Annotated in this window: 32 protein-coding genes and 2 tRNA genes; 13 read left to right on the forward strand and 21 right to left on the reverse strand. The window is 62.1% G+C overall.

Going from position 1 to position 42,928, the window contains the following annotated elements; all coding sequences use genetic code 11:
* Nucleotides 1–175: 175 nt before the first annotated feature.
* Nucleotides 176–265: transfer RNA gene (locus ABY454_RS06670), tRNA-Ser, on the forward strand.
* A gap of 59 nt (nucleotides 266–324) precedes the next feature.
* On the opposite strand, the gene ABY454_RS06675 is transcribed toward ABY454_RS06670, so the two are convergent.
* The 7 genes from ABY454_RS06675 to modA form a co-directional block, all read right to left on the reverse strand.
* Entirely contained in the window at nucleotides 325–4,023 is a 3,699-nt protein-coding gene (locus ABY454_RS06675; RefSeq protein ID WP_372929401.1) for an autotransporter domain-containing protein, read from the reverse strand.
* A gap of 651 nt (nucleotides 4,024–4,674) precedes the next feature.
* On the reverse strand, nucleotides 4,675–5,502 hold the full coding sequence (locus ABY454_RS06680) for a pentapeptide repeat-containing protein (protein WP_372929402.1): 828 nt from the start codon (nucleotides 5,500–5,502) through the stop codon (nucleotides 4,675–4,677).
* Nucleotides 5,503–5,735: 233 nt separating this feature from the next.
* Nucleotides 5,736–6,128 carry a hypothetical protein gene (locus ABY454_RS06685; RefSeq protein ID WP_372929403.1) on the reverse strand — a complete coding sequence of 131 codons (393 nt, stop codon included), beginning with the start codon at nucleotides 6,126–6,128 and terminating at the stop codon, nucleotides 5,736–5,738.
* A 158-nt stretch (nucleotides 6,129–6,286) separates the two neighbouring features.
* Nucleotides 6,287–7,051 (reverse strand): TerC family protein, encoded by a 765-nt coding sequence (locus tag ABY454_RS06690; protein ID WP_372929404.1) that lies wholly within the window; start codon nucleotides 7,049–7,051, stop codon nucleotides 6,287–6,289.
* 108 nt (nucleotides 7,052–7,159) lie between these two features.
* Nucleotides 7,160–7,873: a phosphatidylcholine/phosphatidylserine synthase gene (locus ABY454_RS06695; protein WP_372929405.1), complete on the reverse strand. Its 714-nt coding sequence runs from the start codon at nucleotides 7,871–7,873 to the stop codon at nucleotides 7,160–7,162.
* Between the two features lie 136 nt (nucleotides 7,874–8,009).
* Nucleotides 8,010–9,404: an OprO/OprP family phosphate-selective porin gene (locus tag ABY454_RS06700; protein WP_372929406.1), complete on the reverse strand. Its 1,395-nt coding sequence runs from the start codon at nucleotides 9,402–9,404 to the stop codon at nucleotides 8,010–8,012.
* A 379-nt stretch (nucleotides 9,405–9,783) separates the two neighbouring features.
* Nucleotides 9,784–10,602, reverse strand: coding sequence for a molybdate ABC transporter substrate-binding protein (gene modA / locus ABY454_RS06705; protein ID WP_372929407.1), 819 nt, complete (start codon nucleotides 10,600–10,602; stop codon nucleotides 9,784–9,786).
* Between the two features lie 84 nt (nucleotides 10,603–10,686).
* Between modA and ABY454_RS06710 the strand changes: the two genes are divergently transcribed.
* From ABY454_RS06710 to hspQ, 3 genes are all read left to right on the forward strand, one after another.
* Nucleotides 10,687–11,931, forward strand: a complete 1,245-nt coding sequence (locus ABY454_RS06710) for an FAD-dependent monooxygenase (protein WP_372929408.1) — start codon at nucleotides 10,687–10,689, stop codon at nucleotides 11,929–11,931.
* Nucleotides 11,932–12,038: 107 nt separating this feature from the next.
* Nucleotides 12,039–12,956, forward strand: coding sequence for a lysophospholipid acyltransferase family protein (locus tag ABY454_RS06715; RefSeq protein WP_372929409.1), 918 nt, complete (start codon nucleotides 12,039–12,041; stop codon nucleotides 12,954–12,956).
* Between the two features lie 81 nt (nucleotides 12,957–13,037).
* The gene (gene hspQ, locus ABY454_RS06720) at nucleotides 13,038–13,370 is read left to right on the forward strand and encodes a heat shock protein HspQ (RefSeq protein ID WP_372929410.1); all 333 of its coding nucleotides are present in this window, start codon (nucleotides 13,038–13,040) and stop codon (nucleotides 13,368–13,370) included.
* A 101-nt stretch (nucleotides 13,371–13,471) separates the two neighbouring features.
* Here the strand turns inward: hspQ and ABY454_RS06725 are convergent, their stop codons facing one another.
* Nucleotides 13,472–14,209, reverse strand: a complete 738-nt coding sequence (locus tag ABY454_RS06725) for an invasion associated locus B family protein (RefSeq protein ID WP_372929411.1) — start codon at nucleotides 14,207–14,209, stop codon at nucleotides 13,472–13,474.
* A gap of 263 nt (nucleotides 14,210–14,472) precedes the next feature.
* On the opposite strand from ABY454_RS06725, the gene ABY454_RS06730 reads away from it, so the two are divergent.
* A complete protein-coding gene (locus ABY454_RS06730) occupies nucleotides 14,473–16,329 on the forward strand; it encodes an extracellular solute-binding protein (RefSeq protein ID WP_372929412.1) in 1,857 nt (618 codons plus the stop codon).
* A complete protein-coding gene (locus ABY454_RS06735; RefSeq protein WP_372929413.1) occupies nucleotides 16,262–17,926 on the forward strand; it encodes an AMP-binding protein in 1,665 nt (554 codons plus the stop codon). The genes ABY454_RS06730 and ABY454_RS06735 overlap by 68 nt, the downstream gene beginning before the upstream one ends.
* A gap of 12 nt (nucleotides 17,927–17,938) precedes the next feature.
* Here the strand turns inward: ABY454_RS06735 and mfd are convergent, their stop codons facing one another.
* Complete coding sequence (gene mfd, locus ABY454_RS06740) at nucleotides 17,939–21,433, reverse strand: transcription-repair coupling factor (RefSeq protein ID WP_372929414.1); 3,495 nt, start codon at nucleotides 21,431–21,433, stop codon at nucleotides 17,939–17,941.
* A 26-nt stretch (nucleotides 21,434–21,459) separates the two neighbouring features.
* The gene (locus tag ABY454_RS06745; RefSeq protein WP_372929415.1) at nucleotides 21,460–21,663 is read right to left on the reverse strand and encodes a succinate dehydrogenase assembly factor 2; all 204 of its coding nucleotides are present in this window, start codon (nucleotides 21,661–21,663) and stop codon (nucleotides 21,460–21,462) included.
* A gap of 160 nt (nucleotides 21,664–21,823) precedes the next feature.
* On the opposite strand from ABY454_RS06745, the gene recG reads away from it, so the two are divergent.
* Nucleotides 21,824–23,941 carry an ATP-dependent DNA helicase RecG gene (gene recG, locus ABY454_RS06750; protein WP_372929416.1) on the forward strand — a complete coding sequence of 706 codons (2,118 nt, stop codon included), beginning with the start codon at nucleotides 21,824–21,826 and terminating at the stop codon, nucleotides 23,939–23,941.
* An 18-nt stretch (nucleotides 23,942–23,959) separates the two neighbouring features.
* Here recG and ABY454_RS06755 read toward each other — a convergent pair whose 3' ends face one another.
* The 4 genes from ABY454_RS06755 to glmU form a co-directional block, all read right to left on the reverse strand.
* Entirely contained in the window at nucleotides 23,960–24,742 is a 783-nt protein-coding gene (locus tag ABY454_RS06755; protein WP_372929417.1) for a DUF502 domain-containing protein, read from the reverse strand.
* A 149-nt stretch (nucleotides 24,743–24,891) separates the two neighbouring features.
* Nucleotides 24,892–26,154 (reverse strand): SPOR domain-containing protein, encoded by a 1,263-nt coding sequence (locus ABY454_RS06760; RefSeq protein ID WP_372929418.1) that lies wholly within the window; start codon nucleotides 26,152–26,154, stop codon nucleotides 24,892–24,894.
* A gap of 44 nt (nucleotides 26,155–26,198) precedes the next feature.
* Nucleotides 26,199–28,019: a glutamine--fructose-6-phosphate transaminase (isomerizing) gene (glmS, locus tag ABY454_RS06765; protein WP_372929419.1), complete on the reverse strand. Its 1,821-nt coding sequence runs from the start codon at nucleotides 28,017–28,019 to the stop codon at nucleotides 26,199–26,201.
* Nucleotides 28,020–28,128: 109 nt separating this feature from the next.
* The gene (glmU, locus tag ABY454_RS06770) at nucleotides 28,129–29,484 is read right to left on the reverse strand and encodes a bifunctional UDP-N-acetylglucosamine diphosphorylase/glucosamine-1-phosphate N-acetyltransferase GlmU (protein ID WP_372929420.1); all 1,356 of its coding nucleotides are present in this window, start codon (nucleotides 29,482–29,484) and stop codon (nucleotides 28,129–28,131) included.
* A gap of 274 nt (nucleotides 29,485–29,758) precedes the next feature.
* Here glmU and ABY454_RS06775 point away from each other — a divergent pair, with 274 nt between their 5' ends.
* Nucleotides 29,759–30,802: an SPOR domain-containing protein gene (locus ABY454_RS06775; protein ID WP_372929421.1), complete on the forward strand. Its 1,044-nt coding sequence runs from the start codon at nucleotides 29,759–29,761 to the stop codon at nucleotides 30,800–30,802.
* A 19-nt stretch (nucleotides 30,803–30,821) separates the two neighbouring features.
* Here ABY454_RS06775 and ABY454_RS06780 read toward each other — a convergent pair whose 3' ends face one another.
* The 5 genes from ABY454_RS06780 to ABY454_RS06800 all read right to left on the reverse strand — a co-directional run bounded on the left by ABY454_RS06780 (nucleotide 30,822) and on the right by ABY454_RS06800 (nucleotide 35,630).
* Nucleotides 30,822–31,847: an amino acid ABC transporter substrate-binding protein gene (locus ABY454_RS06780; protein WP_372929422.1), complete on the reverse strand. Its 1,026-nt coding sequence runs from the start codon at nucleotides 31,845–31,847 to the stop codon at nucleotides 30,822–30,824.
* A 320-nt stretch (nucleotides 31,848–32,167) separates the two neighbouring features.
* On the reverse strand, nucleotides 32,168–33,163 hold the full coding sequence (locus ABY454_RS06785) for a neutral zinc metallopeptidase (RefSeq protein WP_372929423.1): 996 nt from the start codon (nucleotides 33,161–33,163) through the stop codon (nucleotides 32,168–32,170).
* 385 nt (nucleotides 33,164–33,548) lie between these two features.
* A complete protein-coding gene (locus ABY454_RS06790) occupies nucleotides 33,549–33,719 on the reverse strand; it encodes a hypothetical protein (protein WP_372929424.1) in 171 nt (56 codons plus the stop codon).
* Nucleotides 33,720–33,837: 118 nt separating this feature from the next.
* Nucleotides 33,838–35,361 carry a monocarboxylate uptake permease MctP gene (mctP, locus tag ABY454_RS06795; protein ID WP_372929425.1) on the reverse strand — a complete coding sequence of 508 codons (1,524 nt, stop codon included), beginning with the start codon at nucleotides 35,359–35,361 and terminating at the stop codon, nucleotides 33,838–33,840.
* Complete coding sequence (locus tag ABY454_RS06800; protein WP_372929426.1) at nucleotides 35,358–35,630, reverse strand: DUF3311 domain-containing protein; 273 nt, start codon at nucleotides 35,628–35,630, stop codon at nucleotides 35,358–35,360. The genes mctP and ABY454_RS06800 overlap by 4 nt, the downstream gene beginning before the upstream one ends.
* Nucleotides 35,631–35,791: 161 nt before the next feature.
* Between ABY454_RS06800 and ABY454_RS06805 the strand changes: the two genes are divergently transcribed.
* From ABY454_RS06805 to ABY454_RS06815, 3 genes are all read left to right on the forward strand, one after another.
* Nucleotides 35,792–35,867 (forward strand) — tRNA-Lys (locus tag ABY454_RS06805).
* 1,312 nt (nucleotides 35,868–37,179) lie between these two features.
* Complete coding sequence (locus ABY454_RS06810) at nucleotides 37,180–37,398, forward strand: hypothetical protein (protein ID WP_372929427.1); 219 nt, start codon at nucleotides 37,180–37,182, stop codon at nucleotides 37,396–37,398.
* A gap of 508 nt (nucleotides 37,399–37,906) precedes the next feature.
* Nucleotides 37,907–39,067 (forward strand): hypothetical protein, encoded by a 1,161-nt coding sequence (locus ABY454_RS06815; RefSeq protein WP_372929428.1) that lies wholly within the window; start codon nucleotides 37,907–37,909, stop codon nucleotides 39,065–39,067.
* Between the two features lie 45 nt (nucleotides 39,068–39,112).
* On the opposite strand, the gene ABY454_RS06820 is transcribed toward ABY454_RS06815, so the two are convergent.
* On the reverse strand, nucleotides 39,113–39,358 hold the full coding sequence (locus ABY454_RS06820) for a hypothetical protein (RefSeq protein ID WP_372929429.1): 246 nt from the start codon (nucleotides 39,356–39,358) through the stop codon (nucleotides 39,113–39,115).
* A 637-nt stretch (nucleotides 39,359–39,995) separates the two neighbouring features.
* Here ABY454_RS06820 and ABY454_RS06825 point away from each other — a divergent pair.
* Nucleotides 39,996–40,205, forward strand: coding sequence for a cold-shock protein (locus tag ABY454_RS06825; RefSeq protein WP_372929430.1), 210 nt, complete (start codon nucleotides 39,996–39,998; stop codon nucleotides 40,203–40,205).
* Between the two features lie 303 nt (nucleotides 40,206–40,508).
* Entirely contained in the window at nucleotides 40,509–40,949 is a 441-nt protein-coding gene (locus ABY454_RS06830) for a hypothetical protein (RefSeq protein WP_372929431.1), read from the forward strand.
* Between the two features lie 164 nt (nucleotides 40,950–41,113).
* Here ABY454_RS06830 and ABY454_RS06835 read toward each other — a convergent pair whose 3' ends face one another.
* Entirely contained in the window at nucleotides 41,114–42,658 is a 1,545-nt protein-coding gene (locus tag ABY454_RS06835) for a phytoene desaturase family protein (protein WP_372929432.1), read from the reverse strand.
* Between the last annotated feature and the right edge of the window lie 270 nt (nucleotides 42,659–42,928).

Genomic DNA, 42,928 nt, shown 5'->3' on the forward strand with positions numbered 1-42,928 from the left:
ACGCTTGCGAGAGACGGCGACGCCTACAAAAAGGCCGTCCACCGTCCCGGCACGCCACTGGACGGCCCGCCGACGCACACTACCGGCGCCAAGAAGCTCGAATAGTTTTCAGACCTCACGCCAAGCTCTGTTCAGAGCGATAAGTGAGTGCTAAGGCCAACGGCACATCAGATCAGGAGGGGTGGCCGAGTGGTTGAAGGCACCGGTCTTGAAAACCGGCAGGCGGGCGACCGTCTCGTGGGTTCGAATCCCACCCCCTCCGCCAGTTTGTCCCTATTCGCGATCGATGTCCGCTAATGACCCAAAGCGGACATCGCGCTGAATTTAGAACAGCCAGGTGAAGCGGCCCTTGACGCCGTTGTCGGTGACGCTGTCGCTGTACTGGCCGGTATAGGACACGCCCGCGCTCATCCGATCACCAAGCGCGAAGTCGAGGCCGGCATCCAGCAATGCACTGTCCTCCGCGAGCGGCACGCCATTGATGGCAAAGCCGATGCCGGTGGTGGCAAAGGCCAAGCTTGCACCAGGCGTCACATCGTCAAAGGCATGAAGCCAGGCAGCGGAGATGTGCGGGACGACCTGCGTCGCGCCTAGCATCATCGTCGTCGCGGCGCGGAGGCCGAGGCTGGTGTAGCCCACGTCTTGGTCGAGGTTGCGTCCGCGAAGCGAAGACTGCGGTCCACCATTCTCACGGAAGCTATCCGTATCGACCGAGACAAAGGCTAGACCACCAAATGGCTCCAGTGCGATGCCGCCCATCTGGATGGGATATGCGACTTCACCAAACAGTTGGCCCGTGTCAGCATCGTATGAGGCGCTCTGCCGCTCGAAGAAACCGGGGAAGACAACAGCGCGAGACGTATCGATGTCGTTCCAGGCCCACATGCCGCCGCCACGTAAAGCAAAGCTTCCCGCCATACCGCCGATGTAGCCGCCCAGATGATACGTCTCGACATCGGCTGAGCTATAGCGGTCATCGACATCTACGTTAGAGAACGAAGCGCCTGTCGCCAGACCAGCACGCCAGCCACTACCGATGTCCGCATCCATGCCGGAGATAAACCCGCCGAGATCGCGGTCCGCGCTCGCCGCGTTGCCGTCGCTATCGAAGTTTCCCCAAGCACCGAAGGCCCGTGTCCAGAAGGCAAGCGGTGCACGTTCAGGCTCAGCGACCAGCGACTTGCCGTCATACATCGCGCCGCCAAGCATCATCGCCTGGCTGTCATAGCTTGCGACTTGCGGACCGCCGGCGGACAGCGCGCCATTCGTGTGGCTGGCCTGCATCAAGCGCCCGAGCACCGCCTCGCGTACATAGCGGCTGTCGTCGGATAATGTCCCGGCCACCGTGGCATGAACCTCGCCAGACAGCGCATCGAAAGCTTGCCGCGCTCCTTCTGCCGTCTGGGCGAGCACTGCGAGGAACAGCGGGTTGTCAGTGGGAAACTGATCCAGCGCGCCCGCCACGGCACGTTGGTTGCGCGTGTCGGCAACGGAGCGGAAGTTGAAGCTATTAGTGAGAAGCGTTAGCACAACGTCATTGCCATCGCCGCCGTTGTAAAAAACGAATGGTCTGAGGAAGGCGAGATTGCTGGTCACCTGTGAGAACGTGCCGACCACCTTGTCTGAGCCGTCATTCTCGATGATCGTGTAGTCGGTGCGTGCCTTATAGTTCCCGTTAACCGCCAGCACACGCAAAGTGGCCCCGGTCAGGTTCACCGTGCCATTGACGATCACCTTGTCGCTCTGGCCTTGGGCATTTGCTTCAACCTCGTAGGTCGCCCCCGACTTAAGCGTGAAGTTGCCATTCACCCTAATGGTGCCGATGGAGTTGCCTGGGGCGAGTACACCGCCGCTCGATACCGTGGTCGCGCCCACGCTGCCGACACCACCAAGGGTGCCGCCTTTGTTGACTGTCACGGGCGATACAATCGAGCCATTGACGATAAGGGCGCCACCGTTCACCCAGGTGGGGCCCGTATAGGTGCTCGCGCCCGACAGCGTGAGGGTGCCGCCGGCAAGCGTAAGGCCGCCACCCGTGCCAGGGAAACCGAAGTAACGGGTGCCGTCGTAAAGGCTCCCCGAAAAACCAACGTCGGCGAGTGTCCCCGAGAACGTACCGGCCGCATTCGTAATTATAAGGTTCTGACCGCCCAGGTACGCGAGTCCCGAGCCCGTGAGGTTTTGGATGCTGACGGCGGACCAGGCGCGCGAAATGTCGAAGACGCCGTTGTTGCTCACGCCCGAAGAGGCCGCGATGCTGCCGGGACCTGAAATAAAGAGCGTCGCGCCATCTGAGACTCGCGTCGGGCCCGTATAAGTATTTTCGGCGCTAAGCTGTACTGCTCCACCTTTGCGGATCGTGACCCCGCCCTTACCCAAAACACGGCCCGCCAAGCCCAGGGGTACATTCCCGACATCAACGATCAACGAACCGCCGGCGGTCGTCACCAGCGGCGCATCGGTGACGAAGAAGGGTGTATAGCCGGTCACCTGGTGCGTGAGGTCATACAGCACCGAGTTCTGCGCGAAAAACGGAAGCCCGATCGTGTTTCCCGGTTTCTTCTCCGTCGAGAGACGGGCATCGTAACTCTTGGAGCCTGTTTGGCCGTCTGTCACAACCATGGTCGTCGGCGCCAGTCCCGGTATTGGTTTGCCGGTTACGGGATTGACGCCAGAAACTTCGAAGATCACGCCGTTGTCGACGGCACATCCATCGCCTGAAGTTAGACACGTCGGGTCTGCTTTGGCTGCGGCCGAAACCAGATCGATCTTGGCGCTCGACGTTGTGTCGCTTATTCCCAATTCCAGGTCGGGCGTGCCGGCGTCCAGCAAGCTCAAGGTGGTCTCCGTGATAGCCGGCGTATTGCCGTCCATCGGTGTCAGAGTTGTTCTGAAACTTGTCCCACGCTCTGTAGAGCCATTGTTTCCTGTCGCCGAGGGATCGTACGGATTCTGATAGGACGGCCCCAACACGGCCCAAGGGATCACCCCGGAATCTCCGTGATCAGTCGGCGTTGCCGCCCAGAACTGTCCCAGCATCTCCGGCGTCAACCCGACCGTTACGCACGGACTGCAAGAACTGACTGGCGCTTGCTGGCCGCCGATCGTGACGTCAATGCCGTTGACCTGCTGCGGTGCGTTTATGGATGAGAACGGATTCTTTTGGCCATTCGCGGCGACGACATAGCCCTGCGCCATTACACCAGAGACGATCGTTTGGCCCAGAACGCCCCCGGCGGCGTACGTTGTCTGGGTTTGGAACCCGCTCGTCGGGCCATTTGTTGCGAGGGGGACACCGTCCTTCGCAAAGTTACCCGCGCCGAAGGTTCCAAAATAGCCGTCAGGCTGGTTGTCCAGGTTGGTGAAAGGATCCACCACCGGCTGATCGAAAGGCGGAGGGCCTAATTGATTTTTGTCTGGGGTTCCATAATTCCATGCCGCGTTGATGACATACCCCACGTCGGCATTCAGCGTGGCGACCGGCGTTGGATCCGACGTCGTCTTGTAGAAACTGAGCGAGGGCACCTCTACGAGGTTGCCCGTGTATCCGCGACAGTAAAAGGTTGACGGATCGTTTGGGTCGAATTTGGTGCTGCCGCCGAGGCAAAACTGGGCGCTGTTCATCTCGACGCTCAGTGGCAAGGCCACGACGCTTCCGTCCACCGTAGAACCGGGGGCGCCGTTGACTTTGGGCTGGGCCAGGTCAGGCCACACTGCCTCGGCGTAGAGGGCGTTAAACACTGGCGACCCGGTATCGAAGATATAGTTTCTCGGTGGACCGCCATTAATGCCTACGAATATTTGTAGCTTTGAGTTCGCCAAATCATCGAGGCTGAAACCGAGAGGAATATTCACGGGGGCGTCGGGTTGTTGGGCGTGCCCCTCCGTCGAGACGCCCATCAACGTGAGCGCTATGGCAATCGTCCGAGCCGCGCGTGCCTTCACGCCCCTCTCCACCCGTATGCATCGCCGAGTCTTTAGGCGCAGCCGTCGACGCGAATTGGCGGCAATCAGGACACGCATCGCTCTACTCCCCGGAGACGAGTGTAATTAGTGTCTGGCTGGGCAGACCTGAGAATCCGATGTGACCGACGCAGAATCCTTGCCAAGTGTGGCTATTACGACACGATGGTACTGGCCGAGTTACTAGGCCAGTTGGGCCGGGAGCTTCCAATGCGCGATGTCCGCTATTGGCACTTAGCGGACATCAGAATGCGGACCCCCGACGTCCGGTTTCTGCCCCAAAGCGGACATTGGCTGCGGCAGAATCTGCAAACCAAATTGCAAACCGACCACGCAACACAGCATGGCACTGGGCACCACAGACCAGGATAGCGAAGGAAAAATACCGAACGAGAGCACACGCTTGGCTACTGCCCAGTACAGGTCGGTACGAGAGCCTTAGAACTCGAAAACCGTTGAGCGCGCAAGCGTTCCGAGGGTTCGAATCCCTCTCTCTCCGCCATTGTACATTGATCAAAGCCACGGCGGTCGGGATAGGACTCCCGGCCGAACAAGGCGCAATCGGCCTCCTCCAGGTCTTCCTCAAAAAAAGCAAAGAGTCCCTTTGGGCTGCCCAGCCTGGACATCATCGCTTCCTCCCTGCCTCGACTCTAGTCTTGGCGCAGGAGCGTGACAAACCAATTGGCGTAGGAATGTTTATCCTTGGACGCGCTAGCTGCCCGACTCACTCGCGGAGGGTTCATCCCGCCTCGGACGGCCAATGCCACGGGGGCCGCCGACGAGCCAGGTCGTGTGCCGGCTCGCTTCGCTTGGCTCCTCCGCATGGCGGTCATCCTGGCGAAGCGGCGGCCGCACGATGGGCGGCGCAGGCTTCCGAGCAGGCACGGGCGCGGCGCGGCGCGGCGCGGCCTCAACGGGCGCAGGTGCGCGTTCGTGTTGAACACGCGCAGGTTCCGGCGCGGGCTCAGGCGGCAAGAAGTTGGGCGCCGGCACCACGATCTGCTCCTGAGGCTCGCGACGCGGTGCCGGCCGCGCGACGGCAGGCTTTGCATCCTCTGACTGTCCGACGGTCCAGATCAGCGGGAGATCCATGGACGCAGGCAGCACCGTGGTCTTGTCCCCTTCGGCGGCATGAAGCTGCTCGAGGGTCACGTTGCGCACACCTGACAGATCCGCGCCGCACAGATTGGCGCTCGCGAGATTGGCGTCCGACAAATCGGCGCCCGTCAGATCGGCATCGCTCAAATCCGCGCCGGAAAGATTGGCGCCCTCGAGCCGTGCCTCACGCAGGTCGGTATCGGCAAGATCCGCACCTACGAGATCTGCGCCCGTCAGCGTAGCGAAACGCAAAAAGGCGTGCCGAAGGCGCGCATGCGCCAGATTGATCGGTCCGCCGTTGATCGGACCCATCTGGCGATCGCCAATACTGAGAGCCAAGCCAACCAGGTTGGGAACGATCGATGGATTTTCGGCGCGCCACTCGTTCCAGGAACGAGGGCCGCAACGCAGCACTTCAATATGTTCGGAGTCGCCAGTCATCACGTACGCCTACAACGTTCAACGTCTGCCACTCAACGCGACAAATCGTTCGCTCGCGATGAGTTAGACGGCGCGATGCGACATCCGGATTACAACCGAAGCATCGTCCACAAGAGTCTTTGCCGAATGCACAAAAAAGAAGCGCCCTGCTCTGCTCCCGTCCCCGAAACGAACGAAGCCGCCCCGGGCGGGCGGCTTCATCATTATTCTACGTGGCGTCGCGGCGCGTGCTTCTAGCCGGCGATCCGTGCCGTGCCTGAGCGGCCGTCACTGCGGACCCAATGCACGGTCCCGCCGCGGCGGCTGAGCTTGTAGCAATATTGCTTACTGTCCATCCAGCTCGTCCACTTCTGGCAAAGCTGGTCGTTCGCGACCCACCACTTTCCCGAATCCGCCGCGCCGTCGCCCTTGGCGAAGCTGGCCGCGACTGTTCCCATCTTGCCGGTCATCCGGCCATTGGACGCATATTTGATGGGGATCTCGAATCCGGAAATCTTGAGATAAACGGTCTTGCCGCTGATGGCTTTGCGCAGGACATCGCCCGAAAGTTTGACGGGTTCTGCACCGAAGGCCGCCGTCGCCGAAAGGCCGACACAAGCGGCCAAAAGTAGTGCTCCGGTCTTCATCGCATCCTCATGACGTTCGAGGTCCGAAGGACCTCATATGGTGTCTTGAAACTGACATGGGTAGGAGAACGCTCCGGAAACATGTTCAATTTTGGGCTAACCCAAGGGAATTGCGTGACAAAGTTAAATGGCGCGAATGCGGGCTTTTTGGGCGCCTGCTAGCCCTTCGCGGCCCGTTTTTCTTTCTTGCCCGCCTCGCGCGTTTTCCGCCGCTTGCGGCTCGCCAGCACGTTGACGATCTCGACACCGGCTGAGAAGGCCATGGCGAAGTAGATGTACCCGCGCGGGATGTGGAAGTGGAACGCGTCGGCCACGAGCGCCGCGCCGATCAGCAGCAGGAACGACAGCGCCAGCATCTTGGTGGTCGGGTGACGTTCGATAAACGCCGCCACAGGCCCCGAGGCGAGATACATCACCAGAATGGCGACGGCGACGGCCGCGATCATGACCTCCACATGATCGGCCATGCCCACGGCGGTGATGATCGAATCCACCGAGAACACGAGGTCGATGATGGCGATCTGCACGATGGCGGCGGACATCGACTGAACGACGGGGTTCGCGGCCCCTTCGTGTTCTTCGCCTTCAATGGCGTCATGGATCTCGCGGGTCCCCTTCACCAGCAGGAACAGGCCACCGGCCAAGAGGATCAGGTCACGCCAGGAGAAGGCATACTCGCCGACGGTGAAGATCGGCGTGGTCATGTGGATGAACCACGTGATGAACACCAGCATGATGACGCGGAAGATGAGCGCCAGGAACAGCCCGATCTGCCGCGCGCGCTTCTGCTGCGACTTGGGCAGGCGCTGCACCATCACCGAGATAAAGACGACGTTGTCGATGCCGAGCACGATCTCCATCGCGCTCAAGGCAATGAAGCTCGCCCAAATGGCGGGGTCGGTCAGAAACTCGACAAGGGTCATGGTCGGATGGCGCGGGTCTCGGCGGCGGACTGTTGGAAGCTAATTAGCTTAGAGCGCCGCTCTGGTCCATGGTCTTGGGTCAACGCTTTTGTGGATCATCGTTTTGCCTCATGCCGCGCGGCGGAGCCAACTCCACAGCCCCACGGCCGCGCAATAGGCCGCGGCGGCCAGCAGCGTGATCTGGACCCAAAGGGCCGAAGGGAACGGATTTGCAATGGCGATCGCCGCGACGACGGCCCAGGCGAGAACCACGAGCCCGGTGAGGATGCGCAGGCCCACCACGCGGAACGGATGCACGTAGAGGATCGGCACGAAGGTCAGCACCACGAGACACGCGACAACGGCCAGCGCCCCATAGGGCGGCAGTCCGAGCACGAAAAGATAGAGCAGCACGATGTTCCAGATGGCGGGGAAGCCGACGAAGAACCCCTCCTTCGTCTTGCTGTGAACGTCGGAGACGTGGAACAGGCCCGATAGGAGAATGCCGATCGCCGCAGGGATACGGAATGCCTCGGGCAGAATGTCGGCCTCGGTCAACACGAAGGCCGGGATGGCTACAAAAGTGAGATAGTCCACGATCAGATCGAGCCGTTCGCCGCTAAACCTCGGCAGGACCGTCTTGGCATTGTAAAGACGCGCCAGCGGACCGTCGATCGCATCGATAAAGAGCGCGATCCCGAGCCAAACGAACATCGTCCGCCAATCGCCGTCATGGGCGGCGCGCAGCGCAAAGAGCGCCAGCACGGCGCCAATCGCGGTCAGCACATGCACCGAGACGGCGCGCAGCCGGCACGGAAGCGTCTTTTCCCGGTTGTCCGTCACCGGACCGATCTTGCACCATGCGGCTCCGCCTGTCGCCTACACTGGGCCCCACAAAAAATGCCGCCGCCCGGGACATGGGCGGCGGCAGTTCAGGCAAAGGGGACTATTTTTTATTTTGTTCGCTTTCGTCTCGGTCTTACCAGTCGATCTGACCACGCATACCGAAGCCATCGATCGTGGCACCGTCGTTGACGTCGAACACGCCGCCAATATCGGAGCTGGTGACGTTGAACATCAGCCGCGTGTAAGACGTCGGGTACCAGTTCAAGCCGATCAGCCAGGTTCCTTGATCGCCGCACTCTTCGCAATCGTGCCCGGCATCGGTAAGCGCGGAGGCGTCGGAACCAAGGTCCACCGTGTCATAGCGACCGGCGATCTCCCAAGCGCCCCACCCGCCACTGCCGTTGAAGAACGGGTTCTTCGGCTTAACGCGACCGAATGCGCCTTTCTTTGCACTATATCCGGGAGCCCGCGAATCGTCGGTCAGGAAGAACGAACCGTAGGCATACCAACCGTTATACGTGGGGTTGATGCTGCGGGTCGTCATCGAGGTGATGTAGGTCGGAACAGTTGGCGTCAGCTCCGCATACTCACCCTGGACCGAGAAGCGTCGCCACACAGCCGCACCTTCAAGACCCCAGTAATCGTCGGCTTCGCCAAGATCCTCCGTATCGACGAAACGGTCGGCCAAATGAAGATTGGCCCCGCGTGCCCTGTAATCGTAGAGGTCCGCGGTCGGGCCATCGTCCGAGCCAGCGTTGCGGTGACGATAGCTACCGCCCAAGTGGATGACAGCTTCGTCGGTGTTGACGGGCGCGATCGTACCGCGAACGGCAAAGAGATTTTCGCTGGGGTACCTAATATCTTCGGCACCAATCGCGTTGCCATTGTAGCTTGTCTGGAACGACCAGCCGAAGTCGTCGTTGCTACCGGCATGGATGCCGACACCCAACCGGCGGGGCTCAGCATCAAAGGCCTCGATGAAGGCGGCCCGCTCCATGAAGGTGATAAAGCGCGAGCTGGTGTAGCCCTCAAGCGTGTTGGCCAGCTTGAACTGACCGAACAAGATCTTGAAATTGTGCCAATCGCCAAAACCTGAATACGCCATATAGGCGTCCTTGACGCTCACGTCGCTGCCGGCGAAATCGACTTCGAATTTGTAGTCCCAGTCATACCAGACGTGACCGGACACGTTCAGACGAGCCCGGCGGGCTTCCCAAGCATTCACGTCCGGGTCGCCGGTGATCCGCCGATCCTGATTGATGCTGTTGTAGTCAAGCTGCAGACGGCCGCCGACCTTGAAGCTAAACTTGCCATCGCGGCTCGAGATCGTCGGAGCGCCCTTCCACTTGACCTTCATGTCAACGTCGCTGTCCTGAGCGAGCTCATCCTTCAACTCGCGCTTCAAGCGCTGGTATTGCGCTTCCGTGAGCCCTTGTGCTTTCACGGCCGGTGCGCCGGAAATGAGAACGCCCAGCGCAGCAGCGCCGGCGAGCAAATAACAACTGGTTTTCTTAAGTCCCCCGATCATGACCCCTTCTCCACTCTGTTTGAGGTTGCCTGTCCTGTTCGTCTGTTAGCTGGGAGCATTCGCTGGCTCCCATTAAAACCGTTCCGCTCGCGTTGCCGTGAGCGACCCATACCGTTCTATTTCCTGGCCAATGACGGGCATGTGACAGTTGAACGACGCGTAGGATTTCGGGGCCCGACTGTTGCGAATTGGCCACGCCAGGCATCGGTAGCAGGACGGCGCCCCCATGAGCCTTGCGGGCAGCTCGTGGCGCTAGAGGCCTGACAAAACTGGAAAACGCTTGCCTCTTGCGCGCCGCTTTCGGGACAGGCGTAAACCTGGTCCACGGCGCCTCTTGGAGCTTGCGGCCAGGTGCTCCAGGCTGGGGCGTAGGCTGACATTAGTTCTGCACTTTCGCGACTGCAGCAAGGCCGAACTGCGCGAGTCGCGCCGCAGCCTCCGGGCTCCGCAGAAAAGCGAGAAACCCCTCCCCGTCCGTCGATCCGGCCGTTCTGAGCCGCGCCGCCGGATAAACAATCGGCTTGTGGGTGTGCTCCGGAAAGAGACTGACGATCTTGACGGTCGGATCGGCCGCGGCATCGCTGGCGTAGACGATGCCGAGCGGCGTCTCGCCTCGGGCCACGAGCCGCAAGGCCCCCCGCACATTCTCCGACTGCGCGAGCTTGTCTTTGACCGTGTCCCAGACCCCGAGGCTCTCAAGCGCCGCCTTGCCGTATTTGCCGGCCGGGACCGCGTCCACCCCGGCGATGGCCAGGCGGCCATCGCCTAGGAGCTCAGCGAGCGGAAACACCGGCTCGGCGCGAATGCTGATTTCCGAGTCCTTTGGGGCGATTAGGGCCAGCCGGTTGCCAAGGAGGTCGAAACGGCTCTTGGGCACGATCAGGCCCCGGTCGGCAACATAGTCCATCCACGCCTGATCGGCGGAGATAAAGATGTCGGCCTCTGCGCCCTGCTCGATGTGCTTGGCCAGCGCGGGCGTTGCCGCATACGCGATCACCGGCTTCCGGCCTGTCTTCGTTTGCCAGTCGCCGGCCACCGCATCGAGGGCGGTCTTCAGGCTGGCCGCGGCAAACACGGTGGGGCCCGCCTCGTCCCCGGCGTGGCCTGGCTGCGACATCAGCGCAAGCGGCAGCGCCGAGAGAAAGGATAGCGTCAAGAAGACGGCAATACCAAGCGTTCGGGAGCGATCCTTGAGCATTTGGGGCGTTGTCGGCCTTGATGGCGGCGATCTTCGAACCGGGCTAGGCTAACACGAGAGTATCGTGGACGGTTGGACGAGCCTATGAGCGGCGACAAAACGCAAGACAAACCACAAGACATTTTATGCGACGTCGCCGTGGTGGGGGCCGGCCCCGCCGGCATTGCCGCGGCCCTGGCGCTCGCCCATGTCGGCGCCGATGTGGTGCTGATTGGCCCTGAGCCGCCCAAACCGAGCACGGCGCAGCAAGACACGAGGACGGCGGCGCTTCTGACCAGTTCGGTCGATTTCCTGAAGCGGCTCGACGTCTGGGAGACGCTTCAGGGGGTCGCCGCACCGCTCAAGGTCGTCCGCATTGTTGATGCATCGCAGAGCTTGGTGCGGTCTCCGGACATCGCCTTCAAGGCCAGCGACCTCGATCTCCCCGCCTTCGGCTACAACATTCCCAACGCGGCACTGACAGCCTCTCTCTATGCCCGCGCCCGAGACACGGGGCCCACGCTCATCACCGAGAGCGTCGAAAGGATCGAACATGACGATGCGTCGGCGCGGCTGACCTTAAGCAGCAACGGCACGGTCACGGCCCGGCTTGTCGCCGGTGCGGACGGACGGCGGTCGGTCTGCCGCGAAGCGGCGGGCATCGAGACGCGCGTATGGCGCTACGATCAAGGCGCTATTGCCGCAAGCTTCCATCACGCGCGTCCGCATGACGGCGTCTCCACCGAGTTCCATAAAGAGCACGGCTCGTTGACGACGGTGCCGATGCCGGACCCGCTACAGTCGGCGCTGATCTGGATCGGCTCCCCCTCTGAGACGGACGCACTCATGGCCTGCGACGACGCCGAGTTCACCGCCGGTCTCCAGACCCGGCTCGGAGACACGCTGGGCCCAGTGACCTCGTCAGGCCCACGCGCGAGCTTCCCCGTGGCCGGGCTTACCGCCAAGCAGCTCGCCCACAACCGCACGGCCCTGATCGGCGAGGCGGCGCATGTCATGCCGCCCATCGGGGCGCAGGGGCTCAATCTGGGGCTCCGGGACGCCGCCGCACTTGCCGACTGCGTGGCGCGAGCGCTCGCACGAGGCCAAGATCCGGGCGGATTGGCGGCTCTGACCGAATTTGCCCGTGCCCGGCAGCTCGACGTGCTCTCGCGGTCCGTCGGCGTCGACCTCCTGAACCGGTCACTGCTGACCGGGCTCCTGCCCGTGCAAGCGGCCCGCGGCGTCTTTATGGCCGGGCTCAACGCCTTCGCGCCTTTGCGCCGGCTGGTCATGCGGGTGGGACTTGAGCCGCCCTCGGCCCTGCCCTCCCTCATGCGGCCGGCGGCCTGACGGGGTGCCCGCAACCGGGCGACGCTTGACGCCATAGCTCAGTTTGGCCATGAGGATGGTCTCTCAACGCTCAAGGCCACCCACAAGATCACGCGAAGGACGCCTCCTTGGCCAACGCTTACAATCTGCCTTTCATGCTCGATCTGCGCTACCGGCTCGAATATGCGGGTTTGCGCTTTCTGATCGGCATGGTGCGCCTGTGCCCGCTCGATATCGCGTGCAACATCTCCGCCTTCTTCTGGCGCTTTCTCGGCAAGCGCAACCGGCGGCACGCCCGGGCGCTGGCCAATCTGGAGCGGGCTTTCCCGGAGAAGTCGCCGGAGGAACGCGAGCGCATCGCGCTGGCCGCCTGGGACAATCTCGGCCGCGTCATGGTCGAGACCATGAACATCGACAGGATCATCAAAGACCCGGGGCGCCTGCACGTGACGAACGGTCACTGGGTCCAGCGCTACAAAAACAAGATGGGCCCGGCGCTGATCGTCACCATGCATATGGGTAACTGGGAGCTCGGCATGTGGCCCGTGACCATGGCCGGGGTGAGGCCCGCTGGTGTCTACCGTCAGGTGAAGAACCCGTATGTCGACCGTTATCTACGCGGGCAGCGCGAGAACCTCTATCCTGGCGGCTTGTTCGGCCGCGGACGCACCGCCGGTGAGGACGAGACACAGAAGACCGCGCGTCTGATCATGGACTATGTGCGCCAAGGCGGCCGGCTCGGCTTTATATCGGACCTCTACGACGCCAACGGCATACCCGTGCCCTTCTTTGGACATCCCGCCAAGAGCATGCCCATCGCCGCGATGATCGCGCGGCGGGTTGGCGCGCGCATTTGGATTGGCCGATGCGTACGTATTGGCAACCGGTCCGTGTTCGATGTCAACGTGAACGAACTCCACATTCCGCGCACGAGCAACCAAGCGGAAGACATCCGATCCATCACGGCGGCGATCCAGCGCTATTTCGAGGCGTGGATACGCGAGACGCCCGAACAGTTCATGTGGTCCAACCGCCGTTGGTCCTAAAATCTAGCGTTATCTGCGTTGACAGCCTCTCGGGGCCGCGATCTTATCTTCACAAAGTCTCGGGGACAGGTGTCGTTCGTCATGTCTACAGTCCGCAATGCCAGATATCAGATCGGGCAAGTTGTGCGCCATCGGCTCTACCCGTTTCGTGGGGTGATCTTCGACGTCGATCCGACATTTTCAAACACTGAAGAGTGGTACGCCTCCATTCCTGAGGACGTTCGGCCGACCAAGGACCAGCCGTTCTATCACCTGCTCGCCGAGAACGCCGACACGGAGTACATCGCGTATGTGTCGGAGCAAAATCTCCTGCCCGATGCCTCCGACGAACCTTTGCGCCATCCACAAGTGCCGGAGCTGTTCGAGGATTTGAGAGACGGCGTGTACCGGTTCCGCTTCTTGCAGGAACACTAAGGCGCCGCTGCCGAACGGTTCGCGCCCCTGCCGCAAAAAGAAAGGCCGCCCCGGAAATCCGGCGCGGCCTTTGTCTTGATCTTTCGCGATTGGCCTTATGCCTAGCGCGTCGGCGGTGCCTTTTGCTGTGCCGTCGCGTTGGCCGGCGCTGGCGCCTGCCCCGGCGCACCGGGTGCTTGGCCTTGCTTGGCCTTGGCGGCGAGCTCTGCCTGCCGCTTGCGGAACATCTCCATCAGCTTGCGGCGCTGCTCCTCGTACTTCTGATTGTCGACTGGAGGCCCGTCATAAGCCTTGCTGAAACCGGTCAGCGGTACGGGGAAGCCCATCGTCTTCTGCTGAATGTTCATGGCAGCCACGACCATCTGCTTGCCGGCGCGCATCTTCTTGTAGAGTTCGTCCGTCAGCTCCATCTGCACCTGGCAGCTGGTCGGGAAGCAGATCGAGTACTGCAGCTGGATTGGCTGCTCTTCGTCGATCCGGAGCTGCACGCCAGCGGGCATGACCAGCGCATAGGCCGTCGGCACCCGGATGAGGAGCTGCTGCTTGTCGTCGCCTTCGGCTTTGCGTACCGCAGCGGCGATCAAGACCATGCCGGTGTTCGGCTCAAGCCCTTCATGGTTGATCAGGCAGATCTGCTTGCTGGCGGTCTGCTCGTTCTTCATGCAAAGCTTGACCCATGCGTCCTGGCCCACTTGTGCCGTCGGCGGCAACGCTGGAGTGGCCGGCGCCTTCTTCGGTGCCGCCGAAGACTTGGGTTGGGCTTGCTGGGCCAAGGCCATGGGCACGACAACGGCCAGGGCAAGCGCGCAAGCGCCCACGCCTAACGTCCAGCGTCCCACGCCGCGGCAAAGGCTATTCCATCGTTCCTTGGACCCGATCATCTATCGACCTTTCCTCATTCTTGGCGAGCTGGGCTGGTCTTACCAGACGCCCCGTGCCCGCTCCCTCATACTTAAGGGTCAATACCCGAAATGCGGCGTAGACGTGGCTGACAGCCTTGCTTGCGGGACTTTCAGGCGCCGCGATCGGCGTCCCAACCTTTTTCCTTGGATGGAAGCCCGCTGTGGCGTCGTTTGTCCCGCCAGGGATGTTACCTTTTCCCATGCTTCGATTTGAGGGCATCTATAGCCATGCCGGGTCCGCGTTGAAAGCCCCAATTTTTGTTCTCATCCTAGGATTGGCGCTGCACCCGGGCCACGGACGGGCAGAACCGGTGCCTGGACTCGCCATGCATGGAGAGCCGGCGGAAGTATCTGATTTTACGCATTTTTCTTATGCCAATCCGGACGCTCCCAAAGGGGGAACCGCCCGGTTCGCCAAACAGGGGACATTCGACAGTCTCAATCCCTTCATCGTGAAGGGCGGTGTGGCCGACGGAATGCGCGAATATGTCTACGAAAGCCTTATGGCACGGGCCTATGACGAGCCGTTCACCCTGTACGGGCTGATCGCAGAAGCGGTGGAGACGCCCCCCGACCGGACCTGGGTCGAGTTCACGCTGAACCCGAAGGCCAGGTTCTCCGACGGGACGCCAATCACGGTGGACGACGTCATTTTCAGCCACGCGGTGTTGCGGGATCGCGGGCGGCCCAACCACCGCTCCTACTACAAGAAGGTCAAGGCGGTGGAGAAGACCGGCGACCATAAGGTCCGCTTCACCTTCGACGGCTCGGGCGACCGGGAAATGCCGCTGATCATGGGGCTGATGCCCGTGCTCCCGCGTCATCTGCTCACGCCCGAGACCTTCGAAAAGACGACGCTGGAGCCGCCCGTGGGCAGCGGACCCTACATCGTGGCCGAGGTCGATCCGGGCAAGAGCATCACCTATAAGCGCGACCCGGACTATTGGGGCCGGGACCTGCCGGTCAATCGCGGGCTCTACAATTTCGACGAGGTCCGCATCGACTACTTCCGGGACGCGGGCTCCATGTTCGAAGCCTTCAAGTCCGGCTTGGTCGAGCTTCGCAACGAACGCGACCCCACCCGCTGGGCGCTCGGCTATCGTTTTCCTGCGCTAAGCGTGGGGCGCGTGGTTCAGGAAGCGCTGCCGATCGAAACACCCGCCGGCATGTCGGCACTCGTTTTCAACACGCGCCGGCCTCTCTTCAAAGACCCGCGCGTGCGCCAGGCGCTCATCCTGCTGTTCGACCATGAGTGGGTGAACCGGAACCTCTATCACGGCCTGTACGCGCCGGTGGAGAGCTATTTCGCGCGCTCGGAACTGTCCTCCCATGACCGCCCGGCCGACGAGACAGAGCGGGCCCTGCTCGCGCCCTACCCCGACGCCGTGCAGCCTAAGATCATGGACGGGACCTACGCTGTCCCCATGACCGACGGCACGGGACAAAACCGCGACGGCCGCGTGGCAGCTTTGAAGCTGCTCGAAGAAGCCGGCTGGGTCGTCAAGGACGGCACGCTCGTCAATGCGGAAACCGGCGAACCTTTCACCTTCGAGATCCTTTCCCGATCGCGCGGACAGGAACGTCTGTTGCTGACTTATGCGCGCGCCTTAAAGCGGGTCGGCATCGAGGCGCATATCCGCCCCGTCGACTCCGCTCAGTATCAGCGCCGCAAGCAGACCTTCGACTTCGACATGATCCCGAATTATTGGGGCGCCTCGCTCTCGCCGGGCAACGAGCAGTCATTCCGATTCGGCAGCAAGGCCGCCAAGACGGAAGGCTCGTTCAATTTCGCGGGCATCGAGAACGAAGCCGTGGACGCCATGATCAGGGCAATGCTTGCCGCGGAAACCCGCGAAGACTTTGTTTCGGCGGTGCGGGCTCTCGACCGTGTGCTGCTTTCCGGTGACTATGTGGTGCCGTTGTTCTATCTACCCAAGCAGTGGGTCGCTTATTGGCGCTCACTAAAGCGGCCCGAGAAGACGCCGCTCTATGGCTATCAGATTGGAGCATGGTGGCATGATCCAGCGGGCACTGACGGAGAACCTGCCAAGCCATGAGCCGGAACGCATGAGCACCGCCCCAGCCCACGACGTCGAGACGTTCGACGATAGCGGTCCCATCACGGCCGATGGGTTATTGCGGCGGCGCGCGCGCCAAAAGTCCGATGCACTCGCGCTCATCGATCCGCCGAACCGACAAATGCTGGCACAGTCGAAGGTGCGCCCGCTGGCTTATGCGGACGCCGACGAGGCGGTCGATGCCTTGGCACGCGTCTTTATCGGGTTGGGCTTGGATTCAGGCGACCGCATCGTTCTGCAACTGCCCAATTTTGTCGAAGCGCCGCTTGCGATCCTTGGCGCATGGCGTGCCGGGCTCACCGTGGCCATCGTGCCCATGTTGTGGCGACCGATGGAGCTGGCGCGCGTTTGTGATGCGATCGAGCCCAAGGCGCTTGTCGGCATCTCGCGTTTTGCAGATGACAAGCCCGCCGAGACGCTGCGCGATGTCGCCGCCACGCGGCTTTCGGTGCGCTTCGTGCTCGGGTTCGGTGACAACCTCCCCGACGGCGTCATATCCCTCGACGACGCCATGGCAGCGGAGCGGGGCAAGGTTGCGCCGCCGCGCGCGACGCGCGGGCCGTCGATGATCACTTTCAGCGCGCGCACGGACGCATCGCTCGTGCCGCTGTTCCGCTACGAAGACGAAATTCTCGCCCAAGGCGCCATGGCGGTGCTGTCCTTGTCGCTCGACCGGAGTGACACCATCCTCAACGCTTATCCGTTCACTGGCCCCATTGGCTTAGGGCTCGGGCTCGCGCCTTGGCTGATCGGCGGCGCGACGCTGGTGCAGCATCACCCCTTCGATTACGGAACGTTCGTGCAGCAGGTGGTGACGTCGGGCGCGACAGTGACGGCGGTTCCGGGCGCGATCCTGGATGAGCTGGCCAAGGACGGCCTGTTCGAAGAGACACGATGCCGCTTACGGCGCGTGGGCCGCGTGTGGTCGGTGCCGGAACTTGCCGACGGCGCCACACCCGCCTCCCCGGCCACCGACCGGCCGGTCTTCGATGTCTACCCGCTCGGCGATCTCGCCAGCCTGCTGCTGGCGACGGAGGGAGACGAATCCCGCGCGTCGCTGCCCTACGGACCGATCCAACTCGGCGAGGACGGCGGCGGCACCATGTTCCTCGAAACGAAGCTTGCCGGCAATACGAGCGATCTCCTGATCCGCGGGCCAGTTGTACCCGAAGGCGGCGCGAACGGTCCTGCCACGCGCGATGCGGATAATTTCGTTGCCTCGGGCTTACGGGGCACCGTGGACGACGGTCGCGTACGGATCGTGCGCGATCCCGCGCTTATCTATCACGGCGGCTTCACCATCGCGGCGGCAGAACTCGACGGGCTTTATCAGGCCTTTCCCGGTTTTCTCGATGCGGCGTGTTTCACCCTGCCCGACCCGGTCGTCGGCGACCGGCTGTTCGGCGCGGTGGCGCCCTCGCCCAATGTGCCGGTGTCGCTCGAAGCGCTGCACCGCTTCCTCATCGAGCGCGGCGTGTCCCCCTACAAATTCCCCGACAAGCTTCTGGTGGTGCGAGACATCCCGCGCGATGCGGACGGCAACATTCTGCGCGAGGAGATCTTGCGGCAGGTGTAGTACGGCGCGCGCCTAAGCCGCTTCCTTGACGGCGCCGGCGATCTTGGCGAGCGCTTTTAAGAGATCCCGCGCGCCGTTCAACCGGTCCTCGGCGTCCGGCCAGTTGGCGTAGAAGATCAGCTTGTGGTCGGGCTGCATCTTCACTTGCTTGGCGTGCTCGCCGATAAATTTGATCAGCCCTTCCGGATTGGCAAACGCATTGTTGCGGAAGGCGATGACGGCGCCCTTCGGCCCCGCATCGATCTGCTCGATGCCCGCTTGGCGGCAGAGCCCCTTGATCTCCAGTACGTCGAGCAGATGCCGCACCTCCTCCGGCAACGGACCGAAGCGGTCGATCAACTCCGCGGCAAACCCTTCGATCGCTTCCGCCGTCTCCACGCCCGACAAGCGGCGATAAAGTCCAAGCCGCACTTGCAGGTCGAGCACGTAGTCTTCCGGAATCAGCACCGCGGTGCCCAGATTGATCCGCGGGCTCCACTGATCCTCGATCACACCCTCGCCACCCTTCAAGGCTGCCACCGCCTCTTCCAGCATGGACTGATAGAGCTCGAAGCCCACTTCGCGGATATGGCCGGACTGTTCCTCGCCGAGAAGATTGCCCGCACCGCGAATGTCGAGGTCGTGGCTCGCCAGGATGAAGCCGGCGCCCAGCGTGTCGAGCGACTGAAGCACTTTGAGACGCTTCTGCGCGGCGGGCGTGATGCGCGCATCGGCGGGAATGGTGAAATAGGCGTAGGCGCGGATCTTCGAGCGCCCCACCCGCCCGCGCAACTGATAGAGCTGCGCCAGGCCGAAACGGTCCGCGCGGTAGACGATCAGCGTATTGGCCGACGGAATGTCGAGACCGCTTTCGACAATGGAGGTCGACAGCAGCACATCGTATTGCCGGTCGTAGAACGCGTTCATCACTTGATCGAGTTCGCTGCTCGGCATCTGCCCATGCGCGCGGGCGACCTTCAGCTCCGGCACGTGCTCTTGGAGAAATGCAGCCGCATCGTCCAGGTCGGAGATGCGCGGCACCACAAAGAACGTCTGACCGCCGCGGAAGCGCTCGCGCAGCAGCGCCTCGCGCAAGGTCATGGGATCGAACGGCGTGACATAGGTACGCACGGCAAGACGATCGACCGGCGGCGTGGAGATCAGCGACATCTCGCGCACGCCGGACAGCGCCAATTGCAGCGTGCGCGGGATCGGCGTCGCCGTCAGCGTCAGCACATGCACGTCCTCGCGGAGCTGCTTCAGCCGCTCTTTGTGCTTCACGCCGAAATGCTGTTCCTCGTCCACGATGAGCAAGCCGAGATCGGCAAACCCGATCGACTTGCCCAGCAGCGCGTGGGTGCCGATGACAATGTCGATATCGCCGTCCTTCAGTCCCGTCTTGACGTCGGAAAGTTCCTTTTGGCTCACGAGGCGCGAGGCTTGCGCGATCCGTACCGGAAAACCCCGAAAGCGCTCAGTGAAAGTATGAAAATGCTGACGCGCGAGCAGCGTCGTCGGCACCACGACGGCAACCTGCTTGCCGGCAAGCACGGCGATGAGGCTTGCGCGCAACGCCACTTCCGTCTTGCCGAAGCCGACATCGCCGCAAATGAGCCGGTCCATGGGACGGCCGCTGGCAAGATCCTCAAGCACCGCATCGATACTGGTGACTTGGTCTTCGGTCTCCTCATAAGGAAAGCGCGCGGAGAACTCGTCATAGGTTCCGTCCGGCGGGCTGAGCACGGGCGCTTTGCGCAGCTCGCGCATGGCAGCCACCTTGATCAGCTTCTCCGCCATGTCGCGGATGCGCTGCTTGAGCTTGGCTTTGCGCGACTGCCAGGCCACGCCGCCGAGCTTGTCCAAGACGACACCCGCTTCGTCGGAGCCGTAACGCGTTAAGAGCTCGATATTCTCGACCGGCAAATAGAGCTTGTCGCCGCCGTGATAATGCAGCTCCAAACAATCATGCGGCTCGCCCGCAGCCTCGATGGTCGACAGCCCGACGAAACGGCCAATGCCGTGATCGGCATGGACGACCAGATCGCCCACGGTAAGGCTCGAGGCTTCGGTGAGCGCATCGCTCGCCTTCTTGACCTTCGATTTGCGCACCAAGCGATCGCCGAGAATGTCCTGCTCGCCAATGACAGCGATACCGGGTGCCTCGAAGCCGGCCTCGAGCGGCAGGACGGCAACGGCGGTCGCTTGCGCCGGCGCGGCAACGGCCTCAGCAAAAGTCTCAACGCGAACGGTGTCCTCGAGGCCATGTTGGGTGAGCAGCGTGGCGAGACGCTCGCGCGCGCCGACGCTCCAGCAGGAGACAATGACGATCCGCTTGCCAGCAATGAGCGTCTTGGCATGGGCCACCACCGCATCGAAGACGTTGCTGCCTTCGGTTTGGCGCTCGGGCGCGAAGGACCGTCCCTTACGGCCCCCAAAGGAGACGATGTTGGTGTCGCTCTCCTGTGGCCGCTCGAACGTATCGAAGGCGATGACATGGGGCGCGGCGTGCAGAAGCCCCTGCCACGCGTCCTCGGTGAGGAACATGCTGTCCGCCGGCACCGGATGATAGGGCGGCGCGCCAAAGGCCTTGCGTTCCAGTGCAGCGGCGCGGGCATCGTAATGGTCTTCGATCTGTTCGAAGCGGCTCGCCCGCGCATCGTCGGAAAGCGGGTCGAGCGTCACCACGGCGCCGGGCAGATAATCGAACACGGTGACTAGAGAATCGTGAAACAGAGGCAGCCAATGCTCCATGCCTTGATGTTGGTGGCCGGCCGAGATCGCTTCATAGAGCGGGTCGTCACCTTTTACGGTGCCGAACAGTTCCACATAGCGTTGGCGGAAGTGCCGCCGCTCGTCGGGCGTCAGCGCTACCTCGCTCATCGGCAAGAAGTGGACCGCCTCCAGCCGCGACTCGGTGCGCTGGGTTTCCGGATCGAACGCACGGAGTGACTCCAGCGTATCGCCGAAGAAATCCAGACGGACCGGCTGTCCGCCTGGCGGATAGAGATCGAGGATACCGCCACGCACCGCGTATTGACCGGGATCGGTGACGGTGCCCGAGCGCACATAGCCTGATGATTCCAGACGCTCGATCAGCGCCTGCATGCTCATGACTTGGCCGGCTTGCAGCTTCAGGTTTGCGCCTTCGATGAAGCTCCTCGGCGGCACGCGCTGAACCACGGCATTGACCGACGTGAGCAACACTAACGGGCTCGTGTCGTCTTGCGCCCGGTCGGTGAGCGCGGCGAGCGTTTCGATCCGCTCCGCGATGATCTCCGCATTCGGCGCGACGCGGTCGTACGGGACGGTGTCCCAGGCCGGCAAACTGAATACCGTCACGTCTGGCGCGAAGAAGCGAAGCCCCTCTTCCAAGGTTGCCAGCCTGTTGCCGTCGCGCGCTACGTGCAGAATCGGTGCGCCTGCATGCCGGGCGAGTTCGCCCAGAAGAAGCGCGTCGAAGCCGTCGGGGACGCCGCCCGCGATGGCGCGCTGGTCCTTCAGCAGACGGTCCACAGGCAGTGAAGACATAGACTTTAGACTCATGACAGCGCCGGTTAGCTGGCTTCTGGAAAGCCGTGGAGGCGGCGGATATGCACCACCATTGCGTCGAGGTCGCGCGCTCCAAGCGTGTCTCCCTCGTAGACGGCCAGCGCAATTTGCGGGTCCGGCAGGTCGATCAGGCGTTCCAGCACGGCAATATCGTCGGCATTCATGCTGTCGATGGCTTGCTCGGCGAAGCGCCCAAGCAGATAGTCCATCTCCTTAGAACCTCGATGAGTCGCCCGCCACAGCGCCCGTCGCCGGCGCATTCCAAGATCACTCGACATGATCCAAGCTTCCAATCTTAAGTCGTGGGTTAGAGCGAGCGGCCCTTGCGATGTCAAGGGTGCGGCCCTTTTGCTGGGTTAGACTGCGATCATGCGCCCCGCCCGGCTCGCTCCTCTCTTCGCCACCGTACGCGCCCTGAAGGGCGTCGGCCCCCGAATCGAGGGCCTGCTCAACAAGCTCGTGGGGTCCCGAGCCGAGACTTCGCACGCCCACGTCATCGATCTGATTTGGCATTTGCCGGTCGGCCTGATCGACCGCGCCCGGACGCCGTCCATCGCCGAGGCCCGGGTCGGGGAGTTGGCCACGCTCGAGGTCAAGGTTGTCGAGCACCGGCCAGGGGGCGGACGGCGGGGGCGGCGCGCGCCCTACCGGATCTTAGTCGAGGACGACACGAGCGCGCTCGAGCTCGTCTATTTCAGGGCCGATGCCAAATATTTGGAGCGCCTCCTGCCGATCGGCGAGACCCGGATCATCTCCGGCAAGCTCGAGTCTTATGACGGCCTCCTGCAGATGAGCCATCCGGATCATGTGGCTGCCGTGGACAACGCGGCCTCCCTGCCCCTCATCGAGCCGGTCTATCCGCTGACGGCAGGCATCTCCAACACGACCATGCGCAAGGCCGTCACTGCCGCGCTGACCCAACTTCCCGAGCTCCCCGAATGGATCGACGCCGAAGTTCTGGCAAAGCAGGACTGGCCGGATTTTGCTGATGCGATTGCCGCGCTCCATGCGCCGCAAAGCGAAGCGGACTTTTCGCCGTCCGTGCCGGCTCGCGCGCGCCTCGCCTATGACGAGCTTCTCGCCAACCAGCTGGCCCTCGCCATCATCCGCCAACGTTTGAAGAAGCGCGCAGGGCGAAGCCTTCAAGCCAAAGGGCGTTTGCGGCAGGCCATCGTCGATGCACTGCCCTACACGCTGACGGGCGCGCAATCCCGGGCCCTCGCGGACATCGACGCCGATATGGAAGACGGGAACCGCATGCTGCGTCTCCTGCAGGGCGATGTGGGCAGCGGCAAGACCATCGTCGCGCTGCTCGCCATGGCCAACGCTGTGGAAGCCGGCACACAGTCTGCGTTGATGGCACCGACCGAGCTTCTGGCGCGCCAGCATCTCGCCACCATCTCCGCCATGGCCGAGGCGGCGGGCTTGCGCGTTGCGATTCTGACGGGGCGCGAACGCGGCGCGGCGCGCACCGCGATCCTCGATGCGCTTCAGTCCGGCGAGATCGACATTCTCATCGGCACCCATGCGCTGTTCCAAGAAGCGATTCAGTTTCGCGATCTCGGACTTGTTATCATCGACGAACAGCATCGCTTCGGCGTGCATCAGCGGCTCGCGCTGCAAGGCAAGGGTACGGGCGCCGGCGCGGAGCTTCTGGTGATGACCGCAACGCCCATCCCCCGCACGCTGCTACTGACGAGCTATGGCGACATGGACGTATCGCAGCTCAACGAGAAGCCGCCGGGCCGCAAACCCATCGCCACACGCACCGTGCCGCTGGAGCGTCTCGATGAGGTGACCGATGGGGCCGAGCGCGCGATTTCGGACGGCGCACAAGTCTACTGGGTCTGTCCACTGGTCGAGGAATCCGACGTACTCGACGTCGCCGCGGCGGAAGAGCGCTATGCAAGCTTGCGCGCCCGCTTCGGGGACACGGTCGGGCTCGTCCACGGCAGACTAACCGGCAAAGAAAAAGACGCGGTGATGGCGCGATTTGCCTCCGGCGATCTTTCCATTCTCGTGTCGACCACTGTCATCGAAGTGGGCGTGGATGTGCCGAACGCGACGATCATGATCATCGAACATGCCGAGCGCTTCGGCTTGGCGCAGCTTCACCAATTGCGCGGGCGCGTGGGGCGCGGGGCGGCGGAGTCCTCTTGTGTGCTTCTCTACAAGCAGCCCCTTGGCGAGGTTGCGCGCGAGCGGTTGGGCGTGATGCGCGACACCGAAGACGGGTTCGTCATCGCCGAGGAGGATTTGCGCCTACGTGGCGGCGGCGAGGTTCTCGGCACACGGCAGAGTGGCCTGCCCGCGTTCCGCATCGCCACCCTGCCCGAGCATCATGAATTGTTGGCGGCCGCGCGGGATGCGGCGCGGCTGACACTCTCCCGCAACCCGTCTCTCGAAGGCGAAGACGGCGCGCGGCTGAGGCTTCTGCTCTATCTGTTCGAGCGAGACGACGCCGTGAGGCTGATGCGTGCAGGCTAGCGTCGCGGCGCTTTGCGTCTAAACGACGGGCTCTTCGTCAGGGACCGGCTTCTTGTGCTTGGCCGCGTCGGCGAGCTCTTTGAGCTTGGCTTGGGGCGGCGCCACGAGGCCGGCCGAAATCACCAGCTTGGCCGCGTCGTCAATGGCCATGTCGAGGAGGATGACGTCCTTCGCCGGCATGAACAGCACAAAGCCCGTGGTCGGGTTCGGTGCGTTCGGCATGAACACGGTCATGAGTTCGCCGTTGTCGAGCTTGCCTTTCACCTCGGCCGGCGGATCGCCGGAGACGAAGACGATTGCGTACAGCCCGCGGCGGGGAAACTCGATGAGTCCCACGCGCTTGAACCCTGTGCCCGCTTTGGAGAACACGGTGGTGAAGATCTGCTTCAAGAGCCGATAGACGCCGCGCACCACCGGCATGCGATCGAGCATCATCTCGCCGTAGCTCACGATGGTACGCCCGAACAGGTTCGCGGCGAGTGCGCCGACAAACATCAGCGCAAAGATGCCGACGATCAGACCGACGCCCGGCACGTTGAACGGCAGAAAATTGTCCGGCAGGTATTGCTCGGGAATAAGCGGCTTCACCCAGCCGTCGACCAGGTTGATGAACCACCACACCACATAGATGGTGATGGCCACGGGGCCGACGATGATGAGACCCGTGAGGAAGTAACCCCGCAGCCGCGCCAGGAAGTGCGACGAGGTCGGCTCGAGCGCGCCAAACTGGCTGAGGTCGTCCTCGGGACGCTCCTCGGTCTCGGGGGTTTCGTCCGTGTTATTATCTTTCTCGGTCGTCATTCGCTCTCAACTGTCTCAGGGAAACAAAGATGTGACGGCAAGGCCGTTCTCTTATGCGGCCGTTCCTATCACGGCAAATCTACAGATATGAGGCATGGCCGAATGCACGCGCGCTGGCAAGTCCGCTTTCCGCCGCTCATTCCGCCGCCCTATGGCCCGTCCGGCGAAATCACCGAACAGTCAGTTCCCCGCCGTTTCAGGGCGTTGCAAACCTTGGTGCCTTCGGACGAGGTCGCGTATGGGCCGATCTTGACGGTGTAGAACGTCCCTAAGCTTCCGATCTCCACCCTCTCGATTCGCGGGTTTGCGGCGGTAAGCTGCGGGTTGGACGACTTTGCCTTCTTCCACAGCGCTTGCGCATCGGCCGGAGATCCGCTGTTCGCGAGTTGAACCGTATAGCCGCTGCCACGTGGCGCGGCCGCCGGCTGGGCCGGTGCCGGCGCGGAAGGCGCCGAACTTGTCTGGCGGGAGAACCAGCGGCCCACGGCCGTGCCGCCCTCACCCTCTTTTTGCGTGGAGGTGTTCGCCGCCCAGCTCTCGGCGGTCGGCGGAGCCGCCGTGGTCCGTGAGGCCGTCGTTGTCGGTGGCGCGGTGGTGGTGCGCGAGGCCGTTGGCGCCGCCGGCACTGAGGATGGCGCGGGCGCGTTGCCACCGGTGAGCGATCCGAACCAGCGGCTTACGGAACTGCCTTGCGATGCCGATTCATCGGCAACTTCCGCGCCCCAGCCTGTGGTCGGGGCCGCTTCGGCGGTGCGGGTCTCGGCTTCCGCCGCTTGCGGCGCGGGCGTCGATGCAGGGGCCGACGCGGTTTGGCTGCTCGACGAAGACGACGAGCCGAAACTCGGCATACTCGGCACGATCCTGTCCCAGACGCTTCCGCCCACGGCCACATCGGGTATGGGCGAGGAACTCGTGCTGGCGACGGTCATGCGGCTTTCCTGAGCCAATATTTCATTGGCCTGCCCCGACGCCCGGCGCGCCTGAGCGATCGCATTTTCCGCCTGGCTCGACAGGCCGACCGCCCGATAGGCCAGCCCTTTATTCACGAGGGCGCGGGCTTTGTCGGAGCCCGACAATCCGAGCCATACGGCGGCGCCGAGATCGGCAATGGCCCGTGCAGGGTTGCCGCCCCGGCGAAGGGCAACGCCTCTCAGATAGAGCGCCTTGGCCGCCTGTTCCGCCGTCGAATCCTTGTCATTCACGGTGGCGGAGAACTGGCGAACGGCCATCTCGTAATTGCCGGAGTCGAGCGATTTCTGCCCGTGCTTGAGGCCCAGCTCTTGAGCGGCGCCCGGCGTCGCGGCGGCCAGCACACCAAGGATCAGCAGCGCGGCGCCCATGCGACCACGCCGGAAAAAGCGCCGGTCATGTTCAGGACCGCGCGGCCGGAAAGACTTCCGATGATCCGCCATGTCCTTGCTCAAGCAAATAAATCGGGCAAATCCGAGGCTGTAGACTATTCCACAGTAACAGATTTCGCGAGATTCCGGGGCTGATCTACATCCGTCCCCATGAAGACGGCCGTGTGGTAGGCGATCATCTGCACTGGCAACGCGTAGACCAGCGGCGTCACGAAGGGATGCACCGTCGGAACGCGCAGCATGGTCTGAACGGCGCAGCCGGTGCTGGTGGGATCCGCATCGCTGACCAGGATGATCTTACCTTCGCGCGCCGCAACCTCCTGCATGTTGGAGACTGTCTTATCGAACAGGTTATCGCGCGGCGCGATGACGATGACCGGCACGCCTTCATCGATGAGCGCGATCGGACCGTGCTTCAACTCGCCGGCCGCGTAGCCTTCGGCGTGAAGGTAGGAGATTTCCTTCAGCTTCAACGCGCCTTCGAGCGCGATGGGGTAGCTCGTGCCACGCCCGAGATACAGAACGTCGCGTGCCTTGGAGAGCGAGTGCGCCAAGGTCTCATACGGCGTCTCATCGCGCAGGATGGTTGCCATGTGACGCGGCACCTCGACCAGAGCCTTGACCAGCTCCGCTTCAAGCTCCGGCCCGATCACGCCACGCGCCTTTCCGGCGGCGATGGCAAGACAGGCAAGCACCGTAAGTTGGCAGGTGAACGCCTTGGTGGAGGCCACGCCAATCTCCGGTCCGCCCAGTGTCGGCAGCACCACGTCGGACTCCCGGGCGATAGACGATTCTTGCACATTCACGACCGAGAGCACGTGCTGGCGCTGGTCGCGGCAATAGCGCAGCGAAGCAAGCGTGTCGGCGGTCTCGCCGCTCTGCGAAACGAACAGCGCCGCACCGCCTTGGTCCATGGCGATCTCGCGATAACGGAACTCCGATGCGATATCGACATCGACGGGCAGCTTGGCCCAGCGCTCGAACCAGTACTTGGCGACAAAGCAGGAATAGAACGCCGTGCCGCAGGCTGAGAGCGACAGACGCGTCACTTGCGAGAAGTCAAGCGGCAGGTCCGGCAGCGAGACCTGATAGTTGGCCAGATCGAGATAATGCGCGAGCGTATGGCCGACGACCTCGGGCTGCTCGTGAATTTCCTTGGCCATGAAGTGGCGGTAGTTGCCCTTGTCGACGACTAGCCCCGCGGCCAACGATTTCGCGACCGGACGCTCGACCGACTGGCCTTGCCGGTCGTGTATGGCGACGCCTTCGCGGGTGATGACCGCCCAGTCGCCGTCCTCCAGATAGGCAACCTGGTCGGTGAACGGCGCGAGCGCGATGGCGTCGGAGCCCACGAACATCTCGCCGTCGCCATAGCCGATGGCGAGCGGGCTTCCCTGACGGGCCACGATCATCAAGTCGTCGTAACCGCGGAAGATCATGGCCAGCGCGAACGCGCCCTGGAGATGCGCGAGCGTTTGGTAGACCGCGGCCACCGGGTCTTTACCCGCGCGCAGTTCACGGGTGATGAGATGCGCGATCACCTCGGTGTCGGTGTCGCTTGAGAACGGCGCCCCCTCCGCCACGAGCTGTGCTTTCAACTCGCGAAAATTCTCGATGATGCCGTTATGCACGACCGCGACGTCGTCGGTCATGTGCGGATGGGCGTTGGCTTCGACCGGCTTGCCATGCGTGGCCCAGCGCGTGTGACCGATACCGCTGGTGCCGTGCAGCGGCTCGACCTTGAGCAGTTCTTCGAGATTGCGTAGCTTGCCTTCGGCACGCCGCCGGCCGATCTGCCCGTTTTCGAGCGTCGCCACACCGGCGGAGTCGTAGCCGCGATATTCGAGACGCTTCAGCGCGTCCACGAGGAGTTCTGCAACGGGCCCCTTACCGAGGACACCAACAATGCCGCACATCGACCCCTACTCCCTCGATCCCAAACTCTTGCCTAAACGGGCTGACGGCATGTCGCAACTCACGAGCTGTGTCCCTTTATTGCGATTGAAATTCTGAAACCCAAGCGGCCTATTTGGACTTGTCGCGCGTGCGCCGCGCCCGCACCTTGCCCGCCCAACCCTCGTGGTTCTGTTGCGGCACGCGGGAAACGGCGAGCGCGTCCTCGGGCACGTCTTTCGTAACGACGCTTCCCGAACCGACAAAGGCGCCGTCTCCGACCTTGACTGGCGCGACCAGCGAACTGTTCGAGCCGATGAAGGCGCCCTCGCCGATCTCGGTACGATGTTTGGCGAATCCGTCATAGTTACACGTGATCGTTCCAGCACCGATATTAGCCTTCGCGCCCACGCTTGCGTCACCGATGTAGGTGAGGTGGTTAACTTTGGCGCCCTCGTGCACGTGCGCGTTCTTGATCTCGACGAAGTTGCCGACATGGGCATTCTTGGCGAGCTCCGCGCCCGGCCGCAGCCGCGCGAACGGGCCGACCGTCGCACCAGGTCCGATGCGCGCGTTCTCGAAATGACAAAATCCCATGATGGTCGCGCCGTCGTCGATGGTAACACCGGGGCCGATGATCACGTTGGGCTGGATCACCACGTCACGGCCAATGGCGGTGTCGTAACTGAAGAACACGGTCTCGGGCGCGATGAGCGTAACGCCATGCGCCATGGCGACGTTGCGCAGTCGCATCTGCATCGCGGCCTCGGCAACCGCGAGCTCGGCGCGTGAGTTCACGCCAAGGACCTCTTCGGCGTTAGACAACACGACGCGTGCATGCAAGCCGTCTGCGCGCGCCAGCGACACTGCGTCGGTGAGGTAGTATTCGCCCTTGGCGTTGTCGTTGCCGATGCGCGCCAGCAGCGTCTTCAATGTCTCGCCTGACCGGAACGCCACGATGCCGGAGTTGCACAGAGTGAGTGCGCGCTCTGCGGTGCTCGCGTCCTTCTCCTCGCGAATGCCTGCCAGGCGCCCCTCCTCGTCGAACAGCAGACGGCCATAACCGGTGGGATCGTCCGCCTCGAAGCCGACCACGACAAGATCGGCGCCTGCGTCGAGCTCGCCCACGACCGCTTTGAGCGTCTCGGCGCGCAGGAGCGGCGTATCGCCGTACAGCACGAGAATGGGCCCCTGCCCGGCCTCGAGGGCCGGCAATGCCGCCTTCACCGCATCGGCGGTGCCGAGCTGCTCGGGCTGGACAAATACATCGAGGCCGGCGTCCACGGCCTGCCCGGCCTCGCCGACAGCCTCCATATTCGGACCGACGACCAGGCAGCCCCGCGCAATCCCTGCGGCGCTGCCCGCCTGCAGCACGTGGGCGAGCATGGGGGCCCCGGCGATGCGGTGGAGCACCTTCGGCAGGTCGGATTTCATGCGGGTGCCCTTGCCTGCGGCAAGGACGATGGCGAGAGCCGATGATTGGGTCATGCCGTCTTTAGAAGTCCCTCTTCCTGGGGCGGGCTTGTCTTGGGGAAAACTGGCCGCCGCCCAACGTTATTCCTGACCGCCGTCTGTCTAATCCAAAGCGCGCCTCAGGGCCACAGCCCCAGCATCTATGCGACCTCGCGCAAAATCGCTACAGGGAATTTGACCAGCCAGATGAACTGAGTAATCTCGCAAGGAGCGGCACGGCACACCCGATTGGGGACTTCGTTCAGGTGGTTATCGCGCCGAAACCTCGCATTTGGAGGCTGGATTCCTCATGGTCAAGCGGCAGCGTGCGATGAAGCGGAGCCTAGGGCGGAATACGTTCGCCTTCTTATGGATCGTGCTGGCCGGTATTTCGGGCCTTTATCTCTACACACTGTTGACCGATCCGACGGCCCTTGGCGGCCAGGCTGAGCGCCGCGCGCCCTCAGACGGCGACACCGCCGCCGCGCCGCCGCCACAAAGGCCCCCGCAACAAGCCGTGGCCGCGCCCCCGCCGGCGGACGCCCTCAGCAAGGCGGACGTCGCCGCGCTCAAGAATACATTGCAAGGTCTCTCCCGACAGGTCGGGCAGCTTGATGAGCGCCTGAAGCCGATCGAGCGTTTCGTCGGTCCGGTGGCGGCCCTGCCGCCGTCCGCCTCGGTTTCAACCTCGCCGCCCAAGCCGCAAACCCCCAGCCCAGAGCCCGCGCCGGCCGCCGCCGTGGTCGAAGAGGTGGTCGAGGAAGTCGTCGAAGAGACGCCGCCGCCACCACCGCCGACACCCGCCCCGGCACCCTTAGCGGCTGCCCCGGAACCGGCGCCCGAGCCTGGGCCCGCCGCCGCCCCTGCGCCCGAACCGGAACCGGCGCCCGAGCCTGCGCCCGCCGCCGCCCCTGCGCCCGAACCGGAACCTGCCCCGCCGCCCGTGGCCGCCGCGCCGGAACCGGCCCCTGAGCCTGCGCCGGCGGAAACGGCCGCCGCAACGCCCCCTGCACCGCCAGCAGTGCCGCCCGCAGCCGTGGTTGAAACGGACGTCGCGGCCTTCGATCCGGTGACCCTGCCTCCGGCCGCCAATGACGGCTCGACGCGATACGGTATCGAGATCGGTGCCGTGGCCAAGCGCGACGACCTTCGCCCGCTCTGGCGCGAATACCTGACCAAGCATGCCGCTCTGGTGGCGGGTCTGCAGCCGCGCCGGGTGCTCGCACCCGACAAACAGTGGCGCTTGATCGCCGGGCCGTTCGCCAACGCTCAAGACGCTGAAGGCGCGTGCTCACTGTTCAAGAAGGCGGACCGTCCGTGCGCGGCGACCGTCTACGCCGGCGACGCGCTCTAATTCGACCGGCCGCTACCTGCTATTGGGCTGGACGCGGGATCACCGGCTCTTGCTCGGCGAGCTCTTCCGGCGCGACCACGACATAACCACCATCGATGATCTGGGTCAGGATTTTGCGCTTGGCGATATTCTTGCCGGTCTCGTCGAACTTGATGGGCCCGTAGAACGTCAGCAGGTCCGTGGCGGCGATGGCGTCGCGCACTTTGTCCGTATCCAAGCTTTGTGCGCGCTCTAACGCGTCGGCCAACACATAGACCGCGGCGGCGGACTGGGCCGCCTGGTATGGCGGTGCATAGCCGTAGACCATTTCGAAGGCGCGCGCGAAGTCTTCCGCCGAGCCGAACAATGCCCCCTTGTAGTTGAGGGAGCGATGCCATTGCTGCGCGCAGAAGATGTACGACGACGCCTTTAGGAACTTCCTCTCCACTTGCGCGGAATCGCAATGGGTCATCGCGATCATCGGCACACTCACCTGTAATGCACCGAGCTGCTCCACGGCCGTGAGCGCGCCCTTGTCGTGGCCCGACACCACAAGCATGTCCGGCTTGAGTTCTTCGACCTTGCTCAAGGTCATCGACATGTCGTCGAGTTCCGGCGGAAGCCGATCGTCGACCACCAAGTTAACGCCGTGCTCTTTTACGCTGGCAAGCACGCCAGCGCGCGCGTCCTGCGCGAGCGGGCCGTCGTCGGTGGCCATGGCAAGGGTCAGTTCGTTCGGGGCCTTGCCGAACTTTGCCGCATATGCCACGGCGAGATCGATCGCCTGAGTCAGATAGTTGTCAGACGTCGACAACACGGCAAAGAGATATTCGTAGCCCCTGGAGAAGACATCGCGCGATGCGCCGTTTGCCTCCACCATCGGAATACGATGCTTCTCGACGACCGGCACTGCAGCCTTCGTTAGCAAAGCGCTGTAAGGGCCTAGAATGAAGCGAACGCCATCCTCACGGATCAAACGCTCGACGAGCACCGTGCCACGTTGGGGCGTGGACTCGTCGTCGTAATACAGAACGTCGAGCGCGTAGGCGCTGCCACCAATCTCCACCCCCGCCCTTGTCGTTGATTTTTCGGACCGCGAGGTCGTAGCCGTTCTTGGTGTGCGTGCCGCTGACGGCGAACTTGCCTGAGAGAGAAAGCGCCGTGCCAAGCCGAATGGTCTGGTCGGCGCTTACGGCCCAACCAGCACTGAATGCGAGCGACGCAAACGCGATGCTTGCGCAGAATCGACGCGCGAACGCCATGTGATGAAACCGCCCCGTCTTGCCCGAATCTCCTGGAGCCGGGAGATTACGCGCTAATCGGCCCGCGCGCATCTTTTATGGGCATTTTGCGACGGCGTTTCTCGCCGAGATCGCCGAGGCCAGACTAGAGCTGCTTGGTATTGAAGGTATCACAAGTTTGCAGACGGCCATCCGCGTAGCCACGGCGGAACCAGCGGGCGCGCTGCTCCGACGAACCGTGGGTGAAGGAATCTGGCACGACATAGCCTTGCGTCCGCCGCTGAATACGATCGTCGCCAATGGCGCTCGCCGCACGCAGCGCCTCATCGATATCGCCCGGCTCGATGAGGCCCTTGTCGGCCTGCATCTGATGGGCCCAGACCCCGGCGAAGCAATCCGCTTGAAGCTCCATGCGGACCTGCAAGGCGTTGGCCGACCGCCGGCTCATCCGGCGCTTGGCGCCCTCGACCTTGTCGGCAATTCCGAGCAGCTTTTGAACGTGGTGACCAACCTCATGGGAGATCACATAAGCCTGGGCGAAATCGCCCGGCGCCCGAAAGCGGTTCTTCAGCTCACGGTAGAAAGCGAGGTCGATATAGACCTTTTCGTCGGCGGGGCAGTAGAACGGCCCCATGGCCGACATGCCCGTCCCGCATGCGGAGCGCACATAGTCGTCGAACAACACGAGCTTGGGCTCCCGATATTCGGCGCCGATCTCGCGGAAGGTCTGTCGCCAGGTGTCCTCCGTGGTACCGAGCACGACGGCGACGAAACTCTTCAGATCGTCTTCGTTGGACGTTTGTGGAGCCTGGAGACCCCCGCCGCGCCGCTGGGCCTGGCCACCAGCGGGAACATTCGCGGTGTCGGGCCTCTGCTGCGGCAGCCGCATATCCGGAATGCCGGCGCCGCCCCCGCCTGCATCAGGATTCGAACCTGTCAGAAGCTTCAGGGGATTGATGCCCAGGAGCAGCATGATACCGAGAACGATGAGGAGTCCGATGAGGCCGATCCCGCCGCCGCGCCGGCCGCCCCCACTGGATGGGAAGCGCCCGCCACCGCCAGGAAATGGAAAGCCGAAGCCGCGCCGTTGCCCGCGCCGATCCTCGACATTCTGGCTCTTTCTTTGTCCACGCCAACGCATTGCAAAATCCCTCGCCACAATTCCCAAATTGTTGGGCGCATTTTGCACATGTGGAGGTTTATTGCACAACCCAGTATGACAGGGCGTGGCGTCCGGGGCGTTCTCCGGTGGCTCTAGAATTTCATCAAGTCAGTTGAGGACAAGCCCGCAAATCCCTGTGGCTATTAAAGATATAATGACAAGGAAACGTCACAGAACTGCCATGCGGAATGGGCATCCTCCACGTGCTCAGTTGTGTTCGGTCTGAGCAGGTAGTGCGTTCTGTGTAAATGCGTACGAGCCTCGGCACTCCCCGCGCCGGGGCTCTTCTTTTGTGCAAATGGCGGGGCGTCCACCGGCATCCCACAAACACGTTTCGCGCTCGATCCTTCCCTACGGCTGGGACTTAGTGCTTCCCCGCATCGGGCGCTGTCTTTTCGGGCTGAGTCGCGTGCGTCTTGGCATTGGTCTCGCTTTGGTGACCGCCAACGATATAGCCCGCGAGCACAAAGCCGATCACGATGCCGCCCAAGACGATCAACAGATATGGCAGGGCGCCCGGGTTGTGCTGTGCCATGTACAGTCCTCCCCTTTCGAGACGACGGTCAACGCGAACGCATTAGGCTATCGGCGAATCGCGGCGCGGTCGAGAGTGCAAGCGTGAGCATTATGCCGTGTCGATCGCATGTCAGAGCCTAGCGCTCTTGAGACTTGGCACGCCCTGCCAAGCGATCGAACACAGGTGACAACGCAGCGGCTACGAGAAAGTTCACCAGAACCGAATATAACGCGGCATAGCCGGGCACGGTGACGCCGAAGATCTCAAGCGGATAGATCGACGACACAAACCCCCGCGTGGCCGCCATATAGGTGCCGAGCGCGGTTCCCACAGCCCACCCCAGCAGTAGAGCCTGCGCGTTGAAGCGTTTAGTGAAGAGCCCGAGCAGAATGGGCGGCAAAAGCTGGATGATCCAGATGCCGCCCAGCAACTGAAGCTGGATGGCGTAGGCCTGCGGGATGGCGAGGATAAAGAACACCGCGCCGACCTTCACCACGAGCGAAACGATCTTCGCAACTTGCGCCTCTTCAGCGTCACTACAGTTCGGCCGCCAATACTCCTTGTAGAGATTGCGCGTAAAGAGATTGGCGCAAGCGATCGACATGATCGCCGCTGGAACCAGCGCCCCGATGGCCACGGCGGCGAATGCGACGCCGGTGAACCAGTCGGGAAACATGTCGAGAAAGAGCGCGGGCACCGCATAGCTCGCCCCGTAACGCTCGAACCCGTCGACATGGAACGGATTGTTCTCCACGCCCGCGGCGATTGCCATGTAGCCGAGAAGCGCTATCAAGCCGAGCACGAAGGAATATGCGGACAGGGCCGCGGCGTTGCGGCGGATTACATTGTCGCTCGAGGCGCTGAGAATGCCCGTCATGGAGTGCGGATACAGAAACAGCGCCATCGCAGAGCCCAGCGCGAGGGTGATAAAGGCGCTGTAACTGCCGAGGCTGTTGCCGGAGGGTGGCGCCAATAGATACTTCGACTTCGGAACGGCATCGAAGATCGCGCCGTAGCCGCCGAGCTTCGCCGGGATGATAACGATCGCGGCGAAGATGGTGATGAAGATCAGCATGTCCTTCACCACCGCGATCAGGGCGGGCGCACGTAAGCCGCTCGTATAGGTGAAGGCGGCGAGGATGATGAAGGCGATGATCAGCGGAAGATGACCGGTGAAGCCTTCCGTCGGGAAGCCGAGCGCGCCGATGACCACTTCCATGCCGACGAGCTGCAACGCGATATAGGGCATCGTCGCCACAAGCCCCGTCAGGGCGACGGCAAGCGCCAGCAGCCGCGAGCCGAACCGGTCGCGGACATAGTCGGCCGCCGTGACATGCCCTTTTTCGCGCGCAACGATCCACAGCCGTGGGAAGACCAGGAACAGGATCGGATAGATCATGATCGTATAGGGGACGGCGAAGAACCCCATGGCGCCGGCGCCATAGATCAGCGCGGGCACGGCGATGAAGGTGTAAGCCGTGTAGAGATCCCCGCCGAGCAGGAACCAGGTCACCACCGTGCCGAAGCGGCGTCCGCCTAGGCCCCATTCGTGCAGCACGTTGAGATCGGCCTTGCGCCAACGCGCGGCCATGAAGCCGACCCAGGTGACGAACAGGAACAGGCCAATGAAGACGGATGCGGCGACGACGTTCAGGCTCACAGGATGTCTCCTGCAACCCCAGAAGGATCGTCGTCGGGCCCGCCGCTGCCCTTACGCCGGATACGCTTCTCCAGGAGATGGACCGACATGACGACCACGGCCCCCATGAGGATCGCGGCGAGCTGGTACCAGTAGAAGAAGGGAATGCCGGCGAGCGTCGGCTCAACGCGGTTGTAGGCGGGCACCCATGCCACCAGGGCGAAGGGAATGATCAGGAGGAATCGCGGCCAATGGCGCGACAGCCACCCCTTTCTCCCCTCTTTGCCCATTTTCCAGTTCCCCAACGTGCCCGACCGGGCCGGACCATACTGAAAGCGCCAGGAAATCGCGACGGCCTTTTACGGCTTGGCTGCGGCGAAAGAGCTAGGGCGCAAACCGGTCTTGTTTGTTGACCTCCAGGTGTCCCCGGCCCATATGATCGCCTCGGTGGGAGCCCGTAGCTCAGTTGGTAGAGCATCTGACTTTTAATCAGAGGGTCGCAGGTTCGAGACCTGCCGGGCTCACCACAAAATCAAAGACTTATACCATCTCCCTCAAATCCATTCTCCTCTTAGGCAACACTGTAGGCAACAAGCCGAGCCCTACAGGCTGCCGCTGCATATAAAGAAAGCCCCGACGCTAGGGACGCCGGGGCTGCTGGGAAACCACATCGTGACGGGGGAAGTGTCGGGGGAACACTATCTAAGGGCCGCGATGCTTACCTTAATATACGCAGGCCCCCTGCCCTTGGATCAGTGCATCTCTCTTGCAGGCCGGGCTTCTTGCGCATGTTAGAAGGCCCCGGCGTCGGGGGTCGCCGGGGCCAGTTAGAACATCGCGGAGGTTAAGACTGATCGGGGCGCTCAATCAACGCGATGTCTAAGAGTGGGAAAGGCCCGACAGCAGCCGTCTGGCGCTTACCGCCGGGCCCTGCCCCCAATGCAGGGACTAACAGTAGCCTCAATGTAACGGATTCACCCTCGGTGTCTCATCGGAAGGCGCAGTCGGCCAGATAGGATTTCCCGTTCGGGGCCGGGCCATTTTTTTCTCCCTCAACCCGTAGCCGACGGCTAGGCGATAGCACTGGGCACAGTGTGACGGATAGGCCCTGCCCCTACAGGTGGCCACTGCACATAGAAAAAACCCCGACGCTAGGGACGCCGGGGCTGCTGGGAAACCACATCGTGACGGGCGTAAGGGAAACAATCCGTGATTAAGCGTGAAGGCCGTTTGGCTGCATTCCACGCTTCAGAGGTGCTAATCTGATTCCAGAAGTGATGGTTTCCCTCCCATCACTAAGGTTCCCCATAAGGGACCCGAAGCCCCGGCTCTCCCCCCGTGTCCGGGGCTTCTTCTTGTCCAGCCAAAGAAAAAGCCCGGTCCCCCCGGACCCGGCTTTTCCCCCTAGCAAAGCTAGTTTCCCTCGTAAGCTTTGCGCGCTTCGAGGACACGTTACACTCGCAAGCATGGCAATTGTCGGGCACTCACGCGCCAAGATGGAAATAGGCTGTGCAGTGTTGCAGAAGGGGCACTGCGGTTTGGGGGGGTCGTTCGATGAGGCACGGCGCATCGCGGGTACATGCTTCCAGGTCTCTCGCCGCCGCGCTTTGTTGATGGTGGCCTCGGAGACACTAAAACGCTCTGCGAGCGCTTCCTGCGTTTCGCTGCTTTGACGAATATACCGAACCGCTTCGTCCGTTAGCTTCGCCAGTGGCATGCCCTCTCCACGAGGTTGCTGGCCGCGCTCTATCTTGTCTTGCGCATTATCCCAGTGCGTTCCGGTTTGCAGATGATGGGGGTTCACACACAATCGGTTATCGCAAGGTGGTCGAGCCACACATGTCGCTCGTCGGTGTGTGGAACTTCGAGGATAGCGGTGGTTTCTTCGTTGCGGACACCTTCGCCACGCCGGACGATTTTGCTGGGCGCCTTGAGGGCGGCGCCTTGATGTATCTCCCCAAAGGATGGTCCATGCGCGGCACCGCTGCCTATGACGGCATCGGCGGCGACTACGAAGCCGTGAGCGGCAAGGTCTGGCTGAACATCCCGCTGAACTGAGGGCTTGTTGCTGCCTTGGCACCTTTTGCGCACCAATACGCCCGATGTCTGCTTACTGCTCCAAAGCAGACATTCCTGATTGGCTCGCCGATGTCAGCTAATGACCCAAAGCGGACATCAAAACAGCGTGCTGAACCGTCAGCACATCTTCGGTTTGGTTTTCGGCTGCGTCGAAGATCACCTAAATGTCCGGTGTAATGTGGGTGAGTGGCGTAACGTAGAAGCGGTAAGACGCTTCCAAGGCATACTGGGCGTTCAGAGTTGGCTCGGTGGGCTCGCCCCAGGAGAACCCCAGCCCGATTCAAGTCGGTGAAGATAGCCGTATCTATTGCCCGTCGTTCCTGTTACCAGGAGCAACTGGTCGCGGCTGAAATGCATTTCGGCGTCACCAAGCCTTTTCGCGGAATAATTCAAACAACGTAAACCGGGCCTCGGAACGCTCCCGCGTCCCCCGAACTGCTGCGCGTGCGCGCTTGGGAGACTGAAATTGAAAAATTCAGATGTAGACGTGTTAGGTGCAGACATCGCCGCATTTTCCAGCGCTAGCGGGCAGCAGGTCGAGCATGACCAGGGGAGCCTCGAAGGCATTTTCTCCGCGCTCGACGCCGCATGGCCTGTCGAAAGAAAACGCACTGAGACAATTGAAATCGTCATTGCGCCATACCTCGCCGACATTGCGGCACACCGGGATAATGTCGGGATCGAGTTGGATGAACGCCTCGTTCTCAAGATCCTATCGGCCAGCTACCGCCATGTCTCTATCACCCAGATCAGCACCCGAAGCGACCTGGAGCAATTGGCGGCTCGGCAGCCGGACTTAGTGTTCTCGGGGGTCAAATATTTCTCTTTCGATGGCCACGATGTGTGGCTGAACGATTTCCTGGACCTGCATGGCATCGCCTATTTGGCGTCTGGGAAGGCTGCCCTCGACAAAGAGCACGACAAGGTTCGCGCCAAGCGGATCATGCAAGCGGCCAATGTCGCGACCGCGAACTTTTTCTCGACCGCACCCGAAGAGCATCCGACCGCGGAAAGCATTCCTCTTGCCTTTCCGCTCTTCGTCAAACCCGTCGACGGCGGCGATAGCCGGGGCGTAGACGCCGACTCCGTCGTGCATGATATTGAGGGTTTCCGGCGCAAGGTGCATGATATTCGTAAAACCCATTTGTCCCGCGCATTGGTGGAGACGCATCTCTCGGGCCGGGAGTATAGCGTTGGCGTATTGGAGGACGCATCCAGCGGAACGCTCCGCGCCATGCCTATCGAGATTGTCGCGGCCCCAAATCGGAACGGGGACCGCATTCTCGACTTCGATATCAAGAAACAGGATGCAGAAGCGGTCGAGCCGGTAACGGACCCGACGGTTCGTGCTCAGCTCTGCGATTTGGCGAAGGCGGCATTCCGAGCCCTGGGTGGCAAGTCTTTGGGGCGCATCGACATTATGATGAACCACGAGGACGTGCCGCACTTCATTGAAGCGAACCTGATGCCCGGCCTGCGCAAAGGGTATTTCTATCGGAGCTGCGTGCTCAATCTCGGTATGACCTATGAAGAGATGATACGCATTATTGCGGCTAACGGCCTTGCGGCCCCAGTACCGAAATTCTCAAGTCGGACAGGCCGAAAGGCGAGGCTGACGTCCGCTTTTGGCACGGAGCGGACATGCTGATGGAGCGTCCCAAGGTCTGCTTTTGACTCAGAGCGGACAACACGGTCACATCTGGCGCTTTAATGGATAGCTTTCGCTATCGTAAAGCTGGCGGATGGCCTGTCCATCAAACCTCTCTTCCTCGACCTCAAGGTATGTGCCGAGTAGTAGCTCGGATGGGAGAACCTCTATCGCAAATCTGATAGCCTGGGCAGCGGAGCCAAATCTCTTGTAGCCCACGGGCGAGCGCACGAAGTTGCGTCGCCTTGATGGAAACAGCTCTGCCGGAGCCCCGTAGTTCAATCGGGTCATGACAACCATCCTTCTAGGAGTTCCGCATTTGGCTCGTGCCCCGCACCTGCTGGCGGTTCGACAGCCGGCGAATAGCAGCAACCTCTCTGGCCCACGTCCCGCCCGCTTGAAAAAACCGGGATGGTGCATTTCTTCTCCATTGTGGGAACAAGGTCGCCAGACCCGCGAAGGCACGCGCATTGGCGCGGCGCGATAAACATCATAGATCAGGACCATGAAGTCCCCCAGCGGTATTCTCTGAATCACACCCACCAAGGAAATGACCCCACCAGGTTCTTCCGGTAGCGGGCGGCTAGTAAAAGCTCGACATTGGGCAATCAAAGGCGCACGGCGCTGGTGCGCGGGTGACCCTCCGGGTGAGCTGACCGTTCTCTAACGGCGCTCCTCGTGATGCGGAGCCCGCGCACCCTGATCCAGCAGACCAAATAGAAGCAGGATGATTGAGTCCTTGTGCTTGGCACTAAGTGAGCCCATATAGAGGCTTAGACATTTGGCCGGACAATATGGCCGTTTCGCCCTCGCTGATTGCTAGGCGCACGTTCAGACCCTCCCAAACATCGACGAATAGCTTCGGGCCGCGCTTTTCGTGCGACCTGAGGCTCAAGTACAACTGACTACAGCGAAAGGACGACCCCTTATGACTAAGGGCACTGTGAAATTCTACAATGAGCAAAGGGGCTTCGGCTTCATCGAGCCGGAAGACGGCAGCAAAGACGTGTTTGTTCATGCCACCGCGCTTGAGCGCGCCGGCATGGGCCCTCTAACGGAAGGCCAGAAGGTCTCTTTTGACACCGAGGTAGACAGCCGCAGCGGCAAGACCGCAGTGGCAAAACTCGAGCTCGCCTAGTTCTAACGGACGGCACGAGCTTTGATAATGAGAGCCGCCCCCTTGGGGGGCGGCTTGTTGGTATCTAGTGGGTGAGATCTTTAAGTCCGCTTATAGCACATAGCGGACCTCAAGGCTCAGGCCGACGATGTCTGCTTTCGGGCGTAAAGCGGACGTTCCATGTCAGCGGCCCAATGTCCGTTAATGACCCAAAGCGGACATTGGCTTGGCGGCTTGGGCGTCGCTTAGGGCGCAGGGAACAATTCTCGTACCTATGGCGCTATAATACCGCCGAGGCCAATCAGACAGAGGAAATGCCGATAGATGCGAGTCCTGAACCTATTGCGCGGTGTTACCATTGTCGTTTTGATTGCCCTCCCATTGGCTTTAGGTCCGAGCGCCTATGCCGGCAGCGGCAGCATTTCTCTCACGGTTTATAAGGGCGGTTGGTTCATCGGGGCGTCAGGCGGCAGCGGCAGGCTAGTCTTCCGTGGGCGGGCCTATAGACTCGGTGTCGGCGGCATCAACTACGGTTTGCTGTTTGGTGGATCAAAGACCGAGCTACATGGGCGCGTGAGCAACATCCAACGCGCTTCCGATGTTGCGGGCGTCTACGCGGCGGCTGGCGCAGGTCTTGCGGTAGGCCGTGGCGTCCGAGCTATCGTTCTCACAAACCAGAACGGTGCCGTTCTTGAACTAACGGGACGCCAGGTCGGGCTGATGGCGAATGCAGATCTCAGCGGTCTCGCAATCACGATGAAATAAGCAGATTGCATCCGTCGCCTGCTCTCTGGTTAGAACAGTTAGCTGACATCCCAAGGGCCCAGCCTGAAGTACGCTTTTCACCCTTAGCAGGCTCTCTCTTCTTACAAGCATGGGCCGGTATCTCTGGAATTTAAGAGCTGCCGTGGAGGGGATCGATGATCGCCTTAGAGTCCGAGCGGCTGAATTCCTAAGTTCGTATCCCGGCCTAGTATCAATCTAGCTGCACGGAGGCCGGAGACCATGACGCCCCGGATTCCATGGCCTGGTTGGGTCCAGTGGCCAGCGAGATAGAGACCGCGGATCGGGGTTGTGGCTGGCAGGCGCAGGGGCCCGCTCTGCTGAGGCGATGCGGCCCATCCGTATGCTGCATCTATCTTATTTAAAGGAACTTCACTCGGTTTCAGCGATGATTTATCCGCGCCATACGCGAAGGTTATATGTCTTCCCAGGTTGGGGATGACCTGTTCGGCGCCGTAAACCATTTGTTCTGTGATTTGGCTGCGGTCAACATCCGGAAACTCGGGCGGAACGGCGATCAGGATCGCCACTTGATGCCGATCGGCAGGTGCGATGCTCGGATCGCCGAGCGTGGGCACCCACACCGACATGCCGGTGACGCCGCCCGAAAGTGCCTCATCCCAGTTGGCATCGAGATCCCAGGATTGTTGTACGATGTTTTCCTTACTTATCCCGAGCGACTCGATGTCGAGGTCCGTTCCGAGGTAAAGAGAGAGAATCGACAAGGACGCTTTGCCGTCGCGTGTGCGTTGACTCCAGCTTCGGGGTAGATCGTCCGACGGAATAAGTTTGCCAAAGGTCTCACGCGCATCGCCAGCAGCTACGACCGTATCGGCGCGAACCTGTTCCGCACCGTCGAGGATGACGCCTTCCACCATGTTGTTGCGGACTAGTATGCGTTCAACGCGGCGTTCGAGCACAATATCGCCACCATGGCTGACAAGCCCCATCGCCACGGCATTGGCAAGTCGCTGAAACCCACCGCGGCAGTAGTAGGCGCCTTCTTCCACGTAACTTGCCATTCCGATCGCCCAGACAAGGAAGGATGCCTGTGCGGGTGGTAGGCCGGGATAGGGCCATATTGCTGCGTAAAGGGCACGCGCTTTGGGGTCCCTGATATATCTTGAGATGGTCTCCGCCATTGTCGTGCGCCTGTGGCGGAACAGCTTCGGGTATGTAAACGGCATCGATAGCCAATCGGTGAGGCTCGGCGTGATCGGAAAAGTAAGCCACTCGCGCAGTATATCGGCTTGCAGATCGACAAGGCTTTTGAACCCCTTACGCTCTGCGGGAAATGCCGCACTGTATGCATCGACGTACGGCTCAAGCCCAGCCGGCACCACTAGTGATTGGCCCGGCAGGCGGGCTGTGTAGAAAGGGTCAACCTGTATCAACTCACACTGGTCGGATACGCCGAGGCGCTCAAGAATCGAAAAGACTGTCCCCGGTCCGAACGGCCCGCCGCGGTTGCAGCCAGATACTAGATGCACTCCGAGATCGATTGCATAACCGCTTGCTTCTAACGTGCGACACACACCGCCAGGCTTGTCGTTTGCATCAACGACAAGCACCTGCAACCCGTTGCAGGCCAGCAGCGCGCCTGCTGTAAGGCCAGCCATGCCACCTCCGACGACCACTACATCATATCGGTCTCGGGTCGGGTGGGGCGACGACTGGATGGAAACATTCATCTCAGACTCGCGAAGCTAGGCAGCGAACAAAGCAAAAATTGAAACGCTCTGTCCTAAGAGCTTATGCTTCTGGCCTCTCTGTAAGGTTTGATTCAAATCAAGGGCTCATGTCTGCTGTTGGCACTTAGTGGACATGGAGACGAACTGGCCTCACGTCTGCTTTCAGGCACAAAGCAGAAGTGGGTCAGCACGTTCACGATTTGCTTTCAAAGCATCACCGCACAATGTTCGGCGTCCATGCAGCGCCTGCAGCGGCACCTGCGGCGGCTC

The sequence above is a fragment of the Methyloceanibacter sp. genome, from assembly GCF_041573655.1.
In the GTDB taxonomy this organism is placed as follows: Bacteria; Pseudomonadota; Alphaproteobacteria; order Rhizobiales; family Methyloligellaceae; genus Methyloceanibacter.

What these genes read in the sequence shown, in the direction of transcription:
- ABY454_RS06680 (WP_372929402.1), bottom strand. Translation starts at nt 5,502, where the DNA reads ATGACTGGCGACTCCGAACATATTGAAGTGCTGCGTTGCGGCCCTCGT.
- mfd (WP_372929414.1), bottom strand. Translation starts at nt 21,433, where the DNA reads ATGTCTTCACTGCCTGTGGACCGTCTGCTGAAGGACCAGCGCGCCATC.
- glmS (WP_372929419.1), bottom strand. Translation starts at nt 28,019, where the DNA reads ATGTGCGGCATTGTTGGTGTCCTCGGTAAGGGGCCCGTTGCAGAACTC.
- ABY454_RS06820 (WP_372929429.1), bottom strand. Translation starts at nt 39,358, where the DNA reads ATGACCCGATTGAACTACGGGGCTCCGGCAGAGCTGTTTCCATCAAGG.
- ABY454_RS06785 (WP_372929423.1), bottom strand. Translation starts at nt 33,163, where the DNA reads ATGCGTTGGCGTGGACAAAGAAAGAGCCAGAATGTCGAGGATCGGCGC.
- ABY454_RS06775 (WP_372929421.1), top strand. Translation starts at nt 29,759, where the DNA reads ATGGTCAAGCGGCAGCGTGCGATGAAGCGGAGCCTAGGGCGGAATACG.
- ABY454_RS06730 (WP_372929412.1), top strand. Translation starts at nt 14,473, where the DNA reads ATGCTTCGATTTGAGGGCATCTATAGCCATGCCGGGTCCGCGTTGAAA.
- ABY454_RS06745 (WP_372929415.1), bottom strand. Translation starts at nt 21,663, where the DNA reads ATGGACTATCTGCTTGGGCGCTTCGCCGAGCAAGCCATCGACAGCATG.
- ABY454_RS06685 (WP_372929403.1), bottom strand. Translation starts at nt 6,128, where the DNA reads ATGAAGACCGGAGCACTACTTTTGGCCGCTTGTGTCGGCCTTTCGGCG.
- ABY454_RS06675 (WP_372929401.1), bottom strand. Translation starts at nt 4,023, where the DNA reads ATGCGTGTCCTGATTGCCGCCAATTCGCGTCGACGGCTGCGCCTAAAG.
- ABY454_RS06760 (WP_372929418.1), bottom strand. Translation starts at nt 26,154, where the DNA reads ATGGCGGATCATCGGAAGTCTTTCCGGCCGCGCGGTCCTGAACATGAC.
- ABY454_RS06700 (WP_372929406.1), bottom strand. Translation starts at nt 9,404, where the DNA reads ATGATCGGGGGACTTAAGAAAACCAGTTGTTATTTGCTCGCCGGCGCT.
- ABY454_RS06810 (WP_372929427.1), top strand. Translation starts at nt 37,180, where the DNA reads ATGTCGCTCGTCGGTGTGTGGAACTTCGAGGATAGCGGTGGTTTCTTC.
- hspQ (WP_372929410.1), top strand. Translation starts at nt 13,038, where the DNA reads ATGTCTACAGTCCGCAATGCCAGATATCAGATCGGGCAAGTTGTGCGC.
- ABY454_RS06735 (WP_372929413.1), top strand. Translation starts at nt 16,262, where the DNA reads ATGGCTATCAGATTGGAGCATGGTGGCATGATCCAGCGGGCACTGACG.
- glmU (WP_372929420.1), bottom strand. Translation starts at nt 29,484, where the DNA reads ATGACCCAATCATCGGCTCTCGCCATCGTCCTTGCCGCAGGCAAGGGC.
- ABY454_RS06755 (WP_372929417.1), bottom strand. Translation starts at nt 24,742, where the DNA reads ATGACGACCGAGAAAGATAATAACACGGACGAAACCCCCGAGACCGAG.
- ABY454_RS06825 (WP_372929430.1), top strand. Translation starts at nt 39,996, where the DNA reads ATGACTAAGGGCACTGTGAAATTCTACAATGAGCAAAGGGGCTTCGGC.
- ABY454_RS06830 (WP_372929431.1), top strand. Translation starts at nt 40,509, where the DNA reads ATGCGAGTCCTGAACCTATTGCGCGGTGTTACCATTGTCGTTTTGATT.
- ABY454_RS06835 (WP_372929432.1), bottom strand. Translation starts at nt 42,658, where the DNA reads ATGAATGTTTCCATCCAGTCGTCGCCCCACCCGACCCGAGACCGATAT.
- ABY454_RS06710 (WP_372929408.1), top strand. Translation starts at nt 10,687, where the DNA reads ATGAGCGGCGACAAAACGCAAGACAAACCACAAGACATTTTATGCGAC.
- ABY454_RS06790 (WP_372929424.1), bottom strand. Translation starts at nt 33,719, where the DNA reads ATGGCACAGCACAACCCGGGCGCCCTGCCATATCTGTTGATCGTCTTG.
- ABY454_RS06800 (WP_372929426.1), bottom strand. Translation starts at nt 35,630, where the DNA reads ATGGGCAAAGAGGGGAGAAAGGGGTGGCTGTCGCGCCATTGGCCGCGA.
- recG (WP_372929416.1), top strand. Translation starts at nt 21,824, where the DNA reads ATGCGCCCCGCCCGGCTCGCTCCTCTCTTCGCCACCGTACGCGCCCTG.
- ABY454_RS06690 (WP_372929404.1), bottom strand. Translation starts at nt 7,051, where the DNA reads ATGACCCTTGTCGAGTTTCTGACCGACCCCGCCATTTGGGCGAGCTTC.
- modA (WP_372929407.1), bottom strand. Translation starts at nt 10,602, where the DNA reads ATGCTCAAGGATCGCTCCCGAACGCTTGGTATTGCCGTCTTCTTGACG.